Annotated in this window: 39 protein-coding genes and 3 pseudogenes (1 of these 42 running past the window's edge); 29 read left to right on the top strand and 13 right to left on the bottom strand. The window is 74.3% G+C overall.

Translation table 11 applies throughout. The annotated features are described in order from the left end of the window. The 5 genes from ACRWND_RS12800 to ACRWND_RS12780 form a co-directional block, all read left to right on the top strand. On the top strand, window positions 1-317 hold the 3' portion of the coding sequence (locus tag ACRWND_RS12800; protein ID WP_431948842.1) for a DUF190 domain-containing protein. The gene continues 31 nt to the left of window position 1, outside the view; 317 of the gene's 348 nt are visible here — the last part of the coding sequence; the start codon falls outside the window, past its left edge; it ends in the stop codon at window positions 315-317. Beyond that, the gene (gene crcB / locus ACRWND_RS12795) at window positions 314-688 is read left to right on the top strand and encodes a fluoride efflux transporter CrcB (protein ID WP_431948841.1); all 375 of its coding nucleotides are present in this window, start codon (window positions 314-316) and stop codon (window positions 686-688) included. The genes ACRWND_RS12800 and crcB overlap by 4 nt, the downstream gene beginning before the upstream one ends. Window positions 689-837: 149 nt before the next feature. After that, complete coding sequence (locus ACRWND_RS12790) at window positions 838-1,302, top strand: SPW repeat domain-containing protein (protein ID WP_431948840.1); 465 nt, start codon at window positions 838-840, stop codon at window positions 1,300-1,302. A gap of 154 nt (window positions 1,303-1,456) precedes the next feature. After that, the gene (locus tag ACRWND_RS12785) at window positions 1,457-2,323 is read left to right on the top strand and encodes an oxygenase MpaB family protein (RefSeq protein ID WP_431948839.1); all 867 of its coding nucleotides are present in this window, start codon (window positions 1,457-1,459) and stop codon (window positions 2,321-2,323) included. A gap of 136 nt (window positions 2,324-2,459) precedes the next feature. Continuing rightward, window positions 2,460-3,281 carry a universal stress protein gene (locus ACRWND_RS12780; protein WP_431948838.1) on the top strand — a complete coding sequence of 274 codons (822 nt, stop codon included), beginning with the start codon at window positions 2,460-2,462 and terminating at the stop codon, window positions 3,279-3,281. 308 nt (window positions 3,282-3,589) lie between these two features. Here the strand turns inward: ACRWND_RS12780 and ACRWND_RS12775 are convergent, their stop codons facing one another. From ACRWND_RS12775 to cpt, 3 genes are all read right to left on the bottom strand, one after another. Next, window positions 3,590-4,012 carry a rhodanese-like domain-containing protein gene (locus ACRWND_RS12775; RefSeq protein ID WP_431948837.1) on the bottom strand — a complete coding sequence of 141 codons (423 nt, stop codon included), beginning with the start codon at window positions 4,010-4,012 and terminating at the stop codon, window positions 3,590-3,592. 38 nt (window positions 4,013-4,050) lie between these two features. Beyond that, entirely contained in the window at window positions 4,051-4,596 is a 546-nt protein-coding gene (locus ACRWND_RS12770) for a cysteine dioxygenase (protein WP_431948836.1), read from the bottom strand. A gap of 212 nt (window positions 4,597-4,808) precedes the next feature. Then, window positions 4,809-5,357, bottom strand: coding sequence for a chloramphenicol phosphotransferase CPT (cpt, locus tag ACRWND_RS12765; protein ID WP_431948835.1), 549 nt, complete (start codon window positions 5,355-5,357; stop codon window positions 4,809-4,811). Between the two features lie 1,132 nt (window positions 5,358-6,489). On the opposite strand from cpt, the gene ACRWND_RS12760 reads away from it, so the two are divergent. The 3 genes from ACRWND_RS12760 (at window position 6,490) to ACRWND_RS12750 (ending at window position 10,532) form a co-directional block, all read left to right on the top strand. Further along, a complete protein-coding gene (locus ACRWND_RS12760; RefSeq protein WP_431948834.1) occupies window positions 6,490-6,729 on the top strand; it encodes a DUF397 domain-containing protein in 240 nt (79 codons plus the stop codon). A gap of 370 nt (window positions 6,730-7,099) precedes the next feature. Continuing rightward, window positions 7,100-9,982, top strand: a complete 2,883-nt coding sequence (locus ACRWND_RS12755; protein WP_431948833.1) for an ATP-binding protein — start codon at window positions 7,100-7,102, stop codon at window positions 9,980-9,982. A 49-nt stretch (window positions 9,983-10,031) separates the two neighbouring features. After that, window positions 10,032-10,532: a hypothetical protein gene (locus ACRWND_RS12750; protein WP_431948832.1), complete on the top strand. Its 501-nt coding sequence runs from the start codon at window positions 10,032-10,034 to the stop codon at window positions 10,530-10,532. 549 nt (window positions 10,533-11,081) lie between these two features. Here ACRWND_RS12750 and ACRWND_RS12745 read toward each other — a convergent pair. Next, window positions 11,082-12,176, bottom strand: coding sequence for an aminoglycoside phosphotransferase family protein (locus ACRWND_RS12745; RefSeq protein WP_431948831.1), 1,095 nt, complete (start codon window positions 12,174-12,176; stop codon window positions 11,082-11,084). 393 nt (window positions 12,177-12,569) lie between these two features. Between ACRWND_RS12745 and ACRWND_RS12740 the strand changes: the two genes are divergently transcribed. Next, a complete protein-coding gene (locus ACRWND_RS12740; RefSeq protein WP_431948830.1) occupies window positions 12,570-14,045 on the top strand; it encodes a DNA-binding protein NsdB in 1,476 nt (491 codons plus the stop codon). 353 nt (window positions 14,046-14,398) lie between these two features. Here ACRWND_RS12740 and ACRWND_RS12735 read toward each other — a convergent pair whose 3' ends face one another. Then, on the bottom strand, window positions 14,399-15,829 hold the full coding sequence (locus tag ACRWND_RS12735) for a PP2C family protein-serine/threonine phosphatase (RefSeq protein ID WP_431948829.1): 1,431 nt from the start codon (window positions 15,827-15,829) through the stop codon (window positions 14,399-14,401). A gap of 346 nt (window positions 15,830-16,175) precedes the next feature. Here ACRWND_RS12735 and ACRWND_RS12730 point away from each other — a divergent pair, with 346 nt between their 5' ends. The 6 genes and pseudogenes from ACRWND_RS12730 to ACRWND_RS12705 all read left to right on the top strand — a co-directional run bounded on the left by ACRWND_RS12730 (window position 16,176) and on the right by ACRWND_RS12705 (window position 30,543). Next, on the top strand, window positions 16,176-17,600 hold the full coding sequence (locus ACRWND_RS12730) for a HEAT repeat domain-containing protein (protein ID WP_431948828.1): 1,425 nt from the start codon (window positions 16,176-16,178) through the stop codon (window positions 17,598-17,600). A gap of 347 nt (window positions 17,601-17,947) precedes the next feature. Continuing rightward, window positions 17,948-18,832: pseudogene (locus tag ACRWND_RS12725) on the top strand (glycosyltransferase); the annotation flags it as partial. 696 nt (window positions 18,833-19,528) lie between these two features. Next, window positions 19,529-23,122, top strand: a pseudogene (locus tag ACRWND_RS12720) (hydantoinase B/oxoprolinase family protein); the annotation flags it as partial. 133 nt (window positions 23,123-23,255) lie between these two features. Next, entirely contained in the window at window positions 23,256-24,776 is a 1,521-nt protein-coding gene (locus ACRWND_RS12715; protein ID WP_431948827.1) for a hypothetical protein, read from the top strand. 40 nt (window positions 24,777-24,816) lie between these two features. Then, a complete protein-coding gene (locus ACRWND_RS12710; RefSeq protein ID WP_431948826.1) occupies window positions 24,817-25,698 on the top strand; it encodes a hypothetical protein in 882 nt (293 codons plus the stop codon). A 126-nt stretch (window positions 25,699-25,824) separates the two neighbouring features. Beyond that, window positions 25,825-30,543, top strand: coding sequence for a hypothetical protein (locus ACRWND_RS12705; RefSeq protein ID WP_431948825.1), 4,719 nt, complete (start codon window positions 25,825-25,827; stop codon window positions 30,541-30,543). Between the two features lie 150 nt (window positions 30,544-30,693). Here the strand turns inward: ACRWND_RS12705 and ACRWND_RS12700 are convergent, their stop codons facing one another. Further along, window positions 30,694-31,128, bottom strand: coding sequence for a hypothetical protein (locus tag ACRWND_RS12700; protein WP_431948824.1), 435 nt, complete (start codon window positions 31,126-31,128; stop codon window positions 30,694-30,696). Between the two features lie 326 nt (window positions 31,129-31,454). Between ACRWND_RS12700 and ACRWND_RS12695 the strand changes: the two genes are divergently transcribed. From ACRWND_RS12695 to ACRWND_RS12680, 4 genes are all read left to right on the top strand, one after another. Continuing rightward, entirely contained in the window at window positions 31,455-34,142 is a 2,688-nt protein-coding gene (locus tag ACRWND_RS12695) for a nitrate- and nitrite sensing domain-containing protein (protein ID WP_431948823.1), read from the top strand. After that, complete coding sequence (locus tag ACRWND_RS12690; protein WP_431948822.1) at window positions 34,139-34,561, top strand: roadblock/LC7 domain-containing protein; 423 nt, start codon at window positions 34,139-34,141, stop codon at window positions 34,559-34,561. Before ACRWND_RS12695 ends, ACRWND_RS12690 begins: the two co-directional genes overlap by 4 nt. A gap of 10 nt (window positions 34,562-34,571) precedes the next feature. After that, window positions 34,572-34,964 (top strand): DUF742 domain-containing protein, encoded by a 393-nt coding sequence (locus ACRWND_RS12685; protein ID WP_431948821.1) that lies wholly within the window; start codon window positions 34,572-34,574, stop codon window positions 34,962-34,964. Window positions 34,965-35,219: 255 nt separating this feature from the next. Beyond that, the gene (locus tag ACRWND_RS12680) at window positions 35,220-35,825 is read left to right on the top strand and encodes a GTP-binding protein (RefSeq protein WP_431948820.1); all 606 of its coding nucleotides are present in this window, start codon (window positions 35,220-35,222) and stop codon (window positions 35,823-35,825) included. Window positions 35,826-35,871: 46 nt separating this feature from the next. Here ACRWND_RS12680 and glpK read toward each other — a convergent pair whose 3' ends face one another. After that, on the bottom strand, window positions 35,872-37,425 hold the full coding sequence (gene glpK, locus ACRWND_RS12675; protein ID WP_431948819.1) for a glycerol kinase GlpK: 1,554 nt from the start codon (window positions 37,423-37,425) through the stop codon (window positions 35,872-35,874). 724 nt (window positions 37,426-38,149) lie between these two features. Here glpK and ACRWND_RS12670 point away from each other — a divergent pair. Genes ACRWND_RS12670 through ACRWND_RS12655 form a run of 4 tightly spaced genes read left to right on the top strand, consistent with a single transcriptional unit; the run spans window position 38,150 to window position 42,391 of the window. Next, complete coding sequence (locus ACRWND_RS12670) at window positions 38,150-39,037, top strand: NUDIX hydrolase (RefSeq protein ID WP_431948818.1); 888 nt, start codon at window positions 38,150-38,152, stop codon at window positions 39,035-39,037. Further along, window positions 39,034-40,050: a molecular chaperone DnaJ gene (locus tag ACRWND_RS12665; RefSeq protein ID WP_431948817.1), complete on the top strand. Its 1,017-nt coding sequence runs from the start codon at window positions 39,034-39,036 to the stop codon at window positions 40,048-40,050. Before ACRWND_RS12670 ends, ACRWND_RS12665 begins: the two co-directional genes overlap by 4 nt. A gap of 44 nt (window positions 40,051-40,094) precedes the next feature. Further along, window positions 40,095-41,090, top strand: a complete 996-nt coding sequence (locus ACRWND_RS12660; RefSeq protein ID WP_431948816.1) for a hypothetical protein — start codon at window positions 40,095-40,097, stop codon at window positions 41,088-41,090. A gap of 17 nt (window positions 41,091-41,107) precedes the next feature. Then, window positions 41,108-42,391 carry an adenylosuccinate synthetase gene (locus tag ACRWND_RS12655; protein ID WP_431948815.1) on the top strand — a complete coding sequence of 428 codons (1,284 nt, stop codon included), beginning with the start codon at window positions 41,108-41,110 and terminating at the stop codon, window positions 42,389-42,391. Here ACRWND_RS12655 and ACRWND_RS12650 read toward each other — a convergent pair. Continuing rightward, window positions 42,331-42,780: pseudogene (locus ACRWND_RS12650) on the bottom strand (VWA domain-containing protein); the annotation flags it as partial. The gene ACRWND_RS12655 and the pseudogene ACRWND_RS12650 sit on opposite strands and share 61 nt — an antisense overlap. Before the next feature lie 115 nt (window positions 42,781-42,895). Here ACRWND_RS12650 and ACRWND_RS12645 point away from each other — a divergent pair. Further along, the gene (locus tag ACRWND_RS12645) at window positions 42,896-43,405 is read left to right on the top strand and encodes an NUDIX domain-containing protein (protein WP_431948814.1); all 510 of its coding nucleotides are present in this window, start codon (window positions 42,896-42,898) and stop codon (window positions 43,403-43,405) included. Window positions 43,406-43,423: 18 nt separating this feature from the next. Here the strand turns inward: ACRWND_RS12645 and ACRWND_RS12640 are convergent, their stop codons facing one another. Further along, window positions 43,424-45,778, bottom strand: a complete 2,355-nt coding sequence (locus ACRWND_RS12640) for a glycoside hydrolase family 31 protein (RefSeq protein ID WP_431948813.1) — start codon at window positions 45,776-45,778, stop codon at window positions 43,424-43,426. Between the two features lie 219 nt (window positions 45,779-45,997). On the opposite strand from ACRWND_RS12640, the gene ACRWND_RS12635 reads away from it, so the two are divergent. After that, window positions 45,998-48,013 (top strand): acetoacetate--CoA ligase, encoded by a 2,016-nt coding sequence (locus ACRWND_RS12635; protein WP_431948812.1) that lies wholly within the window; start codon window positions 45,998-46,000, stop codon window positions 48,011-48,013. 74 nt (window positions 48,014-48,087) lie between these two features. Here the strand turns inward: ACRWND_RS12635 and ACRWND_RS12630 are convergent, their stop codons facing one another. Further along, on the bottom strand, window positions 48,088-49,407 hold the full coding sequence (locus ACRWND_RS12630) for an aminotransferase class I/II-fold pyridoxal phosphate-dependent enzyme (protein WP_431948811.1): 1,320 nt from the start codon (window positions 49,405-49,407) through the stop codon (window positions 48,088-48,090). A gap of 47 nt (window positions 49,408-49,454) precedes the next feature. On the opposite strand from ACRWND_RS12630, the gene ACRWND_RS12625 reads away from it, so the two are divergent. Both ACRWND_RS12625 and ACRWND_RS12620 read left to right on the top strand, forming a co-directional pair. Further along, window positions 49,455-50,798 carry an MFS transporter gene (locus ACRWND_RS12625; RefSeq protein WP_431948810.1) on the top strand — a complete coding sequence of 448 codons (1,344 nt, stop codon included), beginning with the start codon at window positions 49,455-49,457 and terminating at the stop codon, window positions 50,796-50,798. Window positions 50,799-50,829: 31 nt separating this feature from the next. Further along, a complete protein-coding gene (locus ACRWND_RS12620) occupies window positions 50,830-51,771 on the top strand; it encodes a hypothetical protein (protein WP_431948809.1) in 942 nt (313 codons plus the stop codon). 454 nt (window positions 51,772-52,225) lie between these two features. Here ACRWND_RS12620 and ACRWND_RS12615 read toward each other — a convergent pair whose 3' ends face one another. Then, window positions 52,226-53,092: a helix-turn-helix domain-containing protein gene (locus ACRWND_RS12615; RefSeq protein ID WP_431948808.1), complete on the bottom strand. Its 867-nt coding sequence runs from the start codon at window positions 53,090-53,092 to the stop codon at window positions 52,226-52,228. Between the two features lie 218 nt (window positions 53,093-53,310). Here ACRWND_RS12615 and ACRWND_RS12610 point away from each other — a divergent pair, with 218 nt between their 5' ends. Both ACRWND_RS12610 and ACRWND_RS12605 read left to right on the top strand, forming a co-directional pair. Then, complete coding sequence (locus ACRWND_RS12610; RefSeq protein ID WP_431948864.1) at window positions 53,311-54,210, top strand: alpha/beta hydrolase; 900 nt, start codon at window positions 53,311-53,313, stop codon at window positions 54,208-54,210. A gap of 52 nt (window positions 54,211-54,262) precedes the next feature. Continuing rightward, window positions 54,263-54,925, top strand: a complete 663-nt coding sequence (locus ACRWND_RS12605; RefSeq protein ID WP_431948807.1) for a hypothetical protein — start codon at window positions 54,263-54,265, stop codon at window positions 54,923-54,925. Between the two features lie 405 nt (window positions 54,926-55,330). Here the strand turns inward: ACRWND_RS12605 and ptsP are convergent, their stop codons facing one another. Together ptsP and ACRWND_RS12595 are read right to left on the bottom strand one after the other, a co-directional pair. Beyond that, entirely contained in the window at window positions 55,331-57,001 is a 1,671-nt protein-coding gene (ptsP, locus tag ACRWND_RS12600; protein WP_431948806.1) for a phosphoenolpyruvate--protein phosphotransferase, read from the bottom strand. A gap of 81 nt (window positions 57,002-57,082) precedes the next feature. Next, window positions 57,083-57,532 carry a PTS sugar transporter subunit IIA gene (locus tag ACRWND_RS12595; RefSeq protein ID WP_431948805.1) on the bottom strand — a complete coding sequence of 150 codons (450 nt, stop codon included), beginning with the start codon at window positions 57,530-57,532 and terminating at the stop codon, window positions 57,083-57,085. Window positions 57,533-57,671: the final 139 nt, after the last annotated feature.

Below are 57,671 nucleotides of genomic sequence, written 5' to 3'. Positions count from 1 at the left end.
TGACGATCCTGGTCGGCGACAACGACACCTGGAACCACAAGCCGCTGTGCTCCGAGATCACCCGCCGCGCCCACGAGGCCGGCCTGGCAGGTGCCAGCGTCTTCCACGGGATCGAGGGCTTCGGGGCCTCCTCGCTGATCCACACCAGCCGGCTGCTCTCGCTGACCGACAACCTGCCGGTGGCGGTCGTCATCGTCGACCACGAAGACCGCGTCCGCGACTTCCTGCCGCAGCTCGACGAGCTGGTCACCGAAGGGCTGGTCACTCTCGACGAGGTCGAGGTCATCCGCTACGTGGGACGGGGGAGCGCCGCGTGAACTGGTTGCTGGTCATCGCCGGGGCCGTGGTCGGGGCGCCGCTGCGCTACCTCACGGACCGCGCCGTCCAGGCCCGGCATGACACGGTGTTCCCCTGGGGAACGTTCACGGTCAATCTGGCCGGCTGCCTCGTCCTGGGACTGCTGGCCGGAGCCGTCACCTACGGCGCGGCCTCCCACTCGACGCAGCTCCTGATCGGCACCGGCTTCTGCGGGGCGCTCACCACCTACTCGACCTTCTCCTACGAGACCCTGCGGCTGGCGGAGACCGGGGCGCGGTTCTTCGCCGTCGCGAACGTCGTCGCCAGCGTGATCACCGGGGCCGGCGCGGCCTTCACCGGAGCGGCGGTCGCCCAGGCGATCTGGGCCTGAGCGGGACGAACCGCACAACCGGCCTAAAATGGATGGGTCCACACTCCGGCCTGTCGCCCGGGGCGGACGCGGGTGTGTTCCCCGCCGACAGGCGCCGCGAGGAGTGCGCCGGGCGCCGGGCGACGCGGCTCCCACCGCGGGAGGGCACCATGTCCCTGGCTCAGCGTCCCGACACCCGGGTCCAGAGGGCGGGCCACGACCCGACCCCACCGGCCGACCTCCGCGACTCGCTGTTCACGGCGCCCCTGCTGCTGATCGGCGGTTGGCTGTTCTGCGCCGGCTGGGCGCTGGCGTATCCCAACACGCCCATCGGCAACGACGTACGCCTCGTCGACCTCGTCTTCTCGACCATCATCCTGCTCAACGCGATCGCCCGCGTGGCCCGGACCCGGGGGCCCGGCAGCGACGTCATCACCATCGTGTGCGGCGCGTGCCTGATCGTCTCGCCGTTCGTCTTCGGCTACTTCGACGATCCGGGGGCCGGTCTCGCGCCCCTTAACCAGATCGTGACGGGAGTGGTCCTGATGGTCCTCGGCGCGGTCAGCCTGGCGCTCATCGAGCGACGGCGCTCCCACCCGCCAGGCGATGACGCCGACGCGGCGCCCGCCCGCTGACGCCTCACCGCGGGAGCCCGCGCGGGGCCGTCCCGGCGCCCCTCGCGGCCCTGCCCTCGGTGCGGCGGACACAGGCCGCCGGCCGCCCGTTCCCGTCCCGTCGCCTGCCACGGACGGGGACGGGGACGGCGGCGCACGGCGACAGGAGGCCGCGATGGGCGACGCCGACCCCGGGCTCTTCGGGCCCGACTCGGTGACCTGGCAGATGCACGGCGACCCCATGATGTGGATCGCCGGCGTACGCGCGCTGTACCTGCAGGCGCTGCACCCGCGCGCGGTCCGCGGCGTCACGCAGAACTCGGACTTCCGCCAGGACGCGTGGGGCCGCCTGCTGCGCACCGCGGACTTCGTCGGCACCATCACCTACGGCACCACTGCGGAGGCCGAGCGCGCCGGCGCCCGGGTCCGCGGCATCCACCGCAGGCTCCGCGCGATGGACCCGGACAGCGGCGAACACTTCCCCGTCGACGACCCCGCACTGCTGCTGTGGGTCCACTGTGCCGAGATCGACTCCTATCTGGACGTCGCGCGGCGCTCCGGCTTCCCCCTCTCCGACGCGCAGGCCGACACCTATGTCGACGAACAACGCGAGGCCGCACGTCTGGTGGGGCTCGACCCGGCGGAGGTACCCGGCGACACCGCGTCGCTCGCCGCGTACATCGGTAAGACGCGGCCCGAACTCTCCGCCAGCCCCGAGGCGTTGGAGGTCTTCGCCTTCCTGCAGCGCCCGTCCGTGCCCCGGGCGCTGCTGCCCCTTCGCTGCGCCGCCTGGGGCCGGGCCACCGCACTGGCCTACGCCGCGCTGCCGCCCTTCGCCCACGAGCTGTACGGGCGGCCCGCCCCGGCCCCGCCCGTCACCGGGCGGCGGCTGCGGCGCACCGGCCTGCTGCTGCGCACGGTCCCCTCTCCCCTGCGCTGGCAGTTGCCCCCCGGGCACATCCTCAAGGCGGTCGGACGCCTCGGTCCCGGCACCCACCCGTCCGCGTACCGGCTGCAACGGCAGGCGCGTTTCCAGAGGTGAGCCCGTACGGGTGCCGGAGACCACCGGCCGCCCGCCGAGATGCGCCCGGTCCCCCGGCGCGTGCCGGCGGGGCCGCCGCGTCCCGCCGGGGCGCCGGGCGGCGACGGCGCCTACTGTGGAGGCGAGGGAGGCGCCGATGACCCGACCCGTCACGGTGGGCCTGGACGGCTCGCCCGAAAGCCACGCCGCAGTGTGCTGGGCGGCGCAGGAGGCTCTGCGGAGATCGGTAACGCTGCGCATGGTGCACGCCGGGGGACACCCCTACGGCGACGCGCTGGTGCGCGAGGCCGTACAGGAACTCGCCGGACGCCACCCGGACCTGCCGGTGACGACCGACGTGGCCGACGCCCCGCCGGCCGAACTGCTGGTCGCGGAGGCGGGACGCAGCGAACTGCTGGCACTCGGCTCGCAGCGGCTCAGCGGGCTCGGCGGCTTCCTCCTCGGTGCCGTGGGGCAGATGACGCTGGCCCGGGCCGAAGGCCCCGTCGTGGTCGTCCGCACGGGCCAGGAGGAGGACGCCGGGGACGACCGGCGCCCGGTGGTGCTCGGCTTCAGCCTGCGCAAAGGCGCCGACGAGGTGATGGCCTACGCGGTGGAGGACGCCCGGCGGCGCGGGGCGCGGCTTCGCGTCGTGCACGCCTGGTCGTACCCACCGACCTACGGATACGTCCCGGCGGCCATGGACCCGACCTGCGGCGCGGAGATCTCCGCGGCGGAGCGGCACGCGGTGCAGGCCGCCCTGCTGCCGTGGCGGGAGAAGGCTCCCGGGGTGGAGATCGTGGAGGAGGTCGTCGCGGGCAACGCCGCGCAGCCTCTGGTGGACGCGGCTGCCGGTGCCGCGCTGCTGGTCGTCGGGCGGTGCCGGAACCGCCCCGCCGGCGTGGGCCCGCACCTGGGGCCCGTGGCGCACGCGGTGCTGCACCACGCGGCCTGCCCGGTGGCCGTCGTCCCGCACTGACGCCCTCACGCCGACCGCCGGTCCTCACCGGAACGGCCCCGACCGGCGGCGTCCCGGACGCGTGAGCGGCACCCGGATGGCCTACCGCCCCCGCGAACCGGACCTCGCGCCACCCATGCCGCGCCGAACGGGCCCCTGACCCGCGCGACCATGGCGCGGAGGGCGTACCGCCCGGGCGCTACCGCGGCTCGTAGGGGGCTCCGCGATGCTCGGCCCCCCGGCCCTCGTCCCCTCCGCCGGGGTGGGGAGGCGCCGTGGAAGCCCGGCACCTGCCGAGAAACTGCGGCCCGCGGACTTCTCCACGCAGGTCAGGGCGTTCCTTCCGGAGACCCGCCCTTGACCGGCAGACCGGCCCGCAGCCACGCCTGGAAACCGCCCTCGAGATCGGTGGCCCGGGTGAGGCCGACGTCCAGCAGCGAGGCCGCGGCGAGGCTGGAGGTGTAGCCCTCGGAACAGGCCACGATCCAGCGCACGTCCGGGCCGGTGGCCTCGGGGATGCGGGCGTCGCTCAGCGGGTCGAGCCGCCATTCGAGGACGTTGCGCTCCACCACCAGGGCGTTCGGGAACTCGCCCTCCCGCGCCCGCTGGGCTGCCGGGCGGATGTCGACGAGCAGCGCTTCGCCCTCGGCGATCTCGGCCGCCGCCTCCTCGGGCCCGACCCGCCGCAAGCGGGCCCGGGCGCGGTCGAGCAGCCGGTCGATGCCGGACCTCACGGTGGTGGACGGGTTCATGGGGCGGCCTCCGGGGGCGAGCGCGGACGGGGTCGCCGTCACGGCAGTGCGCGTGACAGACGGACGTCACCGGGCACCGCCGAGGGCTCCGGCTCGTCCGTCAGCACGGTACGCGTGCGCCGCAGGGACCGCGCGTCGTCGACCGCGTAGTACGACATCGCCGTCAGGGGCGGCGAGTACGCGTGCACGCTCACCGCGGGCGCGGCGGAGGCGTTGACGACGTCGTGGACGTGCCCGAGCGGGAAGGCCGCGCCGCCGCCTGCGCGGAGTTCGCGGGTCGCGATGTGGCCGGGGCCGCGCTCGTCGTGGAGCCACCGGTGCTCGGTGAGCGTGCCGCCGACGACGGTGAGGGCGCCGAGCGACCCCGCGTGGTCGTGCAGTTCGGTGGAAGTGTCGCGGGGCCACGTGATCAGCCAGACGTCCACATAGGGGTCCTGGTGCAGCCGGGTGTACCAGCGGTGGTCGGGCAGGTGGACGGGGAGGTGGACCCCGGCCTCGACGGCGGCGGCGTAGCCGCGGACGAGCGCGCGCAGTTGGGGGAGGACGAGCGGGGTGGGACCGCTCGCCCGGTCGTACAGGGCCATGGCAGGGGGCTCCAGAGCGGGAGCATGACGCGCCTCGCCGGGGCGGGCGCTCGTCATGGGATGGTCGGGGGCGGAGGTCAGCCCCGGCGACAGCTCTGGTCGAAGTGGTGCGCGCGACGTCCCGGCCACAGGGGGCCCAGGTTCCAGACGTTCGTGCGCATGCCGCCATGAAAGCACACGACCGCCCGTGCCGTCGCGGGCGGTCGCCCCCGTCACATGAGTGACATATGCGCGGCGACGATCCGTGCGCACTCCCACGACTCGGTGTGCGTCGTGTCCACTTCGAGGTCGTAGACGACGCCGCGGTGGACCGATTCGGCCTGCGCCGCCGCCATGCCCGTCATCCGGTCGCCACGGGCGGTCTCCCGGCCCGCCGCCACCTCGGGCGCGCACCGGACGCCGACCCACAGCGCCCCCAGCCCGTCCAGGGCCCGCCGCCAGCGGTCCTGCGACGCGGGGCCGCCGAGGAACACCTCGTCGACGACCACCCGGGCGCCGGCCCGTGCCATGGCCGCGACGCCGACGGCGAAGGCCTCGTCCAGGGCCCGGAAGGTGTCGCCGACCGATAGGCTCCCGTCCGCGCCGAATCCGATGCCGCCGCCGGACCCGGAGTCCCGCAGTCCGGCGGGGAGGGCGTCGACGAGTGTGTCGGCGCCGAAGGTCAGCCACGCCTCCGGGAGCAGCAGCGCTTGCAGGCAGCGCGCGATGCCCGACTTCCCGGAGCTGGAGCCGCCGTTGAGGATGATCACCTGGGGAGTCATCGTGCCAGCCTAGGCAGGCCCCCTGCGCGCCGGGATGCCAGGGCCTTTTCGCCGGCCGGTGCGCGGCGGGCCGCCGCCCCGCCCGCGGCCCGCGCGCCTGACGAGGCCGGTGCGCTGTGATCGTCTCGGCCCTGCGGGGTGCCGGGCCCGTGGCCCCGGCCCGCGAAACCCCGCGAAACCCCGCGAGGAAGAGGCGCAGCACGGCGTTGCCTGCAGGGCCGAGGGAGCCGCCGCGCGGGATGGCGACCGTCAGCGCCGTGTCGGCGTAGCTCCGGTCGATCAGCACTGGTCCGTCCGGGGTGAGGATCACGGTCTCCGCATGCAGTCCACGTGGACGCGGTCGCGGCCGAGGCCCACCGGGCGGCAGCGACCCGGAGCCGGCAGGGCGCCCGGAACGGCGTGCGGGGAGGTCTGCCGCCCGGCTGCGAGCGGCCTGCGGACGTCGTACCGACTCACGACGCCGCCGACCCTCAGCGGTCAGCCCGCCCCCGTGCGCCGCCAGGGCCTGCCGTGCGGGCGGGCGGCAACTCGCCCCGGGGGCCGCGGGTCGAAGGCCCACCGCGCGGACCACCGCACGGACGGCGAAGGAGAGCCCCTGCGCGGGCTGGCGGGTGCGGAAGTCCATCAGATCGGCGACGCCGGGCTCGAAGAGGTCGGAGCCGGTGGTGAGGAACCACCCCTGAAGTGCTGCAGGAGCGTGGGGCAACGCGGCACAGTACCGGGCCGTCGTGGGTCTGTGGAGGCGGCGACGAGGTCGGTACGGTCCGCGTGGTGCCCCCGGGCACCGCGAAGCCCAGCCCGGCCAGGTGGCCGTCAGCTCCACCGCGCGCCCCTCGCCGGTCCCGGGCGATCACGACCGGTGGCCGCGCTGAAGCCGCGGACGCGTCATGGGACCCCTGGCCGGACGGTGTGCGCCGGCGGGAACCGGAACACCGAGGAGCGGAACCGGCGCCGCAGCGCGCAGGGCGCCGTCGTCGCGTTCTCCGGCGTGCGAATGATCGGACGGTGGCACCCCCGAGAGTGAATCCGGCATGAACCCGTGCGGGGTTCGGGCAGGTTCTTGCATGACCTGTCCGGGCCCCGGCGCGGTCGCTAGGCTGGCCCGGACGACGGAGTCGGGAGGAGAACGGACGTGGCCGAGAGCACGATCGGATCGCCGTTGGCGGGCGGGAAGGCGCCGCAGCTTGATCTGGCCAACGCGACATGGCAGTCGAGCAGCCAGGGTACGGGAGACGTCCAGATCGCCTTCGTCGAGGGCTACATCGCCATGAGGGACGGCCGGAACCCGGAGGGGCCCTCGCTGATCTTCACCCCGGCGGAGTGGCGGGCCTTCGTCCTCGGGGCGCGCGACGGCGAGTTCGACCTCACCTGACGGCATCTCACCGGTACGCAGCGCGGCCCGTCCTCGTCTCTGGGGGCGGGCCGCCGGACGTGCCGGTCCGGGCGGGGGCTCCTGCGGTGTGCCCCCGACTGCGGCATGTCCCCGCGCGCCGCACGACGGGCCGTCGAGTCGTTCTCCAGCGGCATGCGCCGAGGCGCCGCGGCGGTGTGAACCCGCACGTGGGCGCAGCTGACCGGGCGCAGCCGATCAATTCCTGGCGCACTCCGTACAGCCGTCGCCAGTTCGCCTGTATCCACTTACGCAGTGTCCCCGGTGGCGTACGCTGAGGTGCCATCGGACGGGTGTCCGAGCATCACCGGCGCGCCCCGGAGCGCGCCGGATCAGGCGCAGGGGGTGCAGGATGACGCGGCGCACACCGAAGACCCGGCGGCCGCTCCTCGAACGCGAGGCCGAGCTCGTGGCCGTCGACGAGGCGCTGGCCGAACTCACCGGCATACAGGTCGCGGGGAGCCACCCCCGCAGCGGTCCCCGGCGCGGTGGCGTGCTCGCCTTCGCCGCGCCGGCGGGCCTCGGCAAGACGACCCTGCTCGCGGAGACCCGGCGCCGGGCCGCCGCCCTCGGCTGCACCGTCCTGTACGGCCGCGGCGGCGACCAGGAGCAGGGCGTCGCCTTCCACGTCGCCCGCCAGCTGCTCCAGCCCCAGCTCGCCGGAGCCGGCGACGCGGCGCTGCGCTCGACCCTGGGCAGCTGGTACGGCATCGTCGGCCCCGCTCTGGGGCTGTGCACCGACGGCGAGGGCGCGCCCCCTGACCCGCAGGGGCTCGCGGACGGACTGGACTGGGTGCTCACCGACATCGCCGTCCGCCGTTCCCCCGTGGTCCTCGTGCTCGACGACGCCCACTGGGCCGATGCCGAGTCCCTGCGCTGGCTGGCCGCCTTCGCGCCCCGCGCCGAGGAGCTGCCGATGCTCGTCGTCGTGGCCTACCGCCCCGACGAACTCCCCGCCCACGCCGAGGCGTTCCGCGGGCTGCCCGACCGCTCCGGCACGCGTCCGCTCGGCCTGGAACCGCTCAGTGCCGCCGCCATCGGCCGGCTCGTCCGGGAGAGCGTCGGCGAGCACGCCGACGAGGCCTTCTGCCGCGAGGCCTGGGCCGTCACCGCCGGCAACCCCTTCGAGGTCGTGGAGCTCACCGCCAAGGTCGTCGACCGCGGACTGCGGCCCGACGAGTCCAGCGTGCACCTCCTGCGCGACCTCGCGGCCGACGCCAAGGGCAGCGGACTCATCGCCCGCCTCCAGCGCCTGGGGCCCTCCACCGTCCGCATGGCGTGGGCCGCCGCCGTCCTCGGCACGTCCATCTCGCCGGCGATCGCGGCGAGCGTGGCGGGCCTGGGCGGGGAGGAGGCCGCCGACGCGGCCGACCGGCTGCGCGAGGCACGCATCCTCACCGGCAGCGAGGTGCTGGAGTTCGTGCACCCTCTCATCGCCACGGCTGTCTACCGGGCGATCCCCGACGCCGTCCGGGTCGCCCTGCACGGCCAGGCCGCCAACGCCGTGGTGAACGCCGGGCTCGGCCCCTCCGCCGCCGCCCGCCACCTGCTGGAGACCCACCCCGAGGGCGACCCCTGGACCGTCTCGCAGCTCCGCCGGGCCGCCCGGGACACCGCCCGGGCCGGCGCCCCCGACGCGGCCCGCCGCTACCTCGCGCGGGCGCTGCGCGAGCCTCCCCCGTTCGAGGACCGGGCGGCCGTCCTCTTCGAACTGGGCTGCTCCTCCCTGCTGACCGAACCGGCCACCACCGTCAACCACCTGCGCGCCGCGCTCGAGGAGCCGGTCATCGATCCGACGCTGCGCGACGCGATCACCTACCGGCTCTCCCAGGCGCTGGCCCACTCCGACCGGCTTGGCGAGGCGGCGGACACCGTGGGGCAGGCCGCCCGCACCGCCACCAACGCGCGTACCCGGCTGCGGATGCAGGAAGAGCAGTTCATGTGGGACGCCTTCCGCTCCGACGAACCCGACTCCCCGGCCCGCTCCCGCCGGCTGGCCCGCCTCGCCGACCGGCTGTCCGGACGCGACCTGACGGAGCGCTACATCATCGGCCTGAGGGCCTGGGACGCCACCCTGCGCGCCGAGCCCGCCGAGACCGCGCTGCGCCACTCCGACCGCGCCCTGCGGGGCGGCCTGCCCTGGGCCCACGAGGACTTCGGCTTCGAGGTCCCGGTCCTCGTGGCGATGACGTACATGTACGCCGACCGGCCCGGCCGCGCCGAGGAGCTCTTCGCCGCCGGCATCGGCGACTACGAGCGCCAGGGATGGCGCGGCGCCCACCTCGCCTTCGGCTACTCCCTGCTGGGGTACGTGCGTTACCGCCGCGGCCGGCTCGCTGAGGCCGAGGACTTCGCCCGCGACGGCCTGCGGCTCGCCGACCGTGTCGGCCGCGGCACCCCGGTCGTCTGGTACACCGTGGCGATCCTCGTCCAGATCCTGCTCGCCCGCGGACGGGTCCGCGAGGCCACGGCCCTCGCCGAGGAGTACGACTTCTGCGAGCCGTTCCCGGCGGCCGTCACCTTCCCGGACGCACAGACCGTCTACGGCGAGCTGCTGCTCGCCCGCGGCATGGTCAACGACGCCATCGCCCAGCTCGAGGCCTGCGGCCGCCGGCTCGACCCCCGGGGCATGCGCAACCCCGCATGGTCGCCGTGGCAGCTCCACCTCGCCCTCGCCGAGGCCCGGGACACCCCCGAGCGGGCCCGCGCCACCGCCGCTTCCGCCGTCGAGCGCGCCCGCCAGTACGGCACCGCGTCCGCGATCGGCCAGGCGCTGCGGGTCGCCGCCGAGGTGGCCGCGGAGAGCGACCGGCTCAAACTGCTGCACGAGGCGGTCGCCTACCTGGAGCGCTCGCCCGCCGGCTACGAGCTGGCCCTGACCCTGGTCGACCATGGCGCCGCACTGCGTCGTGAGGCCCGGCTCCAGGAGGCGGCCGATCAGCTCTACCGGGGTCTGGAGACGGCAGTCAACTGCGGCGCGGACACACTTGCCGAACGCGCGCGCGACGAACTCGCCGCCGCCGGACTGCGCCCGCGCAGGCTCCGTACGACGGAGACCGACGCCCTCACCGCCCAGGAGCGGGCGGCCGCCTCACGAGCCGCCCGTGGTGAGGACGACGAGGAGATAGCGACGGCCCTGGACACCGACGTGGAGAGCGTCACCCGTCTGCTCTCCGCCGTCTACCGCAAGATCGGCACCGACCGGGCGGGCCTCGCCAAGGCCCTGGCGCAGTAGCGACGCGACCCCGGGCACACGGGTGGCCGGGGGACCGTACGATGGGCCCATGTCCTTCCTCCGCCGCCGCAACGCCGCAACGCCCACAGGGCCGGAATTCGACGTCCTGGCCATGGACCCGGGTGACTGGCCGGGCGAACTCGGCGCCGGGCTGCTGCCCGGTGAGGACGGCAGCTGCCAGGGCATCTTCCTGCGCTACGACCTCTTCGGCGGGCGTGGGCCCGCCATGCTGATCGGCAACCTGCCCGAGGGCTCGCCCGCCCGCGATCTCGAAGAGGGACAGGTCCCCTTCGAGATCGCGCAGCTGCTGCTGGCCCTCGGCAACGACGAGCCGGTGGAGGTCGTCGGCACCGAGGACACCCCGGTCATGCACGGGGACAACCTGCTGATCGTGCGCAAGGTGAAGCTCTCGGAGGGGCGCATCGCCTGCACCCAGTTCGACCGCAGCGACGGCGTCCTGGTCACCATCGCGACCTGGGACCGCCCGATCACCGACGACCTCTACCAGTTGCTCAAGCCCCTCCCCGCGGAGATGTTCCAGCAGGGCTGACCGCGGCCCGGGCGGATCCCGTCCGGCCGGACAGCCGCCCACGGCGGCAGGCAGGGTGAGCAGGGTAGGGCGGCAGCGCGGCGCGCCCTCGACCGACGACGGCGCCAGGGCTTCCGGCCGAGGCGTCGGATCACCTTCTGAGCAGGCGTCCGGGGCGTCGCGGGGGCGGTTCCTCGCCGGGTGGACGCCGGTGCTGGTGCCGGTGGCCGTTCTCCGCCAGGGAGAGGCTGGAGTCCGTCACGGCGTCGTCGGGACCCCCGTGTGGCACGGGGACGGCTTCGGCGCGGGAGCCGGCGGGCCACAGCGTACGTGGCCCGGGCACGTGAGCGCGCCGACCAAGTCGTCGGCGGGACCGGGCCGTCGGCGGTGCCGTCCTGCCGACCTCCTGTCCCGCCGTCCTCCGTGTGCCGCGGTTTCGACGCCGGGCGGCCCCACGATGGCGCCGACAGGGTTCTCCCTCCACCCCTGGTGCTGCGGCACCGCGGCGCCCCGTCCTCCACCGCGCACCGGCCCCGTCGCTGCGCCGCCGCGTCCGGGTCCGGTGGAAGCTCATCGTGTGCCGACGGCCGCCCTGACGGCCCGCCGGGCGAGGCCCGCGTCATCGTGCAGCCGGCGCAGCAGCAGCCGCTGCTCCTCACCGGCCTCGGCCGTGCCCGGACCCGCCGGGACGGCGCTGCGCATCGTGCGCTGCACGGCCGTCTCATAGGTGCGGATCTCGCGGGTGACCACCAGCATCAGATTGACCAGGAAGGCGTCCCGTGCGGTGGGGCCCGCGGACTGCGCCATCTGGCTGATCTGCCGCCGGGCGACCGGGTCGTCGCCCAGGATCATCCAGAGCACCGCCAGGTCGTAGCCCGGCAGATACCAGCCGGCGTGCTCCCAGTCGACCAGGACCGGACCTGCCGGGGAGAGAAGCAGGTTGGAGAGCAGCGCGTCACCGTGGTTGAACTGGCCCTGCGCGTGCGCCAGTCCGTGCAGCAGCTTCTGCAGGTCTCCCATGTCGCGGTCGGTGAGCAGCCCCAGCTCGTGGTAGCGCGAGAGCCGTGCCGTGTAGTCGATCGGGGCGTCGAAGACCCCGGCCGGCGGACGCCACGCGTTGATCCGGGAGATCGCGCTGAGTGCCATCCGTACGTCGGTCCGCGGCGGGGCTTCGGAGGGATGCCGCTGCAGGGCCGCCACCCGTCCGGGCACGCGGTCCAGGACGAGCGTGCAGCTCTCGGGGTCGGCGGCGATCAGCCGCGGTGCCCTGACCGGCGGACGGTGCCGTACGAAAGCCCGGTACGCGGCGATCTCGTGCCGGTACCGCTCCACCCAGGCGGGAGAGTGGTCCAGGAGGCACTTGGCGACCGCCGGCGCGCGGCCCGAGGTGCCGACCAGGAGCACCGAGCGGCCGCTGCGCCGCAGGATCTGGGCGGGAGCGAACTCAGGACAGATGCGCTGCACCGAGGCGATGGCCGAACGCAGCTGCGCGCCTTGGGGGCCGGTCACGTCGAGCCTCCCGCTGAGCGGATGGGAGGTCCCCGGCGCTGCCCTGCGCGGCGCGGGCAGCACCGGGCGGGGGCGTATGGCGGTGCCGGTCCCGGAGAACCCCGGGAGCTGGGTCGGCCGGGGCGGTGCGGACACGGAGGACGATGCTGAATACATAGCGGGAGACAGATCCCTTCGTGTGCCAACGAGCTCCTGACGAGGTGGCAGGGCCGGCGCGTGGACGAGCCGGAGCCGGAACCGGCGTCCGGACCCGCATCCTGGGGAATGCGGGTCCGGGCCGGCGGTCCGGAGCGTCCACGCGCCGTACGCCCCTCGCGTACTGTCCGCACATGGCTCTCGATCCGTTCGACGCCGATCGGCGTCTTTCGGAAGTCGTCCGCGTGCGACCGTTCGCGAGCCGGCAAGTGCCGGGCCGGGTGGCGCTTTCCTACTTGACCACCCCATGCGGGTGGCAGACCATCTGGCGAACCCTGGCGAACCCTGGCGAATGCTCGCGGCGGCGCTGACCGGCCGTTAGTGTCAACAGTGCCGAGGAACCTGGGGGCTTGGATGAACAAGGAAGCCAACGCACGGCTAGCGGACCTGTTCGCACTCACCGGATGGTCCAAGGGAGAGCTCGCGCGACTCGTCAACCGGCAGGCGGCGGCCATGGGCCACCCGCAGCTGGCGACGGACACCTCGCGCGTGCGTCGCTGGATCGAGACCGGTGAATCCCCCCGCGAACCCGTGCCCACCGTGCTGGCGGCCCTGTTCACCGAGCGTCTCGGCCGTGTCGTAACCATCGAGGATCTCGGGTTCGGCCGGCATCGGCGTACGGGAAGGAAGCAGGCCGTCAGCGCCGACGGACTGCCCTGGCCACCGGAGCGAACAGCCGCGGTCCTCACCGAATTCACGGGAATGGACCTCATGCTCAACCGACGCGGTCTGGTGGGCGCGGGAGCCGCGCTTGCCGCCGGTTCCGCACTCAGCGGCGCCATGTACGACTGGCTGCACACCGATCCGGTGCTCGCGGCCGACGCCCCCACCACCAACGCCCCCTTCACCGCCGACGCGGCCTCCCATGACCTCTACGAAGCGGCCCCCGTCGGCTCCCAGGAGATCGAGGCGCTGGAGCGCTCGGTCGAGGTGTTCCGCGCCTGGGACGCCTCCCGCGGCGGCGGGCTGCAGCGCAAGGCGGTCGTCGGACAACTCAACGAGGTGGGCGGCATGCTCGCCTACCGCCACCCGCAGCACTTGCAGCGAAGGCTCTGGGGAGTGGCGGCCAACCTCGCCGTCCTGGCGGGCTGGATGTCCCACGACGTGGGCCTGGAGCCCACCGCCCAGAAGTACTTCGTCATCGCGGCGCACGCCGCCCGGGAGGGCGGCGACCGGCCCAGGGCCGGAGAGGCGCTCTCCCGCGCCGCCCGCCAGATGGTCCACCTGGGACGGCCGGACGACGCGCTGGATCTGATGAAGCTGGCGCAGTCCGGCTCCGGGCAGGAGACGTTGCCGCGCACCCGGGCCATGCTCAGCACCATCGAGGCGTGGGCGCAGGCCTCCATGGGGCAGGGACAGGCGATGCGCCGCACCCTGGGCAAGGCCGAGGACCTCTTCGCCGCGGACCGCGGGGACGTGCCGCCGCCGAGCTGGATGCAGATGTTCGACGAGGCCGATCTGCACGGGATGCAGGCGCTCGCGTACCGCACCCTCGCCGAGCACGAACCGACGGCTGCCCGGACAGCACAGCACCACGCCAAGCAGGCCCTGGAACTGCGAGGCCAGGGCCGCGACCGGTCCAGCATCTTCGACTACATCTCATTGGCCTCGGCATGCTTCATCGCCGACGACCCGGAGCAGGCGGACCGCTACGCGCGACTGGCGCTGCTGAGCATAGGGGAGAACTCGTCGCTGCGTACCTGGGACCGGCTCCGGGAGATGTACCGGCTGACGGCCCGCTACTCCGGCTTCACCAAGATCGAGGACTTGCGTGAGGAGATCGAGATCGCGATGCCGAGCGGCCCCAGGCGCCCGGGCGCCGCACTCTGATCTGAGCGGAGCTCCGCGGGAAGCGCGGACGCTGCGGACGACACCGCCGACGACGGGGACATCCATGAGCGGGATCAGCCGACTCAACGCCGAATGAGCCGACTTCCCCTGGTGTCCTTCCCTTGTGCATGCCGACGCAGCCGACGCATCAGTCGACACATCGACATGTCGATAATGTGACTCTGACGTCGGTCACCTTGTGGGGTCGACACGACTGCGGTCGACGCCCTGCCCGCCCATGGCGCGGCTTCACGCGGTGGCCGGTGGTCGCTCACCGGTGCCGTCGGTCGGTGGCCGCCCGTCGTCCGGCGGTCGCCCGGTGGTCCAGCCGACGCACGGGAGCAGCGGCACCCTCAGTGGAACCTGGCGACGAGCACACAGGCGTCGTCCTCGCGCTCGGGGGTGCCGAACTCCTCCACCACGATGCGCACACATTCCTGCGGGGTACGGGCTGCGGCGAACCTCGGGCCGAGATCCAGTAGACGCCGTACCGCGGCGGCCGGGTCGGTGGCCGCCGCGGTACGGCCCGGCAGCAGGCCGTCCGTGTGGAGCAGCAGCAGGTCGCCGGGGTGCAGCAGCTCGGTGGCCTGGCCGTAGCGGGCGCCCGATGTGGCTCCCAGCAGCATCCCCTCGGGTGCGTCGAGCAACCGCCCCGTCCCGTCGCGGAACAGCAGCGGGGCGGGGTGCCCTGCCTGTGCCCACACCAGAGAGCGGTCCTCGGGGCGGTAGCGGCAGCACAGGGCGCTGCCCAGCGAGGGCTGCGCGGAGCTGTCCAGCACCTGGTTGAGCCCGCCGAGCAGCGGGGCAGGGTCCAGCCCCGTCATCGCCATCCCCCGCAGCGCGCCGAGCAGCATGGCCATGCCGGAGGCGGCGGCGACCCCGTGCCCGGTGAGGTCGCCCACGGTGAGCAGAGCCGTGCCGTCGGGCAGCTGCAGGGCGTCGTACCAGTCGCCGCCCATGAGGGCGACGGTCGAGGAGGGGAGGTAGTGGGCGGCGAGGTCGACGGTGGTGGGGCCGCCGTCCCGCGGGAACGACAGGGAACCGCGCCACGGCGGCAGCACGGATTGCTGCAGCTCGACCGCCAGTCGGCGCTCGGCCTGCGCGGTCTGCCGCTCGCGCTGCACCGAGTCACCGGTCTCCCGCAGGGTGCGCTGGCTGCGGCGCAGTTCGCTGACGTCGCGGAGCACCGCCCACATCGCGGCGGTGGCGCCGGCGGCGTCGAGCACCGGCTCTCCCACCATGTGCACCGTGCGGACGGCGCCGTCCGGGCGGACGATGCGGAACTCGCAGTCGATGGGCCGGGCGTCCACCAGGCAGCCGGTGACCGAGGCGGTCAGGGTCTGCTGGTCCTCGGCGAACAGCCAGGAGGGTAGTTCGTCCAGGGTCAGCGGCCCGTCCTCACGGGTGCGTCCGAAGATGCGGTAGAGCTCCTCCGTCCAGTGGACGCCGTCCGTGACCAGGTCCCACTCGGCGCTGCCGGCCCGGCCGAGGGCGCGCCCGGGGACAGGCGGCGGCGGGGGAGCGGGGGCCGGGGCCTCTCCGGCGGCGGGGAGGCCGTCCCGCAGCTGCCCGAGGTGCGCGCCCAGATCGTCCAGCTGGTGGACCGCGAGATCGCACAACGCGCGCTGCCAGCGCAGCTGCGGGTCGTCCTCGTCCTCGGCGGCGGCTTCGCGGCGTACGGCGTCGACCTTGCCGCGCAGCTGGCGGGTCTGGGAGATGAGCGCGTCCACGGCGCCTGGCTCAGGCGAGGCGGTGGCGCGATCCTCATGCAAAGGCGGCGGCATGACGCTCTCCGAACATGTCTCCGTACCGGGCACGGGGCCCAGGGGGCCGTGCGGATGGGCCGGTCACGACTCTTGCACAAGGAGTGATGGCCTGTAAGGGTTTCCGCGATACCCGATCCGGTGGTGCTTCTGGCATATGCCAGGAGCCTGCGGCACCCCCCGCCTCGGGCCACGCGGCGGAATGCCTGGGTCCGGGTGAGCTGCGGGACTCCGCCCGCGAGGGCGCCCGCGGGCCGCCCGGGTGCCGTGCGCAGGGTTTGAACCCGGGGCGATCTGCGAAGATACCTCGCAGCCGGCAACGGAAAATCCCTTTGCCAACCGACCCCCCGCACCGGATGCTGACCTCATGTTCGACCCCGACATAGCGCCCAGCGGCACCCTTCTCGGCCTCCTCCAGAGAGGACGCGGAGACGGGACGTTGCACGCCCTCGCGGCGCGGCGAGCCGACGCGCTCGCCGCGCTGGAGCAGTGTGTCCTGCGCGACCCCCGGCACGACTGGCGCGTGGAATCGCGCTCCCTCTATTACGCGCGCCTGTACTCGGAGCTCGAGGGCCCTCTCGACGGGATCGAACAGCACCTCTTCCACCCCGACGACATCGTCAGCCCCGACGAGCAGCGCTGCGGCCTGGCCCTGTCCGTTCTGGGCCACCTCGCCGGCTACGGCCGCCGGGACGCGCTCCTGCTGCTGCGCCGCTACGCCGCCACCGGGGGCTGCTGGGAATGGGCCCTGGACGAGCTCGCCGTACGCGACGAGGACGACGCGCTGCGTGCGCTCGGTCCGGCCGTGCTCGCCCGGTTCCCGTGCACCGCCGAGGGGGAGGCCCGGCTGGCCGCCTCGGTTCGCGAGGCGTACGAGCCCCGGCCGTGGCGGTTGTGGGCCGAGGATCCGGATCCCGCCGTCTCCGAACGCGTGCGCAAGGCGTCGGAACAGGGCGCCTTCGACCGGTGGCAGCGTCAGATGCGGCCCGCCGGGCCGACCCCGGGCTGGAGCGTGGCGGCCGTGCTCGCCTGGGCCCAGGAGGGCCTTGCCGCCCACCCACAGCACTACCGTGACGCCCCCGCCGCCCGCTGCCTCGCCGCCGTCGCCGGCCCGGAGGACCGCGGACAACTCCTCGAGGCCGCCCGCGGCGGTCCCGAGGCGGCACGCGCGGCCGCCCTGCGCCACCTCTGCGACCGCCGGGACCCCGAGGCCCTCGACCTGATCGAGGCCGCCGCGCTCAGCGCATCCGACCTCGTCGCCCGCGCCGCCGTCGAGTCCTTCGAGCGGATGCGCGCCGTCGCCGCCCTCACCCGGGCCCGCGCCTGGTCATCCCGTGAGGACGTGCTCGGCGCGGCCGCCGCCCGCATGCTCGCGTGCCGCGGCGGCGCCGAGGACGCCGACCGCGTCCTCGGCGCGCTGCGCCGCCTCGTCCAGCGCGAGGGCGCCGACGCCGAGGGCCTGGCCGCGCTCGTGGAGGGCGCCGGCCGGCTGTCCATCGACTGCGCCGCCCCCGTGCTGCGCCACATCTACCGCGAGACCAGTTCCTCGCAACTGCGTGGTGTCGCCGCCCACGCCCTGGCCCGCACCGACCCCAGCTTCGGCGCCGGACTCGCCGTCGAATGCCTGTGGGACTGCGAGGAGACCACCCGCGAGCTGGCCGCCCGAGCGGCCACCACCTCGGACGTCCGGGTCCTGGCCCGGCTGCGCAGCCTCGCCGCGGACCCCGCGGAGGAGGCAGAGGTCCAGACCGCCGTCCGCGGCCGCCTCAGCTCGGGCGACCCTGCGCGCTAGCCGCACGGCCCGGTGAGGCGCCGCCGGGCGCGGTGCGGGAGCACGGCGGTGCGGGAGCCCGGCAGAAGGGTCCTCGCGGCGCCGGGGGCCTGGCTCGGTTCCCAGGGTCACGATACGCGTGGTCCCTTCGGCCGCCTCGATGTGGAGCCCGGGCCTACGCCCGCCGGTTTCGCCCGCCTTGCCGGCGCCTGTTCCGGACGCGCGCGGCGACCGGCGAACTCCCGAGGAGCCGGCGGATCGCGGCGCTCGGCCGGAAGAACCGCTCCGGGGCCAACGCTCACGACACGTTCCCCGGGGGGAAAGATCCACGTGGCCCTGACAACGCCAGGGGAGCCGACAACGTCCCTATGCGAGTAGCGATCGTCACGGAGTCCTTCCCGCCCGACGTCAACGGAGTGGCCCACTGCGCGCTGCGCACGGCCGAACACCTGGTCCGCAGAGGCCACGAGCCGCTGGTGGTCGCGCCGGCCGGCCCGCACGAGACCCCGCGGGGCGACGAACCCTGCCCCGTCGTCCGGGTGCCGTCGGTGCCGCTGCCCGGCTACCCGCAGGTGCGGGTGGCGCTTCCCGGCCGCAGGACCGCGGCGGCGATCGCCGCGCACCGAGCCGAACTCGTCCACCTCGCCAGCCCGTTCGTCCTCGGGGTGCGCGGCATGGCCGCAGCCGCCCGGCAGCACATCCCCGCGGTCGCCGTCTTCCAGACCGACCTGGCAGGGTACGCCCGTACCTATGTGAGCCGCGGGGAGAGCGCCGCGTGGCGCCGCATCCGTGCCGTGCACGCGGCCGCCGACCGCACGCTCGCCCCGTCCAGCGCGTCCCGGCGCGACCTGGAGGCGCATGGCGTCCCGCGCGTGCACCTGTGGCCGCGCGGCGTGGACTCCGCGCGCTTCGACCCCGCCCACCGCGACGAGGCGTTGCGCCGGGAACTCGCCCCGAAGGGGGAGGTACTGGTCGGCTATGTCGGCCGGCTCGCCCCGGAGAAGCACGTCCAGCTGCTGGCCGGTGCCTGCCGGCTGCCCGGCGTGAAGGTGGTCGTCGTCGGCGACGGCCCGAGCGCCCAAAGGCTGCGCGAGGTGCTGCCGGGTGCGGCGTTCCTCGGCCGCCGTACCGGCCACGACCTCGCGCGGATCTACGCCTCCCTCGACGTGTTCGTCCACACCGGGCCCTTCGAGACGTTCTGCCAGACCGTCCAGGAGGCGATGGCCAGCGGGCTGCCCGTGATCGCCCCCGCCGCCGGCGGTCCGCTCGATCTCGTCGGTCACGGCAGCACCGGGCTGCTCGTGCCGCCCGGCGTCGCCTCCGTGGTGATCGGTGCCAACGACACGCTGCGCGGCGGCTTCGACATCGAGGCCGTCGCCCACCGCCTGGACTTCGTCATGGGCGACCTGCGTGCTCATGGCGCGCAGGTGCTCACCGCCTGCCTGCCGGACCCAGGCCGCATCCTGCGGCTGCCGTGGCCGCTCGCCCGCCCCCTGGGCCGCCGGATGGCCGCGCTGAACCAGGTGGTGCACGCTCTGTCCGAGCGGTGGGACGCCGTGCACCTGCACGCTGCCCGCCGCCCATGGGTGGCCGACCGCTCCTGCTGGAGCGTGGACCGGCTGCACCCCAGCGAACTCGGGCACCGGCTGCTGGCCCGGGAGTTCCACGACCTCCTGACCTCGCGCGGCCTCGCGGACGGCGAAGCGCCGTCCACCACCCCCGGCGGGCCGGACCGGACCCCGCCGCGAGTTTGCTGTGGATGGCGACCAAGGGAACCCGCTGGGTCGCCGACCGCTGCACCGACCTGCTGCCCGACCTGGTGCGGCTCGCGGGCCAGGAGGTCCGGCACCGGATGGCGGGCACCGACCGACTGCTGGATCTGCGCTCGCGTGAGGCCGCGGCGGGTGCGCTGGCCCTCCTGCGAGGGACGTCCCTGGGACAATGAGGGCGTGACCGGACGCTGGGAGTTCTGGATCGACCGGGGCGGCACCTTCACCGACGTCGTCGCGAGGCGACCGGACGGCGCCCTGGAGACGTGCAAACTGCTCTCCCACGACCCGGGCCATTACCGGGACGCCCCCGTCGAGGGCATCCGGCGCATGCTGGGCCTGAGCGCCGGCGAACCCGTGCCCGCCGACCGGATCACCGCCGTCAAGATGGGCACCACGGTCGCCACCAACGCCCTCCTGGAGCGCAAGGGAGAGCCGACCGCGCTGGTCGTCACCGAAGGCTTCCGCGACGCGCTGCGCATCGCCTACCAGAACCGGCCGCGGCTCTTCGACCGCGAGATCGTACTTCCCGAGGCGCTGTACGAGCGTGTCATCGAGGTCCCCGAACGCGTCGACGCGCACGGCGCGGTCGTCCGCCCCCTCGACATCGCCGCCGCCGGAGCGGCCCTGCGCGAGGCCCGCCGGGACGGTCTGCGGAGCGTCGCCGTCGTCCTGCTGCACGGCTACCGCCATCCCGCCCACGAGCGGGCCGTCGCGGCGGCGGCACGCGAGGCCGGCTTCGGCCAGGTCAGCTGCTCCCACGAGGTCAGCCCGCTGATCAAACTGGTGCCTCGGGGCGACACCACCGTGGTCGACGCGTACCTGTCGCCGATCCTGCGCCGTTACGTGGACGAGGTGGCCGCCGAACTGCGGGGCGTCCGGCTGATGTTCATGCAGTCCAACGGCGGGCTCCGGGAGGCCGGCCACTTCCGGGGAAAGGACGCCGTGCTCTCCGGCCCGGCCGGCGGAGTCGTCGGCATGGTGCGCGCCTCCCGGCAGGCCGGGTACGACCGTGTCGTCGGCTTCGACATGGGCGGCACCTCCACCGACGTGTCGCACTGCGCGGGCGAGCTGGAACGCGTCCTCGGCACCCAGGTGGCGGGTGTGCGGATGCGGGCCCCGATGATGAACATCCACACAGTGGCCGCGGGCGGCGGCTCGATCCTGCACTTCGACGGTCAGCGCTATCGCGTCGGCCCCGATTCCGCCGGCGCCGACCCCGGCCCTGCCTGCTACCGCCGCGGCGGTCCGTTGACCGTCACCGACGCCAACGTGATGCTCGGCCGCGTCCAGGCGGCGCATTTCCCGGCCGTCTTCGGCCCGGACGGCGACGAGCCGCTGGACACCGAGGCCGTCCGCGCCGCTTTCGCGCGGCTCGCCGGGGAAGTCGCCGCCGCGACCGGCGACCGCCGCAGCCCGGAGGAGGTCGCCGCGGGCTTCCTGGAGATCGCCGTCCTGAACATGGCCAGCGCCGTCAAGAAGATCTCCGTTCAGCGCGGCCACGACATCACCCGATACGCCCTCACCAGCTTCGGCGGCGCCGGTGGCCAGCACGCCTGCGCGGTCGCCGACGCGCTGTCCGTCGACAGCGTCGTCGTGCCGCCGCTGGCCGGTGTGCTGTCCGCGTACGGGATAGGCCTGGCCGACGCCACCGCCATGCGGGAGCGTTCCGTGGAGAGCGGGCTCACCGAGGACGACCTGCCCGCCCTGCTGGAGGTGCGCGACGAGCTCGACGAACTGGCGCGCGCCCAACTGCACGAGGACGGCGTCCCCGACGACACCGTCCGGACCGTCACCCGCGTCCACGTCCGCTACGCCGGAACCGACGCGGCGCTCCCCGTGCCGATGGGCGAGGTCGACGTTATGCGCGCGGCGTTCACCGCCGAGCACCGCGCCCGTTACGCCTTCACCATGGACAAGCCGCTGGTCGTCGAGGCGGTCTCGGTCGAGGCGGTCGGCTCCGCGGGGCCGCCGGCACGCCACTTCGTCGAGTCTCCGGCCCGCGAGGGTCCGCTGCGGCCGACCGCCGAGGTGTCGCTGTACGCGGAGGGCAGGCGGCAGGGCTGCCCCCTGTTCGGCAGGGACCGGATGCGCCCGGGCGACACCGTGGACGGGCCCGCCGTGATCGCGGAGGCCGACGCGACGACCGTCGTCGACCCCGGCTGGCGGGCCGTGGTCGGCGAGCACGGCCACCTCCTGCTCACCCGGGTGCGGCCGCGCCCCGGCCGGGTCGCGGTGGGCACGGAGGTCGACCCCGTGATGCTGGAGGTCTTCAACAACCTCTTCATGTCGATCGCCGAGCAGATGGGCGTCCGCCTCGAGAACACCGCCCACTCCGTCAACATCAAGGAACGCCTCGACTTCTCCTGCGCCTTGTTCGACCCCGAGGGCAACCTGATCGCCAACGCCCCCCACATCCCCGTCCACCTCGGCTCCATGGGCGAGTCCATCAAGGAGGTGCTGCGGCGCAACGAGGGCGCCATGCGGCCGGGCGACGCCTACGCCGTCAACGACCCCTACCACGGGGGCACGCACCTTCCCGACGTCACCGTCGTCACGCCGGTCTTCGACGAGGAGGGGCGGTCGCTGCTGTTCCTGGTCGCGTCCCGCGGCCACCACGCCGAGATCGGCGGGCTCACCCCCGGCTCCATGCCCGCCTTCAGCCGCACCGTGCACGAGGAAGGCGTCCTGTTCGACAACTGGCTCCTGGTGCGCGACGGCCGGCTGCGCGAGGAGGAGACCCGCGCCCTGCTCACCGGCGCCCCCCATCCCTCACGTGACCCGGACACCAACATCGCCGACCTGCGCGCGCAGGTCGCGGCGAACGAGAAGGGCATCGCCGAGCTGCGGCGCATGACCGCGCAGTTCGGCCTCGACGTCGTGCACGCCTACATGAAGCACGTGCAGGACAACGCCGAGGAGTCGGTGCGGCGTATCGTCGCCGGCCTCGACGACGGCGAGTACACCTACGAGACGGACAACGGCGCGGTCATCCGCGTCGCCGTCCGCGTCGACCGCGCGGCGCGCTCCGCCGTCCTGGACTTCACCGGCACCTCGTCCCAGCAGAAGGGCAACTTCAACGCGCCGCGCTCGGTGGTCATGGCCGCCGTGCTCTATGTCTTCCGCACCCTCGTCGCCGACGACATCCCGCTCAACAGCGGCTGCCTGGGGCCCCTGGACATCCGCGTCCCCGAGGGGTCGATGCTGGCCCCGCAGTACCCGGCGGCCACCGTCGCGGGCAATGTGGAGACCTCCCAGGCCGTCACGGGGGCCCTGTACGCCGCGCTCGGCGTGCAGGCCGAGGGCTCCGGCACGATGAACAACGTCACCTTCGGCAACGACCGGGTGCAGTACTACGAGACGGTGGCCAGCGGCGCCGGGGCGGGCGAGGGCTTCCACGGCGCCGACGCCGTCCAGACCCACATGACCAACTCCCGGCTCACGGACCCCGAGATCCTGGAGTGGCGCTACCCCGTCCGCGTGGAGAGCTTCGCCGTGCGCGACGGCAGCGAAGGCGAGGGCCGCTGGCACGGAGGGCGCGGCGTCGTGCGCCGCATCCGCTTCCTGGAGCCCATGACGGTCGCCCTGCTCACCAGCCACCGGCGGGTCGCCCCGTACGGCATGGCGGGAGGCGGGCCCGGCGCACTGGGCGAGAACCGCATCGAGCGCGCCGACGGCGGCGTGACCCCGCTCGGCGGGGTGGACGCCGCCGACGTGGGCCCCGGTGACGTCCTGGTCGTCGCCACGCCCGGCGGAGGCGGCTACGGGCCCCCGGCGCCTGAGGAGGCTCCCGGTGAGGAGCCCGCCGGCGCCTGCGGAGCCTGCTGGCGCGGGTTGCCCGCTGGCGCGGGGTGCCCGGACCGTGCCGTTTGGGCCGTTGTCGGTCCGAGCGCCTACGCTGTGCGTCGTGACCACGACCGTTCCGCACCAGCTCAGCGGTGGTGTCCGGCCCGCGCCGGGCCCGGCCGCCGACGAGGGCCTGGCCCGCCGGCTCAAGGCCCTGGCCTGCACCGCGCCGCTGCACGACCTCGACGCGCGCAAGGCCAACCTCGCCGGCGCGTACTCGGTGTACGCGATGGCGGAGGTGGCCCTGGCCGCCATCGACCTGGTCACGCTCAACATGGACTTCGACACCGGCGCGGACCACGACCAGATAATCTCCCGGCTGCTGCCCCGCATCGCGGCGCAGGCCCCCGGCCGTCCCGCCGCCGAGCACGAGCGGGTGGGCCGCTGGGTTCTGGAGAACCTGATCAACGTCGGCAGCGTCGACCGCGGCTTCCGCGCGGTCTACGGCACCTTCGGCCCCGATGGCGCGTACGTCCGCCGCGACTACGACTTCAAGCTGATCGAGGAGGTGCCGGGCCGCGACGGCACCGTCTACCTGCGCACCACCGACGAGGCCGTCAACGTGCTCGTCGGCGCCCTCGACACCGACGTGACCAGCGCCCAGATCGCCGCCGAGGTCAAGCTCGAGGTGCTGATCAACCGGGGCCGCCTCGCCGACGCCCAGCTCGCCGCGGAGCAGGCCCGCTACCGCACGGTGCAGTACGCCGAGACCCTGCGCCGCGCCCTGGAGGCCACCCGCCGCAACGTCCGGGCCGTCGACTGGGTCCGCGCCGTCCCCGACATGATCGCCGAGGCGCTGGACCACGTCGCCGACCGCTACCGGCACGAGAACGCCATCCTCACCAACATCCGCAAGGCCAGGGACGAGTCGGAGGACCAGGAGCACAAGCGCCGCGCCGCCGAGCTCGTCGACATCGTCAAGGACTGCATCCGCCGCCACACCCAGCTCCAGTCCCGGCTGCTGGAGGCCGGCCCGATCTTCCGCGCCGAGCAGGACCGGCAGGCCTTCTCCGTACCCCGCGGCGGCGCCCTCGTCGGCATGCTCGACCTGTACGGGCAACTGGTCGCGCCCGTCCTGCCGCTCCCCGTCGAGCAGGCCACCCGGGTCACCGACGCCTGGTTCGCCCGGGGCACGGGCTTTCGGACCCCCGTCTCGGTTCGCGTCACCGACCTCGTGGACGCCCTGCTCACCCCGCCGTTGGAGCGCGAGCACCTGGGCGCCGAGATGCCCGAGCCCGACCTGGTCGCCACCCCGGACGACAGCCGTTTCAGCGAGGAGCAGCTCGAGACCGCCCTGGAGCTCCTCGACCTGCCCCACGACGCCCCGCGACGGCTGTCCGGGCTGCTGGCCGAGGCCCGCCGTCTCGACCCCGAACTGCCCTATCTGGTCGCCCTGCTGGCGGTTCACGCGGCCAGCCCCCCGGTGGGCACGGCCTACCGCCAGGGCGAGGAGCGGCTGCTGTTCGCCGTGGACGACGGCACCCAGCTGGACGACCCCGAGTTCGGCGGCGCCGACCTCATCGTGGGCACGGCCCGGCTGGACGCCGCCGGGATGGCCGCCGAGCGGTCCGAGGTGGCGTGACGATGAGCGAACCGACGATCCGTACCGAGGAGACGACCCCGTGAGCGACCACCGCGACGGCGAGAGCCCCCAGCCGCTCGCAGCGGCCCCCGGCCCGGCGGCCGTCACCCCCGGCGACGCCGCGGACGCCGCCCGCCTCGTCTCCTTCGGACTCCAGCCGAAACTGCTGCCCGCACGTGACGCCGAGTACGCCGAGCTGCTTCGCCGGTACCGCGAGGACCCGCTGTTCGCGCGCCTGGCCGACGCCGTCGCCACCGGCCTCGGCCTGGTCGTCCTGGAGGTCTCGCCCCGGGCCGGCATGGCCCTGGCCGCCGGTGAGGACTCGGTCTTCGCCGTCCGCATGGGCGACTACTCGCGCCGCGCCGCCTCCGACGCGGGGGACCGCTTCCTGCACGGCCTCGCCCACCTCGCCACCGCCGCCATGGCCTTCCCGCGCCCGGAGGACCTCGCGGACGACGCGTACATCGGCCGCGTCACCGTCCACGGGATCGACGGCTTCCTGCGCCAGGCATGCCGCCGGCTGGAGGAACGGGCCGAGGAGCAGGGCGAGAACACCGACCCGGCCACCGGGGCGCCCGGCCTCGAGGCAGCCTGGCGCGTCTACATGCGCCGCAGCTCCACCGGCGCCACCAAGGACGCGCGGCGCCTGGCGGGCTCCACCACCGGCATCGTGGGCAAGGCCGTCTCCTTCCTCGTCGAGTCCGGGTTCCTGCAGCGCACGGGCGACGAGTCGGGCGGCACATACCGCACCACCGCCCGCTACCAGCTGCAGGTGCGCGACATGGCGGGCAGCGCCGCCATGGCCGAGCTCCTCGACCTGGGCATCGTCCCCCGGGCCGGCGACTCGGCGGCGCTGATGCCGGCGGAGGTTGACGACGATGCCGGCCTCGTGGCCGGAGCCGGCCTGCCCTTCCACTCCTGAACGGCCGTCCGCCGCCACCGGGTCGCCGGTCCACCGCGGCCTGCCGGCACACACCGCAGTCCACAGGCCACAGACCGCACTAGACCACAGACCGCACACCACAGACCACCACCACGAGAGCCCCCCATGTACGAGCTGTCCCGGGTCCGCCTCTACTCCATCGGGCCCGCCGGTGCGCGCTACGCCGACACCGTGCTGGACCTGCGCGGAGTCGGCGAGCCCGTGCCGCACCCCGCCCCCGCCCAGGCGGAGTTCTTCGAGGACGAGCCGACCGGGCCGCCGCGCCGTCCGGCGCCGGCCGGAGTGCTGTTCCTGGAGAACGGCGGCGGCAAGTCCGTCCTGCTCAAGCTGATCTTCTCGGTCATGCTGCCCGGCCACCGCAACACCCTGGGCGGCGCCAGCTCCGGCGTGCTCCGCAAGTTCCTGCTGGCCGACGACTGCGGCCACGTCGCCCTCGAGTGGCAGCACACCGTCACGGGCGAGCTGGTCGTCGTGGGCAAGGTCAGTGAGTGGCGCGGACGCCAGGTCTCCTCCGACCCGCGCAAGTTCGCCGAGGCCTGGTACTCCTTCCGGCCCGGCCCCGGACTCAGCCTGGACTCGCTGCCCGTGGCCGAAGCAGCCGCCGTCCGGCCGCCCGCCGAAGGCGCCTCGGGAGCCCGAGGCCGCCGCCGCACCATGAAGGGCTTCCGCGACGTGCTGACCGACGCCGGGCGCTACTACCCGCACCTCCAGGTGGTGTGGGAGGAGATCCACGACCGGTGGAACGAGCACCTCGGCGAGCTCGGCCTCGACCCCGAACTCTTCCGCTACCAGCGGGAGATGAACGCCGACGAGGGCGAGGCGGCCGGCCTGTTCGCGGTGAAGAAGGACTCCGACTTCACCGACCTGCTGCTGCGCGCGGTCACCGACACCCGGGACACCGACGGCCTCGCCGACCTCGTGCACGGCTTCGCGGGCAAGCTCGGCCGCCGCGCCGAGCTCACGGCGGAACGCGACTTCACGGCGGGCTCCCTCGAACTGCTCGGCCGCATCGTCGACACCACCGCCGGCCGCGACCAGGCGCGCGGTGTCCACGCCCAGTCCGAGCGCCGCACCCGCTCCCTGGCCCGCAGACTGTCCGCACGCGCCCGCGAGGAGCGCGGCCGGGCCGCCGAACTGGCCCAGCAGACGGCCCGCGCCGCGCACACCGTCACCGACGCCGAGGCCGCCCGCGGCCGCAGCGCCCTCGTCGCGGCCGAACTCGCCTACCGCCACGCCTCGCTGGCCCTCGCGGCGAGTGAGAAGAGCGCCGCCGCGCTGCGCCGCGAGCTCAACGACGCCCGCACCCTTCAGTCGGCCTGGCAGGCCGCGGAGACCGTGCTGCGGCACCGGGCCGCCGCCGACCGGCTGGCCCGGGTCACCGCCGCCATCCGCGAGGCGGAACGGGACGCCGCGCCCGCGCTCGCCGCCCGTACCAAGGCCGCGGGCGACCTCGTCCGAGCCCTGCGGGCCGCCGCGGACAGCGCCGACGAGCGGGCGGACGCGGAGGAGGAGCGCTCCGCCGCGCTGCAGGCGCGGTCCGAGGCGGCGCATCGCGACGCCACCGCCGCCGCGACGGAGGCGCAGCGCGCCCGCAGCGAGTCCGGGCACCTGGTGCAGCGTCTGGCGGAGGTCGAGCAGGAGACCGCCGAGGCGGTCCGGGCCGGCTGGCTGGACGACTCCGCCCCCGACGCCGACCCCGCCCGGGCCGCCCTGGAGGCGTCGGACGCCGAGAAGGCCGCCGCCACCGCCGCGGAGGCCGCCCGGGACGCCGCCCGCCGGGCCGGTGAGCGGGCCCGGGAGGCCGCCGCCGCCGACACGCGCGCCGAACTGGCCGCCGCCCGCGCGGCCGACGCGCTTGCCGCGGCCGAGGCCGCGCACACCGCGGAGTCGCGCGTCGCGGACGCTCTCGCGGCCGAACCGCGGCTGGCCGAACTGCTCAGCCTGCCGCCCGCGCAGGTTCCCGGGCATGTCGCGGCGGGCGCACCGTCGGACACCGGCGCCGAACGCGGCCCCGGCATCCCCGCACAGACCTCCGCCGCCCGGCGCGGCGCCCCCGCGGCCGGACGGCGTCCCGCCGAGCAGGGCCCGCTGACCGCGGCCGAGCTCGACTCCCTCGCCGAGCCGCTGCAAGAGATGCTGGACCGCGCGGTGGCCTCCGCCGAACGGCAGTTGTTCGACCTGCGCACGGCCGCCGCCGACGACGCGCGCATCCTGGCCGCGCTGGGCGACGGCGGACTGCTGCCGCCTGGCCCCGATGTGCTGGCCACCGTGGAGTACCTGGGAGAGCACGGCATCCCCGCGCTCCCCGGCTGGCGCTACCTCGCGCAGGCCGTCGACCCGGCCGACCACGCCGCGGTGCTCGCCGCGCGCCCGGAACTGGTGGACGGCGTGGTCGTCACCGACCCCCAGAGCTATGTGCGAGCACGCGAGGTGCTGGCGCAGGCGGCCCTGCTGCCGCGGTCGACGGTCACGGTCGGCACGGCGGCGGCGCTGCTCGCCCCGCCTCCGCCGACGGAGGCCGAGCCCGAGCTCTTCCTCGTCCCGCCGAACCCGGCCATGCACGACGAGGGGGCCGCGGACGGCGAGCGGCAGGCACTGCGCGCCCGCGCGACCGCGCGCGACGAGGACATCAGGCGGCTCGCCGCCCGCCTGGCCGAGGATCGCACCCTGGCCGCCCGGCTCTCCTCGTGGCGCTCCGGCTGCCCGAGCGGCCGGCTCGCCGAGCTCGCCGCGGCCGTGGAGACCGCCGGGGAGACCGCAGCCGCCGCCCGCGAGGAGCTGGCGGAGGCGCGGTCCGCGCGCATGGAGGCCGACGAGGCCGCGGCCGAGGCGACCGCCCTGCGCGACGAGCGCCAGGAGGCGGCCCAGCAGGCCCGGCGGGCCGCCGACGCGCTCGCCGGTCTCGCCTTCCGGTTGCGCGAACGAGCCAACTGGCAGCGCAGGGCCCGCGAACTCGCCGAGGACGCCGCCGAGGCCGAGACGCGTGCCGAGGCCTGCCTGACCCTGGCACGCGCCGCCGACGAGGACCGCCGCGCCGCCCAGCGCGCCGCGGACGACGCGCGCCGCACCGCGCGCGTGCTCCGCGCCGAGCGCTCGGAGATCACCGGCGCCCCCGACGACGCGCTCGACGACGAGAACGGCGCCGAGCAGCCGGCCGGTTCGCTGCCCGCCCTGCGCGAGGCCTACCGTGCCGCCTCCCAGGTGTACGAGAAGGTCGGCGTCGGCGCCGACCTGCGGGCCGAGCAGGCCCGAGCCGAGAGCACCGAGCAGTCCGCGCTCTCCGAACTCGAACGCCTCACCAACAAGGTGCGCACCCGCGCCGCCCAGCTGCTCGAGGGCCCGGACGGCGCCGACGGCCCCTCCCGGCAGGCCGCGGCCGCCCGCGCCGAACAGCTGGTGGCCACGCTCGACTCCCGCGCCGCGACGGCCAGCGAGCAGCTCGGGCGGCTGCGCGGCGAGGCCGAACGGCACGCGCCGACGGACGGGGAGGCGCACACCGAGCTCCCCGGGGAGCTGCTGCCCCGGGACGCCGAACACGCCCAGGAGCTGCTGCGCGGTGCCAACGCGGAACTGGCCGCCCGCACCGAGGCACTGGCCCGCGCCCGCGACGGCCACGCGGACCTGGTGCGCGCGCACCGCGCCGCAGAGGACGCCGCGACCGGCTTCGACGAACTCGCCGCCCTGCTGCGCGACCTGCTCCGCGACGGCGACCGGCAGCAGCCCGACGAGGGCGAGGAGGAGCCCGAGCCGTATTCCGGCTCCCTGGAGGAGGCCAGGTCGGCCGTCTCCGAGAGCCGCCGGAGCCTGCGCGGTTGCGCCGCCGATCTGTCGGCCGCCGAGTCGCAGCTGCGCGAGGCCTGCGACGTCCTCGTGCGGCACGCCAACGCGGCCCGCTACGAGCAGGTGCGCACCCCGGCCCGCCAGCAGATCCGCGAACTGCCCGCCGCCGCGCTGCCCGAGCACGCCGCACCCTGGCACGCCGCCTTCGCGCCGCGGCTTCGCGTCCTGACCGACGAGCTGGAGCAGTTGGAGCGCAACCGCGACAGCATCGTGGACCGGCTGCGCGGCATGGTGGAGTCCTCGCTGGCCACCCTGCGGTCGGCGCAGAGGCTGTCCCGTCTGCCGGAGGGGCTCGGGGAGTGGTCGGGGCAGGAGTTCCTGCGGATCCGCTTCGACGACCCGGACCACGCCGAGCTCGACGAACGGCTCGGCGCCGTGATCGACGAGGCGACCAGGGCGGCCGTCCGCAAGAACTCCGACCTGCGCCGGGACGGCATGTCGCTGCTGCTGCGCGGGGTCGCGGCCGCCCTGGAACCCAAGGGCGTCGCCGTCGAGATCCTCAAACCGGACGCCGTGCTGCGCGCCGAGCGCGTTCCCGTCGGGCAGATGGGTGACGTCTTCTCCGGCGGCCAGCTGCTCACCGCGGCGATCGCGCTGTACTGCACGATGGCGGCGCTGCGCAGCAACGACCGCGGCAGGGACCGGCACCGGCACGCGGGCACGCTCTTCCTCGACAACCCGATCGGCCGTGCCAACGCCACCTATCTGCTGGAACTGCAGCGCGCGGTGGCCGACGCCCTGGGCGTGCAGCTGATCTACACCACCGGGCTGTTCGACACCACGGCGCTCGCCGAGTTCCCGCTGGTCGTACGGCTGCGCAATGACGCGGATCTGCGGGCGGGCCTGAAGTACATCAGCGTCGAGGAGCACCTGAGGCCCGGACTGCCCGTGCCGGACCCGGACTCCGAACCGGTGCACGGGGAGATCACGGCGACGCGGATGTTCCGGCGCCCGGCCGACCAGTCGGCTCCGCAGGCCGGCTGACCCCCGGTCGGCTCGGAGACTGCCGGGTGCCTCTCCCGCGGACCCGCGGGAGGCACCCGGCAGTTCGCAGGAGCCTCCCGGCCTGATCCGGCCCCTCCCGGCCCGGAGGCGGCGGCCCCCGTGCCGCTTCGGGCGGCCGGTCGGCCCCTCTCAGGCGGTACGGGTGCCGGGCAGGTGCCGGCGCCGGTCGGCCTCGCGGGCCTCGGACCGGGCCTGCCGCCGTTCCCGCCGGAGTTCGCGCCGCAGCCTGCGGGCCGCGCTGCTCGGGCTGGACACCACACCGTTGCGCTGGTTCCAGACCTGGCGGGTGATCCACACGTCCAGCACCGCCCAGGTGGACAGGACGGTGAAGGTTATGGCGAGGAACAACGCCGGTGCGGCGAGCCAGGACCCGCCTACCGTCCCCAGCGCGGCGATCACCGAGGCGATCAGGGCGAGTGAGACGGAGAGCCAGGCCCGTACGGCCGCTTCGCGTACCGGATCGGGCAGGCGCGGCCGCCCCACGGGTTCCTCGACCCACAGCGGCCGCCGGGCCCTTCGCGGCCGAGTGTCGTGATCCAGCGCGTCCTCGACGAGGTCGTCCATGCCTTCTGCTCCCCTGCGGCCTACCGGTGGTGCGGGCCCGGATCCCTGATGTCCGACTCCCATGTGGCTGCCCGGTTTTCGCCCGTGAATGCCCCCCGCATCCCGGAACACCCCTTCCCACTGGTGAACACGTCTCCACGGTTCCGCGGGTTCCCGGCACGTAGGGTATTCGGTCGGCGGGACCGGCCGTTCATGTGTACGAATCGGGTCGTCCTGGGACGAGAGCGGAAGCCTTGCTTTCGGATAGGACGTCCGGCAGTAGTAGGCTCGCGCCGTTTGCAGTCGGAGCATGACAGCCCTTGACCGGGTTTGACGTTGGGGAGGCCATGCGCTTTCGCGGTACGACGATCCGGCGGAAGATCGTGGCACTGCTGCTCATTCCGCTGGTGTCCCTCACGGCGATCTGGGCCTTCGCCGCCACCTTGACCGGGCGTCAGGCCTGGGGCCTCTTCGGTGTCGAGCAGACCGTCAACGGGCTCGGCTACCCCGTCGAGGACAGCATCCAGGCGCTCCAGCGGGAACGCCGGTCCGCCATGCTGTACTTGGCCGATCCCCGGCGCTCGGGCGCCCGCGCCACCCTGCTGACGCGGGAACGTGAGACGGACGCGGTGATCGCACGGCTGCGAGGCAACGCGCGCGTGGCCGGCAACCGGGAACGGCTGACCCCCGACGCGCTGCGCCGGCTCGACCTCGTCGTCCACGAGTTCGGCGGCCTGCAGACGCTGCGCGACAAGGTCGGCGAGGGCCGCATCATCCGCAACGACGTCTTCGGCGCGTACAGCGCCCTCTTCGACCCGGCCTACGCCTTCCTCGACTCGCTGAACCCGATCAACAACGTCGCCATCGACAAGCAGGGCCGCGCCCTCATCCAGGTCACGCGGGCCCGCGAGGCGATCAGCCAGGAGGACGCCCTCGTGGTGTCGGGCATCGCGGCGGGCCGCATGAGCGCGGCGGAGATGCGCTCCTTCACCTTCGCCGTCGCCGAACAGCGCGCCTACTACGCGGACAATCTCCACCTGCTGACCAGCGACGAGCGCGCCCTTTACGAGGCGTACTGGGCCGGGCCCGCCGGCCGCGCCCTACGCGCCGCCGAGGACGCCGTCATCGCCGCGGGCGCCTCCGGCGCGCCCCAGGCCGCCGACCGCGTGTCCTGGCAGTCCAAGGCCACCACCGCGCTGGCCGACCTCGACCGCATCGGCGTGGCAGCCGGCGACCTGCACAAGAAGCGCGCTGAACCGATCGGCATGCGGCTGGTCGCCATCGCGGCCGTCACCGGAGGCCTCGGCCTGATCGCGGTCGTCGCCTCCGTCATCGTCTCCATACGCATCGGCCGCGGCCTCATCCGCGACCTGTCCCGGCTCCGGACGGAGGCCCTGGAGGTCTCCGGCGTCCGGCTGCCGCGCGTCATACGCCGGCTCGCCGCGGGCGAGGAGGTCGACGTCGAGACCGAGGCGCCGCGCCTGGACTACCCGGACGACGAGGTCGGCCAGGTCGGCAGGGCCGTCAACACCCTCCAGCGGGCGGCCGTCGAGGCCGCCGTGCGCCAGTCCGAGCTGCGCCGCGGTGTCTCAGCGGTCTTCGTCAACCTCGCGCGCCGCAGCCAGGCACTGCTGCACCGCCAGCTCACCCTGCTGGACACCATGGAACGGCGCACCGAGGACCCGCGGGAACTCGCCGACCTCTTCCGCCTCGACCATATGACCACCCGCATGCGCCGCCACGCCGAGGGCCTGGTGATCCTCTCCGGCGCCGTGCCGTCCCGGCAGTGGCGCAAGCCGGTGCAGCTGATGGACGTGGCGCGGGCGGCCGTCGCCGAGGTCGAGGACTACGAGCGGGTCGACGTGCGCCGGCTGCCACGGCTCGCCGTCGCCGGCCACGCCGTCGCCGACCTCACCCACCTGATCGCCGAACTCATCGAGAACGCGACCGTGTTCTCGCCGCCGCACACCAGCGTCCAGGTGCACGGCGAGTCCGTCGCCGGCGGCTTCGTCCTGCAGATCGACGACCGCGGCCTCGGCCTCACCCCCGAGGCCACGCTGGAGGCGAACCTCCGTCTCGCGGAGACCCCGGAGTTCGAGCTCTCCGACACCGACCGGCTCGGCCTCTTCGTGGTCAGCCGGCTCGCCCGGCGCCAGGGTGTCCGCGTCTCGCTGCGCCCGTCGCCTTACGGCGGCACCACCGCCCTGGTGCTCGTCCCGGCGTCGATCCTGTCCGGGCCCGGCGAGGAGCGGCCCGCTTCGAACCTTGACGGGACCGCGACCCTTGACGGGACCGCGGACGAGACCCCGGACGGGACCGCGGACGGGACCGCGGACGAGACCAAGGCTCCGGACGAGCAGCCGCAGCCGCGGATCAGGTCCATGTCGGCGGCCACGGAGCACGGCTTCCGCCAGTGGGGTATGGTCGCGCGCCCGGACGGCGAGCCGCGAGAGCACCGGCCGCAGGTCGCCGGGGCCGAAGGAACCTCGAATCCGGCCACCGCCCGCGACACGGCTCCGAAGGCGTCGCCTTCCCCCGTGCCGGGCGACGGGCCCACGGCTCTGCCGCGCCGCCGCCGCCGCACGCCGGTGCTGGTCGCCGAGAACGGGCGCCCGGTCGGCGAGGCTGCATCCCGGTCCGCGGAACGGGAGCCGCGCCACGAGCCCGCCGCCACCGCGCCGCAGGAAGCGCCGGCCGGCGCCGGACTGCCCCGCCGGGTCCGGCAGGCCAGTCTCGCCCCGCAGTTGCGCGAGGACTCCACCACCCAGACGCGAACCCCCGCGGCCGCGGGCTCCGCCGCAGCTGCCGCGGACGACGGCGGTGAGCGCGAACGCTCACCCGAGGAGGTGCGCGACCGCATGGCCTCACTGCAGCGAGGATGGCTGCGCGGCCGCGCGGACACCGCCGACGGCCCCGCCGCCGACGGCACCGACGGCGCCCACGACGTTCGCCCCGCCGACCGCCCGGGAAGCACCCCGGGGGAGCGCGGCGGCGACAGCACAACCAGAACCACCACGGAGGGGAACGGTCCATGACGGCACCATCGAGCCCGACCCGGGAGCTCAGCTGGCTCCTCGACGAACTGGTCGGCCGCGTGGCCAGTATCCGCAAGGCGCTGGTGCTCTCCAGCGACGGACTGGCCACCGGCGCGTCCGAAGGCCTCACCCGTGAGGACGCCGAGCATCTCGCCGCCGTCGCCTCGGGCTTCCACAGCCTGGCCAAGGGCGTCGGGCGGCACTTCGAGGCAGGCAAGGTCCGGCAGACCATCGTGGAACTGGACGAGGCCTTCCTGTTCGTCACCGCGGCGGGCGACGGCAGTTGCCTGGCCGTGCTCGCCGACGCCGACTCCGACGTCGGCCAGGTCGCCTACGAGATGGCGCTGCTGGTGAAGCGGGTCGGGGTACACCTCGCCACCGCCCCGCGCACCGACGACGACGCGGCGCGGGCGGTGTGACGAGGCCGTCATGACCTCCGAAGCGGACCGCTGGTACGACGACGACGCCGGGCCCGTGGTGCGGCCCTACGCCATGACGCGCGGGCGTACCAGCCACGCCGCGGAAGCCCGGCTCGACCTGATCGCCCTGGTGATCGCCGAGTCCCGCAGCGCGGACGACGACGCCGACGCCGATCGCACCCTGTCGCCCGAGCACCTCGAGATCGTCGAGCTCTGCCGGGAGCAGCCGATGTCGGTCGCCGAGCTGGCGGCCGACCTCGACCTGCCCGTGGGCGTCGTCCGCGTGCTCATCGGCGACGTCCTGGAAGTCGGCCTGGTCCACGTCAGCCGGCCCGTTCCGCCGGCCGAGCTGCCGGACGCCGGGCTGCTCCGCGACGTCATCAACGGCCTACGCGCGCTGTGAACCTCCCCGGGGCGCCGCCGGCACGACGTTGCCGGCGGTTCCCCCGGGAGCAGCCCGCCCCGCGCCCACAGGGCCCGGGGCGTCCACCAGGCCCTCGCCAGTCGGTGCGGTGGTGGACCAACAGCCCCGGTACCAAAGGAAGTTGGCCAGAAGGGCCGTAGTAGTGTTCAGCTGCCACAGATGATCACCCAACACAGTCCCTAGGACCCAGGATGCCTCTGACCTGCGTAAACAGCACGACCGGAGGAGTGAGCCATGGCCTTCCGGCGCGCTGAGAGCCGCCCTTCCCCCGTCGAGCCCGTCACGCTCAAGCTCCTGGTCGCGGGGGGCTTCGGCGTCGGCAAGACCACGCTCGTCGGCGCGGTCAGCGAGATCCGCCCGCTGCGCACCGAGGAGACCCTGACCGAGGCCGGGCGCCCCTTCGACGACATCGCCGGCGTCGAGGGGAAGCGCACCACCACCGTGGCCATGGACTTCGGCCGGATCACCCTTCGCGACGACCTGGTGCTCTACCTGTTCGGCACGCCCGGCCAGGACCGCTTCTGGTTCCTGTGGGACGAGCTGGCGCAGGGTGCCCTCGGCGCGGTCGTCCTCGCCGACACCCGGCGTCTGGAGGACTGCTTCTCCGCGATCGACTACTTCGAGCGCCGCGGCATCCCCTTCGCGGTGGGCGTCAACGTCTTCGAGGACGCCGAGCGGCACTCCGCCGAGGCGGTGCGCGATGCTCTCGACCTCGACCCCGAGGTGCCGCTGGTGATGTGTGACGCGCGCGACCGAGCCTCCGTGAAGAAGGTACTGGTCACGGTGGTCGAGCACGCGGCGCAGGTGGCCGGCGGCCGCCGGGCGGCCGCCGCCAACTGAGCGTGCTCCGCCGCCGCCGGCGGCGGGTCGGGGGCGTGCGGCCCACTCAGCCCTCGGCGGCCGGCGCGGGGCCCTCGTCCTCGTCGTCCTGCCAGCCGAAGCTGCGCTCGACGGCCTTCTTCCAGCGGCGGTACTCCCTCTCTCGGGTCGTCGCGTCCATCCGGGGCTGCCACTCGGCGTCCTTCTGCCAGTGCGCCTTGAGGGTGTCCAGTCCGTCCCACACACCGGTGGCGAGCCCCGCGGCATAGGCCGCGCCCAGCGCCGTGGTCTCCGAGATCCGCGGCCGGATCACCGGGACGTCCAGGACGTCCGCCTGGTGCTGCATCAGCAGGTTGTTCGCCGTCATGCCACCGTCGACCTTGAGTGCGGTGATGTGCACACCGGAGTCCTGGTACATCGCGTCGACGACCTCGCGGGTCTGCCAGCTGGTCGCCTCCAGCACCGCCCGCGCCAGGTGCGCCTTGGTGACGTACCGGGTCAGACCCGTGATCACGCCACGTGCGTCGGAGCGCCAGTACGGGGCGAAGAGCCCGGAGAAGGCCGGGACGATGTAGGCGCCCCCGTTGTCCGGGACGCTCGCCGCGAGCGGCTCGATCTCGTCCGCGGTCGAGATGATGCCGAGGCTGTCGCGGAACCACTGCACCAGGGCGCCGGTGATGGCGATCGACCCCTCCAGGCAGTAGACCGGCGCCTCCCCGCCGAGCCGGTAGCCCATGGTGGTGATCAGCCCGTTCTTCGACTGCACAGGCCGGTGCCCGGTGTTGAGCAGCAGGAAGCTGCCGGTTCCGTAGGTGTTCTTGGCGTCGCCCGTCGCATAGCAGGCCTGCCCGAAGACCGCGGCCTGCTGGTCGCCGAGAGCGGAGGCCACGGGCACCCCGCCCAGCTGGCCCACCGCGGTGCCGTACACCTCGGAGGAGGAGCGGATCTCCGGGAGGACCGCCGCCGGGACGTCCATGGCGGAGAGGATCGCCGGGTCCCACTCCAGGGACTCCAGGTTCATGAGCATCGTGCGGCTCGCGTTGGTGACGTCCGTGACGTGGCTGCCGCCCTCCGTGCCGCCCGTCAGGTTCCAGATCAGCCAGGAGTCGATGGTGCCGAAGGCGATCTCGCCGTTCTCCGCGCGCCTGCGCAGTCCCGGCACGTTGTCCAGGAGCCAGGCCGCCTTGGGGCCGGCGAAGTAGCTCGCCAGCGGCAGCCCCGTGGAGCGGCGGAAGCGGTCCTGGCCGTCCTGGCCGCCGAGCTGGACGCACAGCGCGGCGGTACGGGTGTCCTGCCACACGATCGCGTTGTGCACCGGGCGGCCGGTGGTGCGGTCCCACAGGACGGTGGTCTCGCGCTGGTTGGTGATGCCGAGCGCGCTGAGCTGGTCCGCGCGCAGCCCCGCCTTGGCGAGTGCGCCCGCCACCACAGCCTGCACCTTGGACCAGATCTCGGTGGCGTCATGCTCCACCCAGCCGGGCCTGGGGAAGATCTGGCGGTGCTCGCGCTGGTCGAGCGCCACGATCGACCCGTCTGAGTCGAAGATGATGCAACGGCTGGAGGTCGTTCCCTGGTCGATGGCGGCCACGTATCGGGTCGCCGTGCCGGACGTTTGAGTCATGACCGCCTCACTTGAACGCGACGTCGAAGAGGAGACCGGAGGGGGCGCCGCTCGCCCCGTGGACCCGCCGCCGGGATCCAGGCGTACGCCCGGCCGGGGGCGTCCCCGAGGGGCACCGCCGGGACGGAGCGGCCGATGCGCGGCGCCAGGCCCGACATGAGAGGTGTCACGATCGGGGTACCGGTGCCGGTGCCGGTGCCGGTCTCGCCGAGGCCCGTGCCGATGGCGTGCTCCAGGAGCGCCAGGACTTCGGTGGCATGCATGACGGCTCCTTTGTGCGGGCGCACGTGTCCGGCATACGCCGCCGTTGAACGGCGCATGGAGACGTGGTACGGGGTCACCCGCCTCTCGTCCGGCCTCCTCGCCACCCGGAGGGGTGTCCCGGGGTGATGGAGCGTCAAGGTATCGGACGAATCACCCGATTACGACCACCGACGAGGCGTGCCCGGACGTCCCTGGCCCGCCGTCACCCTCAGGCAGCCCCTGGCGCCTGTGGCGCGGCGAGGCGGGCTCGCCCTATCCGCCGGGCTCGGCCGCCACGGCGTCCGCCTCCCCTGCGCCCGGACCGCACCGGCTCTCCGGTAGCGCCGTTAGCGCGGCGCGAGCCCGGGTGACCGTCCGTGGGCGTGGTGAACGCTCTGGACGGTTGCCGACTCCGGGTGTAAGTTCTTCTCAGTTCGAGAAATACTCGAACTGAGAAGAACTAGCCGGAGGGTGGTGCGCGATGGCCGACAGGCGGGGTGAGGACGCGTTCCTCGCCGCATATGATCCGCGCGCCTTCGCGCCGATCGCCGTGACCGTCGACGTCGTCGCCCTGACCTTGCGTCAGGGGGCGCTGCATGTGCTGCTGGTGCGCCGGGGCGCTGCGCCGTACGAGAATGCCTGGGCGCTGCCGGGCGGTTTCGTCCAGGCCGGTCGCGAGTCCTTGGACGAGGCGGCGGCCCGCGAACTGGCCGAGGAGACCGGGCTCGACGCGGGCGGCATGGGCCGTGTCCACCTCGAGCAACTCGGCTCCTACGGCCGCCCCGACCGCGACCCGCGCATGCACGTCGTGTCCGTCGCCTACCTCGCCTTCGCCCCGGACCTCCCCGAGGCGATGGCCGGCAGCGACGCCGCCGCGGCCGCGTGGGTGCCCGTCGACGTGCTCGCGCCGCGGGGGAACCCGGAAACCGCCACCGGGCGTCCTATGGAGCAGGGCCGGCCGGCCGGGATCCACGGGGGTGGTTCCGGCCGGCGGTCCGAAGATGCGGACCCAGGCGCCGACCACCCCTGCACCGGCCTCGCCTTCGACCACGGCACGATCCTCGCCGAAGGCCTCGACCGGGCCCGCGCCAAGATCGAGTACACCCCGCTGGCCACCGCCTTCCTCGAGGAGGAGTTCACCATCACCGAGCTCCGCTCGGTCTACGAGGCGGTCTGGGGTCGCGCCCTGCACGCCGGGAACTTCCACCGCAAGGTCCTCTCGGTGCCGGGCTTCGTCGAGTCCACCGGCGCCACGGCGGGCCGCGGCGGCTCCCGTGGCGGTCCCCGGGCCCGCCTCTACCGCGCGGGTGACGCCCGGCTCCTGCACCCCGCACTGCTCCGCCCCGACCGCGAGGACAGCGTCCGGTGACCGCCACGAGACGCTCCTCACCCGCACACCGCGTCCGCACCTTCGACGAGGCCCTGGGCGCCCTGGCCCTGCCCTTTCCTGCCGACGACGGCGAGGCGGCGCGCCACTACCGCCGGCTGGCCCGACTCCTCCACCCCGACACCGCGCCGCCCGGCCGCGTGGACGAGGCCGCCGACGCCTTCGTCCGGCTCACGGCCCTGTGGCGGCGGCATAGGGGAGACGGCCCGGCCCTCACCACCGCCCGCGGTGTGTACCGGCCGGGCCCCGTCATCGCCGAGGGCGATCTCGCGGTGCTGCGCGCAGCCGGCCCCGGCACCCTGCTGAAAATCCCACGAAGCCCCGCCGACAACGACCTGATGCAGCGTGAGGCGAACGCGCTCACCCGGTTGCACACCGTCGCGGAGCCCCGGCACCGCGCCTACGCGCCGCGTCTGGCCGAGTCCTTCAGGCACCGCGGCCCCGACGGCGCCGAACGCCGTGTCAACGCGCTCCAGCGGCTCCACGGCTGCCACACCCTGGCCAGGGTCCGGGCGCGCCATCCAGGCGGCCTCGACCCGCGAGACGCCGCATGGATGTGGCGCCGCCTGCTGGTCGCCCTCGGCTGGGCGCATCGGGCCGGTGTCGTCCATGGCGCCGTGCTGCCTGAGCACGTCCTCATCCACCCCGCACACCACGGTCTCGTGCTGGTCGGCTGGTGCCACGCCACCGCACCCGGCACGACCGTCCCCGCCCTCGTGGAGCGGCACCGCGCCCTCTACCCGCCCGAGGTCACCGGTCGGCGTCCCGCTACCGAGGCCACCGACATCCACCTCGCCTCGCGCTGCCTCGAGCAGATGATGGGCGACCGCGCCCCGCGTCCGCTGCGCGCTTTCCTCCGCGGCTGCACCCTCCCGGCGCAGGCCCGCCGCCCGCACGACGCGTGGCGGCTGCTCGCGGAGCTCGACGAGGTCCTGGAACGCCTCTACGGCCCGCGCACGTTCCGCCCGTTCAGCATGCCGGGCACCGACACCTGACACCCACACCGGACACCGGTCATCCGACACCAAGGGGGAACACCATGGGCAGCGGAAGCTGGTCCACCGACGTCTACGACGCCGCCGCGCGCTACCGCGCCGCCGGCGGCACCGGCGCTTTCGCCTACAGCGACCGCGTCACCTCGTCCGCGCCGCGCGCCTCCTGGGCGGCGCACCCCTCGCTCGACCCCAAGGGCATCGGCGTCCGCGAGAGCCGCGACTCCGACGAGCACCCCACCTCGCTCGCCATCGCCGTCCTGTTCGACGTGACCGGCTCCATGCGCACCGTCCCGCGGGTCCTGCAGACCAAGCTCCCCGAGCTCTTCGGCCTGCTGCTGCGCAAGGGCTACACCGAGCACCCGCAGATCCTCTTCGGCGCGGTCGGCGACGCCACCTGCGACCGGGTCCCGCTGCAGCTCGGGCAGTTCGAGTCCGACAACCGCATGGACGACGACCTTGGCAACATCCTGCTCGAGGGCGGGGGCGGCGGGCAGATGACCGAGTCGTACGAGCTCGCCATGTACGCGATGGCCCGGCACACCTCGATCGACTGCCACGGCAAGCGCGGCCGCCGCGGCTACCTCTTCCTGATCGGCGACGAACTGCCCTACGGCAAGGTCAAGGCCCGCGAGGTGCGCGCCGTCCTCGGGGACGACCTCGCCGAGGACATCCCCGTCACACGCATCGTCGCGGAACTGCGGCGGAAGTTCGACGTCTACTTCATCCTGCCGGCGGGCTCCTCCTACGTCGGCAACACCGCGATCCTCGCCACCTGGCGGCGGCTGCTCGGCCAGAACGTCATCGAGCTCGACGACCTCGACGCCGTCTGCGAGACCATCGCCCTGACCATAGGGCTCGGCGAGGAGGCCATCGACCTCGCCGAGGGTCTCGCCGACCTCGCCGATCTCGGCACCACAGCCACCGCCACCAGCGCCGTCGGCAAGGCCCTCGCCGCCCTCGACCGCGACCGAGCGGCCGCGGCCGTGACGGACACGCCACTGATCGACGGCACCGGCGCCGGCGGCACCACCCGCCTGTAGGCCCTCCGGAGGACCCCGTGCACACCATCGTCGTCGACCTCGGCTACGGCGACGCCGGCAAGGGCACCGTCGTGGACCGGCTCTGCGCCCGCGGGCCGATCCGCGCGGTGGTCCGCTTCAACGGCGGAGCCCAAGCGGCGCACAACGTCGTCACCACCGACGGACGCCACCACACCTTCGCCCAGTTCGGCTCCGGCACCCTCAGGGGCGTCCCCACCCATCTGTCCCGCTTCATGCTGGTGGACCCCCTCGCGCTGGCCGCCGAGGCCGACCACCTGACCGCCCTCGGGGTTCCCGCGCTGTACGCCCTGCTCAGCGTCGACCGCGCGGCGCGCCTCACCACCCCGTACCACGCCGCCGCCAACCGGCTGCGCGAGCAGGAGCGGGGCACGGCCCGCCACGGCTCGTGCGGCATGGGCATCGGCGAGACCGCCGCCTACGCCCTCGCCCACCCGCAGGACGCCCCCACAGCGGGGGACTGCGCCTCACGCCCGCGGCTGCTGCGCAAGCTGCGTCTGCTGCGCGACCGCCTGGCCGACGAGTTCGGGCGGCGCCTGCCCGCACCGCCGCCCGAGGACTGCGTTGACGCCTTCACCGCCTTCGCCGGCGCCGTCACCCTCACCGACGACGGCCACCTCGCCCGCGTCCTGCGCGAGGGCGCGGTCGTCCTCGAGGGCGCCCAGGGCGTGCTCCTCGACGAGTGGCACGGGTTCCATCCATACACCACCTGGTCCACAACCACGTTCGCGGGCGCCGAGGCGCTGCTGGCGGAAGCCGGCCAGGAGGGCCGCAGGCTCGGCGTCGTACGGACGTACACCACCCGGCACGGCCCCGGACCGCACGTCACCGAGGACCCGGAACTCGCCCCGCTGCTGTCCGAACCGCACAACGGCCACGGCACGTGGCAGGGCGCCTTCCGCGTCGGCCATTTCGACGCCGTCGCCCACCGCTACGCCGTCGAGGTCTGCGGCGGCGTCGACGCCCTGGCCCTGACGCACCTCGACGCGCCCCGCCGCTGCCCGCGGCTGCGGCTGGTCCAGGCGTACGACACCGGTGGGACGCGGCTGCCCGTCGCCCCGCCCGGTGATCTCGAGCGGCAGGCCGCCCTCACCCAACGCCTGCTGACCGCCCGCCCGGCCCGCTGGGACGTGCCCGGCTCGGATCCGGCCGCCTGGTCGGAGGCGGTCGGCGAGGCTCTTGGCGCGCCGGTCGTATTGGAGTCGCACGGCCCGAAGCGCGACATCCCGGCCTGCCGTGCGGCCGTCAACCAGGACGGGAACTCGGAGAGGATCCGGTCGTAGAGCTCCGCGTCCGGCACTGTGGCGATGTCGTCCACGGCGAAGATGCCGACGTTGTCCACGCGCCGGCCCGCCAGGGTGTCGAAACGCTCCAGCACTCCGTAGTCGGCCCGGCCCGCACCGACGAACTGCCAGAACATCGGCTCCTCCACCGCCTCCCGCAGCTGCTGCTCGATCTGGGCGCCGCGGTGGACGCCGCCGTCGGAGAAGAACAGCATCAGCGTTGGTGCCGCCGTGGGTGCGCCCGCACGTAGGCCCGGTCCTCGGCGATGACCTCCCGCTCCTCGTTCCGGATGCCGACGAAGCGCATGTCGGCCTGGTCCGGGCCCGTGCCGGGGCTTTCCGGGACGGCCGAACAAGCTCAGCTCGCGCACCCGGACGTGCAGCCGCAGGTGCTGTATCCGAGGGATTCGGGTGTCACGGCGCCAGTGTGCCCTCTCACCCGCCGCGACGGACAGGGCTCCGCACGACACCCGTGCCCGGCCGGTCCTCCGCTACAGTCCGCGCGTGAGCACTCGACAGAAGGACAGCCACTGCTCGTACTGCGGCACGCGGTTCGCCCGGGACGCGGGATGGCCGCGCGTCTGCGCCGCCTGCGGTGGCACCGCCTACCGCAACCCGCTTCCCGTCGCCGTCGCCCTGCTGCCCGTGCGCACCCCGGAGGGCACGGGTCTGCTTCTGGTCCGCCGGGCCATCGAGCCGCAGCGCGGACTGCTCGCCCTCCCTGGCGGCTTCGTGGACCTCGGCGAGACATGGCAGCAGGCCGTGGTCCGCGAACTCGACGAGGAGAGCGGCGTCAAGGCGGCCGCCGGTGATGTCCGGCTGGCGGACACCCTCAGCGGCGACACCGGTCACCTGCTGGTCTTCGGCCTCCTGCCGGAGCGCGACGCCGAGGACCTCCCACCCGCCGGCGCCACTGACGAGACGGACGGCCGGGAGATCCTCCTCGCCCCCGCGGAACTGGCCTTCCCGCTGCACACCGAGGCGGTGCGCAACTGGTTCGGCGGCCGCTACTGAGGCGGCACCGAGCGGCGGCTACCGCGCGGCGGTGCCGAGAACCTTCACCCGGTACCCCACCTCGTCGCGTTCCTCACGCATGACGACGACCTCGCCGTCCACCACCCGCGAGGTGAAGCGCTCCACCCGCGGCCCCGCCCAGCCGTCCCCGGCGTCCGTCACCAGGGTGCCGCCTCCGCCGCGTCCGGGCTCCGGCGCCCACACCTCCAGGGCCACCGTGCCGTCCTCCTCGGCCACCGGCACCACGGCGCCGGCCCTGGCCAGCACCGGGACGCGGTCCTCGGGCGCGGGCAGCAGCACCTGCCCGGGGCCTTGGTACGCCTCCCTGGTCGCGGTGTCGTACCACCGGCCCCGCGGCAGCCGCACGGCGCGTTCCGTCGCCCCCTGCTCCAGAACCGGCGCCACCAGCAGCGCGTCCCCCAGCAGGAAGGCGTCCCCGCAGGCGCGCAGTTTGCGGTCCTCCGGTTCGCCCCACCAGACCGGCCGCACATAGGGCGCGCCCGAACGCCGCGCGATGTGCGCCAGCGTGTACAGGTACGGCATCAGCCGTTCCCGTTCGCGCATCGCCGCCCCGGCCGCCGCCAGCACCCGGGGTCCGAACTCCCACGGCTCGCGGCGCCCGGCGCCGATCGCCGAGTGCGTACGGAAGAAGGGGAAGTACGCGGCCATCTGGAACCAGCGCAGATAGAGCTCCGGCGACGGGCTTCCGGTGAACCCGCCGATGTCGGGCCCCGAGTACGGCACCCCGCACAACCCCAGCCCCAGCACCAGGGACAGTGAGGCGCGCAGCCCGGGCCAGCCCGTCGTGACGTCGCCCGACCAGGTCCCGCCGTACCGCTGCATGCCCGCCCACCCGGAGCGGGAGAACAGGAACGGCCGGACGTCGGGGCGCAGTTCGCGCAGCCCCTCGTGTCCGGCCCGGGCCATGGTCAGCCCGTACACGTTGTGCGCCTCCCGGTGGTCGCCGCCGCGGCCCTCCAGGGCGTGGCGGGCGGAACGGGGCAGGGTGGTGTCGCCGAAGGCGGCGAAGGACACCGGCTCGTTCATGTCGTGCCACACCCCGGCGAAGCCCTGCGCGAGCCGCTCCGCGTACAGGCCGCCCCACCACTCGCGCACCCGGGGGTCGGTGAAGTCGGGGAACACCGCGTCGCCCGGCCACACCACGCCGCGCACGTCGCGTCCCCGCGCGTCCCGCACGAAGGCGTCGGCGGCGGCTCCGCTGTCATGGAGCGGACTGCCCGGCTCCAGCTTGACCGCCGGGTCGACGATCGACACCAGGCGCACGCCCTGTCCCCGCAATTCCTCGGCGAGCCCGGGCAGATCGGGGAAGCGCTCGCGGTCGACGGTGAAGACGCGGTGGCCGTCGTAGTGGTCGATGTCCAGGTGCAGCGCGGACAGCGGCAGTCCCCGCTCACGGTAGCCCGCCGCGACCCGGCGGACCTCGGCCGCCGTGCCGAAGCCCCAGCGCGAGTGGTGGTGTCCCAGCGCCCAGCGCGGCGGCAGCGCCGGGCGGCCGGTCAACGCCGTCCAGGCGGCCAGGATCCGAGCGGGTGTGCCGGGGATCACCCAGTAGCGCAGCGGGCCGCCGTCCATCCGCGTCTCGCAGCCGCCGGGGCGGTCGTGGCCGGACCCGGCGCCCTCCTGGCCGTCGCGCAGGGTCACCCGGCCGTCCCAGGTGTTGTCGTGGAAGACGAGGTGGCTGCCGGCGTCGGCGACGACCAACTGCAGCGGCATGGTGATGTACAGCGGGTCGGTCTCCGGTCCGAAGGCCCCACCGGGGTCGGTGTTCCACAGCCGGTACGTGCCCTCGCCGAGCCGCGGTCCCGAGGCCCGCCCGCCGAGCCCGAACACCGCCGCGTCCGCCGCGGTCTCCGAGCGCTGCACCCAGCGCGGCTGCGCGCCCCCCGCCGGGTCCACCGGGTCCCACCAGCGCGGGGGCAGGTCGCGCCGCAGCAGCAGGCCCCCGGGGGTGCGGAACTCCACCGCCCCGTGCCGGGAGACCAGCACCGTGATCCGCTCGGACACCACCCGCCAGCCGTCCTTGTCGGGCTCGACGACCGCCCGGGTGTCGGCGTCGGGGCAGGTGCCGTCCAGCGCGTACGACGGCTCCGGCTCGGCGCCGTCCCAGCCGCAGAACACCGCGCCGCCCACCGCCACCCGCACCCGCAGGGTCGAGCGGGCGAAACGCACCAGCCCGCCGCCGGGCAGCGGGTCGGCGCCCTCGGCGGCTCCCGGCACGCGCGCCCGCTCCGGTCCCCGGCGCGGGATGGCCCGGGCGTCCGCGCGCTGCCGGCGCCATGCCGCGCGCACCGCCCTCAGCCCGTTCGCCGATCCGACCTGCCGTACCTGCCGCGCCAGGTCCCGAGCATCCATGAGCCCCACCCTCTCACCGTTCCCGGCCGTCCCGCCGCCGACCGGCCGCCCTGTACCTGGCGGTCGGGCACATGCTCGCACCCCCGAATGTGTGAGGTGTGCCCTGGCGCCGAAGACGATCACGTGGCATCGTCCTGCCCATCCGCGACCGGGGACATTCCGCCCGGCCGGGTCCAGCCGCACACCACGCAGCGTCGCGTACCGTCCGGGAGCCGCCCCATGAGCACCACACCCGAGCCCACCGCCGACCCGGCGACCGAGCAGCCCCTCTGGCAGCCCGGCCCGGACAGGGTCTCCGGCGCCCAGGTGACGCGCTTCCAGGACTGGGCCGCCGCGCACCACGGCGCGCCCGCCCCCGACACCGCCGATCCCGTCGCCGGCTACCGGGCGCTGCACGCCTGGTCGGTGCGTGAACCCGGTGCCTTCTGGCGGTCCGTCGCCGAGTGGTTCGACGTACGCTTCTCCGCGCCCTACGAGACCGTCCTCGCGGACGCCTCCATGCCCGGGGCGACGTGGTTCCCCGGCGCCGCGCTCAACTACGCCGAGCACGCCCTGCGTCCGGCCGACGACGCGACCCGGGCCGGTGGGCCCGCCCTGCTGCACCTCGACGAGCGACATGAGACCGGCACCGTGAGCTGGGCCGACCTGCGCCGCCAGGTCGCCTCCCTCGCCCACGAGTTGCGGGCCCTCGGCGTCCGTCCCGGCGACCGGGTCAGCGGCTACCTGCCCAATGTCCCCCAGGCCGTCGTCGCCCTGCTGGCCACCGCCGCCGTCGGCGGCGTGTGGACCTCCTGCGCCCCGGACTTCGGCGCCCGCAGTGTGCTGGACCGCTTCCAGCAGGTCGAGCCCGTCGTCCTGTTCACCGTCGACGGCTACCGCTACGGCGGCAAGCAGCACGACCGCACGGACGTCGTCGCCGAGCTGCGCGCCGAACTGCCCTCGCTGCGCGCCGTCGTGCACATCCCGCTGCTGGGCACGCCGGCCCCCGAGGGGGTGCTGGAGTGGGAGTCCCTGGTCTGCGGCGACCCCGAGCCGGTGTACGAGCAGGTCCCCTTCGACCACCCGCTGTGGGTGCTGTACTCCTCGGGCACCACCGGTCTGCCCAAGGCCATCGTGCAGTCCCAGGGCGGCATCCTGCTGGAGCACCTGAAGCAGACCGGCCTCCACCTCGACCTCGGGCCGCGGGACCGGTTCTTCTGGTACACGTCCACCGGCTGGATGATGTGGAACTTCCTCGTCGGGGGCCTGCTCGCGGGCGCCACGATCGTCCTGTACGACGGCAGCCCCGGCTTCCCCGACACCGGCGCCCAGTGGGGCGTGGCCGAGCGCACCGGCACCACCGTCTTCGGCACCTCCGCCGCGTACGTCATCGCCTGCCGCAAGGCCGGTGCGCACCCCGGCCGCGACCACGACCTGTCGGCCGTCACCTGCGTCGCCACCACCGGGTCCCCGCTCCCGCCGGACGGCTTCCGCTGGATCCACGACGAGGTCAAGGAGGACGTCTGGATCGCCTCCGTCAGCGGCGGCACCGACGTGTGCAGTTGCTTCGCGGGCGGCGTCCCCACCCTGCCGGTGTACATCGGCGAGCTCCAGGCGCCCTGCCTCGGCACCGACCTGCAGGCCTGGGACCCGTACGGCAAGCCCGTCACCGACGAGGTCGGCGAACTGGTCGTCACCAACCCCATGCCGTCGATGCCGGTCGGCTTCTGGAACGACCCCGACGGCAGCCGGTACCGGGAGAGCTACTTCGAGATGTTCCCCGGCGTGTGGCGGCACGGGGACTGGATCACCCTGACCTCGCGCGGCACGGTGATCATCCACGGACGTTCCGACTCCACCCTCAACCGCCAGGGCGTGCGCATGGGTTCCGCGGACATCTACGAGGCCGTCGAGCGGCTCCCGGAGATCCGCGAGTCGCTCGTCATCGGCGTCGAGCAGGCGGACGGCGGCTACTGGATGCCCCTGTTCGTGCAGCTCGCCGAGGGCGCGGTCCTCGACGACGCGCTCCGCGACAAGGTCAGGCGCACCATCCGCGAGCAGCTGTCACCCCGCCACGTCCCCGACGAGATCGTCGAGGTCCCCGGCATCCCGCACACCCTCACCGGCAAGCGCATCGAGGTCCCGGTGAAGAAGCTGCTGCAGGGTACGCCGATCGAGAAGGCCGTCAATCCCGGCTCCGTGGACGACGTGGCGCTGCTTCGCTTCTACGAGGAGCTGGCCCGCACACGCGGCTGAGCGCCCCGGCGTCCGCGCGCCGCCGAGCGCCCGGGGGAGAGGCGGGATCGGCCCGTTCCCGCCTCATTCCCGCCTCACCCCCCGTACGTCGCCCCGAACTCACCGAGGACGTCCGAGAAGTCGGCGGCCAGGGCGTTCGCCTCGGACGGCCGCAACCCCATCGTCGTGATCCGCACCCCCGGCCCCGCCGCGAGCCGGAACCGCGCCCCCGCGGCCACCCACCACCCGCGTGAGCGCAGGCCGTTCACCACCGCCGCCTCGTCCCGCACCGGCACCCACACGTTGAGCCCGCTCGCCCCGTGTGCCGCGATCCCGCGCCCGCCCAGCTCCGCGACCAGCGCTTCCCGCCGCTCCGCGTACGCCTCCCGCGCGGCCTCCACCAGCAGCCGGGCCCCGGCGTCGGTCATCAGCCGCGCGGCCATCCCCTGCAGCACATGACTGATCCAGCCCGAGGTGAGCAGCAGCCGTCCGTCGTGCCGCGCCAGCGTCGTCGGGTCGCAGGCGAGGGCCGCCCACCGCAGGTCGGTGCCCAGGTACTTGCTGACGGTGCGCACCTGGGCCCAGCGCGGCAGCCCGCCTGACGTCAGGCTGTGCAGCGGCACGCCGGCGATCTCCGCGGCGTGGTCGTTCTCGACCACGAGCACGTCGGGCCCCTCCCGCAGCACGCCCAGCAGCGCATCCCTCCGTTCCGCCGAGAAGCAACCGCCATAAGGGTTCTGGGAGCGCGGGCTGCACACCACCGCGCGGGCCCCGGCCCGCAGGGCGTCGCGCAGCGCGTCGGGCCGCATGCCCTCGTCGTCCACCGCGACGGGCACCATGCGCAGTCCCAGCGCGGGCACCAGATCGAGCAGGTGGTGATAGCCCGGGTCCTCCATCGCCACCGCGTCACCCGGCCGCAGTTCGACGGAGAGCAGCCGCGCCACGCAGTCGAGGGCGCCGTGAGCGAAGGTCACCTCGTCGGCCGGCACCCCGTCGCGGTCGAACGCCGCGCGGGCCAGCTCCTCCAGTTCGGGAAGGCGCGGCGCCGACCGATGGGAGCGCACCCCGGGCGTGAGCTGCACCGACGGCGGTAGCTCCGGCAGGAACGCCGGGTCCGGGTGACCGCCCGCCAGGTCCCGCAACCCGGCGGGCACCTTCGGCGGCCGCCTGGACGCCACCGCCGGCGCCTGCGCGACGACGGTGCCGCCACGCCCGCGCGTGACGACGATGCCGCGCTGCCGCAGCTCCTTGTAGGCGGTCGCCACCGTGCCGGGACTGACGCCCAGGCGGTCCGCCAGCGTCCGTACCGGAGGGAGCGCCGCCCCGGGAGGCAACCCCCCGTCGGCCACGCCTCGTTCGATGGATGCCGCAATCGCCTTGGTGCTCGAGCCGCTGATCGCATATTGTGCTGCCACATTCACAAGTATGTATCAATACATACGTCGAGGCAAGGGGGCGGTGCATGCGAATCCCGCGCAGCCGCAGCGACATGGAGGACCTCGTACCCGGCGGCCGCGACGGCCGCCGCATGCTCTTGGTGAGCCTCACCGACAAGGCCGGATCCGGCCTCTGGTACGGCACCGCGGCGCTCTACTACACGTATGTCGCCGGACTCGCCCCGCACGAGATCGGCCTCCTGCTCGGCGTCGCCGGAGCTGTCGGCGTCGCGGGCACCCCCGTCGCGGGCCGCATCGCCGACCGCGTCCCGCTCACCCGGCTGCTCCCCGCCGTCCACGCCCTGCGCGCCGCGGCCGCCGTCGGCATCCTGCTCACCGGCGCCTTCTGGCTGCTGCTGCCCGTCGCCGCGCTCGGCAGCCTCGGCGACCGCTCCGCCTCCGTCCTCACCAAGCTGTACGCCGCGCGCGTCGCCGGCCCGGACCGGGTCCGCTACCAGGCGCTCCAGCGCACCGTGGTCAACATCGGCTTCGGCATCGGCGGCCTCGCCGCCGCCGTGGCCCTCGCCATCGGCACCCCCACCGCCTACCGCGCCATGCTGGTCGGGGACGCCCTCTCCTTCGCGGGCGCCGCCCTGCTCGTGCTGCGCTGCGCGGAACCGCCGTCGCTCGCACGCGTGGTGGCCGGTGCGCCCGCCGCCACCGCGGGGCAACCGCCCCGGCCCACGACCCCGGCCGTCAGCCCCTGGCGCGACCGCGGCTACCTCGCCTTCACCGCCACCGAGTCCCTGCTGTTCCTCGACGACACGGCGCTCAACATCGGCCTGCCCCTGTGGATCGCCACCGCGACCGTCGCGCCGCACAGCCTCGTCGCGCTCCTCCTCGTCCTCAACAACGTCCTCGTCGTGCTCTTCCAGGTCCGCCTCAGCCGCCTCGCCGACGACGTGCGCAGGGCCGCCGCCTCCCTGCCGCTGCTCGGCGTCGCCTTCCTCGTCGCGGGCGGTGCCATGGCCGTCTCGACCGCGGACTCGCCGGGGACCGCCGCCGTCGCCCTCGTCGTCGCCACCACGGCCTTCACCGCCGCGGAGATCGTGCACGCGGCGATCTCCTGGGAGTTGTCCATCGCCCTCGCCCCCGGGCGGTCGCAGGGCGCCTACCTCGGCGTCCACGGGCTCGCGCAGTCGGCCCAGCGCTCCGCGGGACCGGTGCTGATGACCTCCGCCGTCATGGCCGCGGGTCCGCTCGGCTGGCTGGGCCTCGGCGCTGGACTCGCCGCCGTATCCGTCGGCCAGCGCACCCTCGTACGCCGCCGCATGGACCGCATGGACCGCATGGACGGGCCCGGGACCCCGAAGGCGCCCGGCACCCCCAGCGTGACGGTCACTGTCAGTGGTGGCGATTACGGTAAGTGACAGTTGACCGCCGTACCGAGGGGGAACCGTCATGGCACACACCACCAGGACCAGGCACCGCAAGCAGAGCGACCGCCCCGCCCGCCGGGCCGCGAAGGACGGCCGCCGCATCCTGCGCCGCGAGTCGCCGACCGTCGTCGCCGTCCTCACCGACCTCGCGGACTTCGCAGCGATGCGCGGCTACCGAAGCTTCACCTTCGACGACTACCCGACCTACCTGCGGCAGATCGAGAGCCTGCTGCGCTCGCTCACCTCACGCGGCATCCACGTGCGCGTCGGCCCCTTCGACCCGGCCGAGTACGCCGAGTACTGCGCCGACACCGGCCACGAACCCGACAGTTCGGGCTCGCGCACGCGGTACGCCGCCGACATCACCACCACCGGGCCCACCGTTCCCTATACCGGGCAGCCCCTGGAACTCCTCATCACCGAGATCGAGTACGAGGCGGGACGCCAGGCCACCTGGGAACGGGCCTCCGGCATCCTGGCCGGCGCCGGGGAGTGCGCCGGCTGCGGCGACGACCTCGCCCGCACGTCCTTCGACCGCGCCTCCCAGGCCCTGATGCGCCTGTTCGAGGCGGCGGGACCGGGCCACCACCACCTCGTGTGCAGCGTGCCCGCCGACGGCACCACGCTCCTCGCCGCCATGCACGCCCGCTGCGACGAGCAGGGCATGGTCCACCTCGTCGAGGCCGAGGCCCTGGTCTGCTGCACCGTCCTCGCCGCCGGGATCGCCGAGGACAGCGGCGGGGGCGTCGTCATGCGCAGCGGCACGGGCGCGGGACAGCCCCCGAAGGACCGCCCGGACGAAGTACGCGGCTGGACCCTGAGCGACGGCTGGCTGCACCCCCTCACCGAGGCAGAGGTCTTCAACGCCTACTGCACCGACGCCGAGTCCGGAGATCCCGTACCGCCGGAACCGGGCGTCGTCCACCGCCCCGGATTCGCCCTCCCACCGCCCGAGGACGGCTGAGCCCCGCGGGGCGCTGGTCGCGCGCGCCAGGCCACGAACGCCGCGGGGCGCCCCGCCACGGGTGGGACGAGGCAGCGGTGCGGGGGATGCGGCCCACCCGGCTCGCCGTCCGGCCGCGCCCTCAGCGGGGTGCACGAACCGGCGCCGAGCGGCATTGGAGAGCCGCCTCGCCCGCTGCCCGGAAGGCCGCGGATCCCCACGTGCGCGGCCTCGGGCGCGGGTGGCAGTACCCCGCTGATCCTGGGGGTACGGGGACCAGGCACCTCACCCGGCAGGAGGTGGCCCAGCGCCCGTGCGGCCTCCGCACGGTGAGCCGAACGCGGTGGAGGGCGCCGGGCCGATCTCGTGCTGATCGGCGGGCTCCCGTGAACTGCGCCGCCGTGGGCTTCGCCCGGCAGGTCCAGGCGGCCGTCGCCTGTGCTTCCGGCGCATCGGCCGTCAGGGCTGACGCAGGTCAGAGGCGGTCGCCCGGGCCCGGCCGCTCCACCGTCCACGAGGACAGGATGCGCAGGGCGTCGTACGACGGGCTGCCGGGTTCGGCGGTCAGCACCATGAGGCGCTGCCCCGAGCCGTCGGGGCTGCTCCACGTGTCGCAGTCGAGCGTGAGGTCGCCGACCACGCGGTGCCGGTAGTGCTTGGTGCCGTATGCGGTGGTGATGACCCTGTGCTCCGCCCACCAGGTCCGGAAGTCGGCGTCCTGGACCGACAACTCCCCGACGAAACGGGCGAGTTCGGGGTCACCGGACTCCGCGGCGGCCTGCATGCGCAACGCGGCTACGGCGTCGCGGGCGTCGTGCTCCCACTGCCGGTGCATGCCGCGCACGACCGGGTCCATGAACAGCATGCGCACGTAGTTCCGGCGGCCCGGCGGAATCGCGGAGAAGTCGGTGTAGAGGGCCGCGGCGGCGTCGTTCCAGGCCAGGACGTCCATCCGCGTGCCGAGGACGACGGCCGGCGTCGCCGCAAGCTGGTCCAGCAGGCGCCGCAGCGCGGGCCGTACGCGCTGCGGCGGACGGCGGCGCCGCGGTTGGGCGTCGGCCTTGCCGGCCAGCTCGTACAGGTACCGCTGCTGGTCGTCGTCGAGGCGCAGCGCGCGGACCAGCGGGGCGAGGACGGACGCCGACGCCCGGACGCGGCCCTGCTCCAGCCGCGTGTAGTAGTCGACGCTGATCGCGGCGAGTTGCGCGACCTCCTCGCGGCGCAGACCCGCGACCCTGCGCGTGGAGTCCGCCGGCGGCAGACCGCATTCGCGCGGTGCGAGCTGTGCCCGGCGGGCCTTCAGGAAGGCTCCGAGTTCGCGAGGACCAGGTGCCGCAGTCATATGCCTCATTCTCCCGCGGGGGTCCCCGGTTGTGAGGGGGCAGGTTTCTTCCAGGGCAGGAACTCGCCTCTTCCGCCCGCTCCGGCCGGGGCGGACGGTCGAGAAGTGCCCGGTACGGATCCGGGCGCCAACGGGCCCGCCGACGGGGCGCGGCCCCGCCGAACAACGAACACGGAGCATCCTGTGCCAAGGCCACCGTTACGTTCGACAGCGCCGGCATCCCCCTCGCCGGACACCTCTACATCCCCGACACCCCCGCCGCACCGGGCCCGCGGCCCGCGATCGTCGTCGGCCACCCCGGCACCGGCGTGAAGGAGCAGGCCGCGGGCGTCTACGCGCGGCGCCTGGCCGAGAAGGGCTTCGTCACACTCGCCTTCGACGCGACTCACCAGGGCGACAGCGGCGGAGAGCCGCGCGGTCTGGAGGACCCCGCGCAGCGCGTCGAGGACCTCAAGGCGGCCGTCTCCTACCTCACCACCCGCGGGGACGTCGACGCAGGGAGCATCGGCGCCCTCGGCATCTGCGCCTCCGGCGGCTACGTCCTTCCCGCCGCGGCCGGCGACCGGCGGATCAAGGCGGTCGCCACCGTCAGCGCGGTCGACGTCTCCCGCCAGTTCCGCCTTGGGGCCGACGGGACCCAGGACGCGTCCGTCTTCCGGGGCATGCTGGAGGCCGCTGCCGCCGCCCGCACCGCGGAGGCCCGCGGCGAGGAGCCGCCCGTCCTGACCCTGTTCCCCGACACCGCCGACCAGGCCCGCGCGCTGGGCGGCGAGCACGGCGTCGACGGCTTCGACTACTACCGCACCCCGCGTGCCCGCCACCCCCGGGCGGCCGACTTCTTCACCTGGTCCAGCGTCGACAGGATGGCGGGCTTCGACGCCTTGGCCGCCGTCCCGCTGATCGGCCCGCGTCCGCTGCTGATGGTCGTCGGATCCCGCGCGGTCACCGCCTGGATGAGCGTCGATGCCTTCCAGCGCGCCACCGGACCCAAGGAGTTGCACTGGATCGAGGGCGCCGGTCACGTCGACCTCTACGACCGGGAGCAGTATGTCGACCCCGCCGTCGACAGGCTCGCCGGCTTCTTCACCGTGAACCTGGGCTCGGTCGCGGATCTCTGAACCGGGGCCCTGGACCGGACAGCCCGGGGCGTACGCCGGTAAGGTCCGCGGCATGCGCGAACTCGCCACCGGCGTCTGGCACTGGCAGGCGCCGCACCCGGACTGGACGCCCGGCGAGCGATGGCCGCGTGAGGTGTCGTCGTCGGCGATCGACGACGGCACTCGGCTGCTGCTCTTCGACCCCCTGTCCGTGCCGCCCGCACTGCTCACGCTCGCGGCCGACCGGCAGCCGGTCGTGGTGCTCACGGCGCCGTGGCACGAGCGCGACACGCGGAGTCTGGTCGAGCGCCTCGGCGCTTCGGTGTTCACACCGCCACCCGACACCGCCGACGACCTCGTGCGGAAGTTCGGCGTCACCCGTGACCAGGCCGGTGACGGCAGCCCCGACGTCGCCTGGCTGCGCACCGGCGACGTCGGCGAAGGCCGTACGTACGCGGCGGGCGACCGGCTCCCGGCGGGGATCGAGGCGTTCCCCGGGAGGGAGCACAACGACCTGGTGCTCTGGGACGCCCGGGTGCGGACCGTGATCCCGGGCGACACCCTGGTCGACTTCGGCCACGGCCTGCGGATCAACGACCGACTGCGGGGCGGCGTCACGCGCGAGCAGATAGCCGAACTGCTGCGGCCCTTGCTCGCCCTCCCGGTCGAGACGGTGCTCCCCGCGCACGGCGCACCGGCCGACCGGACCGCGCTGGAGTGTGCGTTGTCGCTCTGAGCCCACCGCGGTCCGGCACAACGGGGGCGCGATCTTGGAAGCGGCCGTCGACGTCGTCACCGGCCAGGTGAGGACGGCGGCGACATGCTTCTCCACGGTGCAGACGCCCCTCGCACGGTCACCGCCGAAGGCATCGGACGATCATGGACCGCGACCGGCCCCCGCGCCCGGCACTCGACGGCCTGCTGCCGGGAAGCCGTAGGGGGCGCCGTCGACGACGGCGACGAAGGACGAGGCGCGGATCGTGGCGGTGCTGCTCACCGGCGGCATCGGCCGCGAGGAAGTCGCCCGGAGGCACGGGGCGGCCGAGAAGCAGGTCGCCGCATGACAGGCCAGTTCCGCGCGGTGACCGGACGTCCCCGTCGCCCGGGCCCGAATTCCCCTGCGGTTCCGCGGGCGAGGTGCTCACTCCCCGGACAGCACCGCCTGCGCCGCACGCCTCGCCTCGTCGGCCGTGTCGGTCGCCCGCGCCGCCGCGGCCGCGCGCTCGCACTGCGCGAGGGTGTACTTCGCCAGCGTCGCCCGCACATAGGGAATCGACGCCGCCCCCATCGACAGGCTGGTCACTCCCAGACCTGTCAGCACACACGCCAGCAGCGGATCGGAGGCCGCCTCACCGCACACCCCGCAGCTCTTGCCCTCGGCCCGCGCGGCCTCGGCCGCCGCGGCCACCAGGTCCAGCAGCGCCGGCTGCCAGGGGTCCTGCAGCCGCGAGACCGAGCCGATCTGGCGGTCCGCCGCGAAGGTGTACTGCGCCAGGTCGTTCGTCCCCAGCGAGAGGAACTCGACCTCCTGGAGGATCGAACGCGCCCGCAGCGCCGCGGACGGGATCTCCACCATCGCGCCGAACTTCGCGTGCAGCCCGGCCTCCCGGCACGCGTCCGCGAACGCCTTGGCGTCGATGCGGTCCGCCACCATGGGCGCCATGACCTCGAGGTACACCGGCAGGTCCTCGGCCGCCCTGGCCAGCGCCCGCAACTGTGTGCGCAGTACATCGGGGTGGGCGAGCAGCGTCCGCAGACCACGTACGCCGAGCGCGGGGTTCGGCTCGTCGGCCGGCGTCAGGAACTCCAGCGGCTTGTCGGCCCCCGCGTCCAGCACGCGGACCACGACCCGGCCCTCGGGGAAGGCCTCCAGCACCTGCCGGTACGCCTCGACCTGCCTTTCCTCCGACGGCGCCTTCTTCGAGTCGTCCAGGAACAGGAACTCGGTGCGGAACAGGCCCACGCCCTCCGCACCCGTCTTCACCGCGGCCTCGACGTCCCCGGGTCCTCCGATGTTCGCCAGCAGCGGCACTTTGTGCCCGTCCGAGGTGGCGCCGGGGCCGGAGGACGCGGTGAGCGCCGCCCTCCGCTCCTCGGCGGCCCTCGCCAGCTCGGCCCGCCGCTCCTTGTCCGGGTTGACGTGGACGTCACCGGTGCTGCCGTCCACGGCGACGACGGTGCCCTCCGCCAGCTCGGTGGCCCCGGGCAGCGCCACCACCGCGGGCACCCCCAGCGCACGCGCCAGGATCGCGCTGTGGCTGGTCGGCCCACCCTCCTCGGTCACGAACCCGAGCACCAGCGACGGGTCCAGCAGAGCCGTGTCCGCCGGCGCCAGGTCCCGGGCGATCAGCACGTACGGCTCGTCACTGTCCGGGACGCCCGGCATCGGCACCCCGAGCAGGCGCGCCACGATGCGGTTGCGGACGTCGTCCAGGTCCGCGACCCGGCCCGCCAGATACTCGCCCGCGTTGGCGAGCAGCGCCCGGTAGGAGGCGAAAGCGTCGTACACCGCGCGCTCCGCGGAGCTGCCCACCGCGACACGGCGCTCCACGTCCGCCATCAGCTCGGGGTCCTGCGCCATCAGCGCCTGGGCCTCCAGCACGGCCTGCGCCTCGCCACCGGCCAGGTTGCCGCGCGCGATGAGGTCGTTGGCCACCGCGTCGACCGCCTGGCGGGCCCTGGCCTGCTCCCGCGGGGCCTCGTCGGCCGGAATCTGCTTGGCCGGGGGCTCGAGGACCGCGGTTCCCATGTGCCGTACCTCGCCGATCGCCACGCCGTGGCTGACACCGACGCCTCGCAGCGTTGTCTCCATCTCACCCGTCTCCGGTTGCCGCGGACGCTCACGACCGCGTGTGCCTGTGTGTATGCGTCAGGAGTGGCCTTGCCGAAAAGGCTACGTCCAGGAGAAGAGCGGGGCTCCGATGGTCACCTCACCGTCCTCGACCAGGCCCGTCAGCGCCTCGGCCGTCGCCTCCAGAGCCACCACCGGGCAGACCGCGGACTTGCCGGCCGCCTCGACGGCCGCAGGGTTCCAGCGCACCATCTCCTGACCACGGGCCACCGTGTCGCCCTTGTTGACGAGAACCTCGAAGCCCTCGCCGTTGAGCTGCACGGTGTCGATGCCGAGATGGGTCAGCACGCCGCGCCCGTCCGCGTCCACCACGACGAACGCGTGCGCGTGCAGGGACACGACCACACCGTCCACCGGCGACACCGCCACCGACGGCTCGCGCAGGGGGTCGATCGCCGTGCCGGGTCCCACCATGGCGCCTGAGAACACGGGGTCCGGCACCGCGGCCAGACCGATGACGCGCCCGGCCAGGGGCGACGAGACAGTGGTCATGGTGAAGCCTCCAAGCAAGTGGTCCAGACCACTCAGTCTGCCACTTCTGCCGGTCGCGGCGCACCGCGGCGCCGCATGGCCGCCCTCGATTTGCTCCCGCCGGGGTCCTCCAGTACCTTGGGTCACCCCCCGCGACGAA

Source organism: Actinacidiphila sp. bgisy167 (assembly GCF_965342175.1).
Classification (GTDB): Bacteria; Actinomycetota; Actinomycetes; order Streptomycetales; family Streptomycetaceae; genus Actinacidiphila.
The sequence above is the reverse complement of the archived record's forward strand: the minus strand, read 5'-3'. Positions and strand labels throughout refer to the sequence as shown.

What these genes read in the sequence shown, in the direction of transcription:
- ACRWND_RS12730 (WP_431948828.1), top strand. Translation starts at nt 16,176, where the DNA reads ATGTTCGACCCCGACATAGCGCCCAGCGGCACCCTTCTCGGCCTCCTC.
- ACRWND_RS12625 (WP_431948810.1), top strand. Translation starts at nt 49,455, where the DNA reads ATGCGAATCCCGCGCAGCCGCAGCGACATGGAGGACCTCGTACCCGGC.
- glpK (WP_431948819.1), bottom strand. Translation starts at nt 37,425, where the DNA reads ATGACTCAAACGTCCGGCACGGCGACCCGATACGTGGCCGCCATCGAC.
- ACRWND_RS12785 (WP_431948839.1), top strand. Translation starts at nt 1,457, where the DNA reads ATGGGCGACGCCGACCCCGGGCTCTTCGGGCCCGACTCGGTGACCTGG.
- ACRWND_RS12640 (WP_431948813.1), bottom strand. Translation starts at nt 45,778, where the DNA reads ATGGATGCTCGGGACCTGGCGCGGCAGGTACGGCAGGTCGGATCGGCG.
- ptsP (WP_431948806.1), bottom strand. Translation starts at nt 57,001, where the DNA reads ATGGAGACAACGCTGCGAGGCGTCGGTGTCAGCCACGGCGTGGCGATC.
- ACRWND_RS12685 (WP_431948821.1), top strand. Translation starts at nt 34,572, where the DNA reads ATGACCTCCGAAGCGGACCGCTGGTACGACGACGACGCCGGGCCCGTG.
- ACRWND_RS12745 (WP_431948831.1), bottom strand. Translation starts at nt 12,176, where the DNA reads ATGTATTCAGCATCGTCCTCCGTGTCCGCACCGCCCCGGCCGACCCAG.
- ACRWND_RS12635 (WP_431948812.1), top strand. Translation starts at nt 45,998, where the DNA reads ATGAGCACCACACCCGAGCCCACCGCCGACCCGGCGACCGAGCAGCCC.
- ACRWND_RS12605 (WP_431948807.1), top strand. Translation starts at nt 54,263, where the DNA reads ATGCGCGAACTCGCCACCGGCGTCTGGCACTGGCAGGCGCCGCACCCG.
- ACRWND_RS12735 (WP_431948829.1), bottom strand. Translation starts at nt 15,829, where the DNA reads ATGCCGCCGCCTTTGCATGAGGATCGCGCCACCGCCTCGCCTGAGCCA.
- ACRWND_RS12615 (WP_431948808.1), bottom strand. Translation starts at nt 53,092, where the DNA reads ATGACTGCGGCACCTGGTCCTCGCGAACTCGGAGCCTTCCTGAAGGCC.
- ACRWND_RS12770 (WP_431948836.1), bottom strand. Translation starts at nt 4,596, where the DNA reads ATGGCCCTGTACGACCGGGCGAGCGGTCCCACCCCGCTCGTCCTCCCC.
- ACRWND_RS12740 (WP_431948830.1), top strand. Translation starts at nt 12,570, where the DNA reads ATGAACAAGGAAGCCAACGCACGGCTAGCGGACCTGTTCGCACTCACC.
- ACRWND_RS12775 (WP_431948837.1), bottom strand. Translation starts at nt 4,012, where the DNA reads ATGAACCCGTCCACCACCGTGAGGTCCGGCATCGACCGGCTGCTCGAC.
- ACRWND_RS12750 (WP_431948832.1), top strand. Translation starts at nt 10,032, where the DNA reads ATGTCCTTCCTCCGCCGCCGCAACGCCGCAACGCCCACAGGGCCGGAA.
- ACRWND_RS12790 (WP_431948840.1), top strand. Translation starts at nt 838, where the DNA reads ATGTCCCTGGCTCAGCGTCCCGACACCCGGGTCCAGAGGGCGGGCCAC.
- ACRWND_RS12700 (WP_431948824.1), bottom strand. Translation starts at nt 31,128, where the DNA reads ATGGACGACCTCGTCGAGGACGCGCTGGATCACGACACTCGGCCGCGA.
- ACRWND_RS12620 (WP_431948809.1), top strand. Translation starts at nt 50,830, where the DNA reads ATGGCACACACCACCAGGACCAGGCACCGCAAGCAGAGCGACCGCCCC.
- ACRWND_RS12780 (WP_431948838.1), top strand. Translation starts at nt 2,460, where the DNA reads ATGACCCGACCCGTCACGGTGGGCCTGGACGGCTCGCCCGAAAGCCAC.
- ACRWND_RS12595 (WP_431948805.1), bottom strand. Translation starts at nt 57,532, where the DNA reads ATGACCACTGTCTCGTCGCCCCTGGCCGGGCGCGTCATCGGTCTGGCC.
- ACRWND_RS12660 (WP_431948816.1), top strand. Translation starts at nt 40,095, where the DNA reads ATGGGCAGCGGAAGCTGGTCCACCGACGTCTACGACGCCGCCGCGCGC.
- ACRWND_RS12680 (WP_431948820.1), top strand. Translation starts at nt 35,220, where the DNA reads ATGGCCTTCCGGCGCGCTGAGAGCCGCCCTTCCCCCGTCGAGCCCGTC.
- ACRWND_RS12755 (WP_431948833.1), top strand. Translation starts at nt 7,100, where the DNA reads ATGACGCGGCGCACACCGAAGACCCGGCGGCCGCTCCTCGAACGCGAG.
- ACRWND_RS12690 (WP_431948822.1), top strand. Translation starts at nt 34,139, where the DNA reads ATGACGGCACCATCGAGCCCGACCCGGGAGCTCAGCTGGCTCCTCGAC.
- ACRWND_RS12695 (WP_431948823.1), top strand. Translation starts at nt 31,455, where the DNA reads ATGCGCTTTCGCGGTACGACGATCCGGCGGAAGATCGTGGCACTGCTG.
- ACRWND_RS12705 (WP_431948825.1), top strand. Translation starts at nt 25,825, where the DNA reads ATGTACGAGCTGTCCCGGGTCCGCCTCTACTCCATCGGGCCCGCCGGT.
- ACRWND_RS12670 (WP_431948818.1), top strand. Translation starts at nt 38,150, where the DNA reads ATGGCCGACAGGCGGGGTGAGGACGCGTTCCTCGCCGCATATGATCCG.
- cpt (WP_431948835.1), bottom strand. Translation starts at nt 5,357, where the DNA reads ATGACTCCCCAGGTGATCATCCTCAACGGCGGCTCCAGCTCCGGGAAG.